Source organism: Rhizobium sp. NFR07 (assembly GCF_900111905.1).
In the GTDB taxonomy this organism is placed as follows: domain Bacteria; phylum Pseudomonadota; class Alphaproteobacteria; order Rhizobiales; family Rhizobiaceae; genus Neorhizobium.
In genome coordinates this window covers 57,672-113,919 of the sequence record NZ_FOKM01000002.1, presented here as the reverse complement: position 1 = coordinate 113,919, position 56,248 = coordinate 57,672, and the positions used below count along the sequence as shown (strand labels likewise).

Sequence of the window (56,248 nt, the reverse complement as noted above, 5' to 3'; positions counted from 1 at the left end):
AGACCCAGCGACAGGCTGAGCATCTGGCGGCGATTGAACGGCACCTCGCGGGGCTTTTCCATCACCATTCTCCTTGCTGGAAGTATCCTGCCATCCTCCCGCAGGAGAGGCGACAACTCAAGTCTTCAAAAAGGCACGGATGGGCGGGCTCATCCGCCCACCCATCCGGATCTGCTGTTTAGTTCGTCTGCTTGGCACCGAGCGCGAAGGCTTCGGCAAGCGCCTTGTAGACGTCGCTCTGTTCCATGTAGCCGCGGAAGCCTTCGGCACCCGGGCCTGCAGCCTGGAGAACGATATCGTCGACCGCGTGGACGCCGCTGTCGGCGCTCTTCGGGATGATGCCGGTGACGAGGACCGCGCCGGGAACATCCTTGTACTGTTCGTTGGCGACGTATTCCTTCTTCTCGTTCTGGATTGCCGGAACGAAGGGACCATCGAGCTTAGGACGGAAGGTCTCGTAATGATCAGGGCCGTTATTGGCATTGAGGAACAGGCGGCGGGATACGTCGACCTTGTCCGGATAGCCGTCGCCATTGGCATCTTCGTAGTTCGGGAAGCCGGCTTCCGCATAGGTGCCGACCTTCTCGCGCATGTCGGTGCCTTCCTTCTCGTCATCGACGGTGCCGATGATGGAGACGCCGTGCGTGTGATCGCCGGTGACGACGATCAGCGTGTCGGGGTTCTTGGCGGCGAATTCGCGAGCAGCGCCGATCGCCTTGTCGAACTCGATCGTGTCGACAACGGCGCGGTCCCAGTCGAGCGGGTGGGACATCTTGTCGACGTTTGCGGCTTCTACCATGAGGAAGAAGCCGTCCGGGTTCTTCGACAGGGTGTCGAGCGCAACCTTGGTCATTTCGACGAGGCCCGGCTGATCGGGGAACTTGCCCGTCGTGCCCTTCTTCAGGAACTCGCGGTCGAGCGTCGTGTCCATGTTGCCGGTGTGGAACAGGCCGAGGATCTTGCCGGTATTCGTGCCGGCAGCCGTCTGGAGTTCCGACTTGCTGGTCGCCAGCGTGTAGCCGGCGTCCTGGAACATCTTGACGTAGTCCTTGTCGTCCTTGCGCTTGGAGCCGGGTGTCGACTGCGGCAGGAAGTAGGCCGAGCCACCGCCGAGGACGACATCGGGCTTCACGTCGAACAGCATGCCGTTAATCTCGGCCTTGTCGCCGCGCTTGCGGGTGTGGGCCACGACGGCAGCAGGCGTCGCGTCCTGCAGTTCGGCGGTCGAGATGATGCCGATCGACTTCTTCGTCTGACGGCGGAGCGCTTCGGCAAGGGTTTCGACCTTCGGATCGTCGAACGAATCCGGCGTGCGGTCGGCATAAACGCCGATGGCGTTCACGGCGGTCTTGTGGCCGGTCATGTAGGCCGACATGGTGTTGGCGCTATCGGTCGCAACAGCGTCTGTCGCGGAGGTACCGACGAAGGCTGCCGGCGGGATATCGTCCATGTTGAGGCGGCCGTCAGCCTTGCCCTCGGTCATGCCCTTGGACATGATGCGGGCTGCGGTACGGTGAGCAACGGACAGGCCGTCGGCAATAAGGAAGATGACGTTCTTCGCCTTCGGCTGGGCGTCGGTGCCGTAGACATTCCAGGTCACGCTCTTGGTTTCAGAACCGGCAGTGACTTCGATCTTGTAGTCGCCGGCATTGGCGATCGTCAGGCCGCGCAGGATGACGGCGGAGCCGAGAACCTTGTCCTTGGACTTTTCTTCGGCGACGAACTCGACTTCCTTGCCGAGCGTTGCCTTGTAATCCTGGCCATTGACGGTGATCTTCACGTCTTCCGGCTTCACAACGGACTTGAACTCGACCTTGAAATCGAAGGGCGAGCCGGCAAGGATGGTGGCGCGGTCGAGAGGATAGACGGTGGCGGCCTGGGCGGCGCCTGCCAGAGCGGTCGAAACGACCAGGGCAGCAACAAACTTGCGCATGGAAAACCTCATGATCTAGGGCGGAACGAGGTTGTCTTATCCATCGCAGATGACACTTACGTGACTGCGTCGTGAATTGGCATGTTATGCTGGGAAAGACCTCCAGAAAAGCGAAAAGCCTGGCGCGGGAGGAGGATGCGCCAGGCTTTAAACTTGATCGACAACTGGGAGGAGGAGGATGTTGTCGATCCGCTATCGAACGACACTGGGAGGAGGAGTGCGTCGTTCGATGAGTGACTTATAAGATGACTCGTTATCGGCCGCCAAGCGGGTTCGCTGCAATGCAGCAATGCATTAGACGCAAGGCTGAGCATTTGCTCATCTAGATACTGCCCCTATACCGAGCAGCCGAAGTATCGCCTCGCCCCGGATGATATGATAGCCACCTTTAAACGATACAATGCAGGTACAATGACATGGCTGAGATACGCTATCATGAAGGCGACATTCCGGCGGAGAACGCGGCGCGCTATCTGGGTGCCATCGCCATCGACACGGAAACGCTCGGCCTGATCCCGCGCCGGGACCGGTTATGCGTCGTGCAGCTTTCGCCGGGAGACGGCACGGCGGACGTGATCCGTATTGCCGCGGGCCAGAACCAGGCGCCGAACCTCGTGCGGCTTCTGGCCGACCCGACCCGCCAGAAGATCTTCCATTACGGTCGCTTCGACATTGCCGTCCTGTTCCATACGTTCGGCGTGACGACGACCCCTGTCTTCTGCACGAAGATCGCTTCGCGCCTGGTGCGCACCTATACGGACCGGCACGGATTGAAGGACAATCTGCGCGAACTTCTCGAGGTCGACATTTCCAAGGCGCAGCAACAGACGGACTGGGCCGCCGAGACACTGTCGCAAGCCCAGCTCGAATATGCCGCATCCGACGTGCTTCATCTGCATGCGCTACGCGACAAGCTCACCTATCGCCTGATGCGGGATGGACGGGCGGAGCTGGCCACTGCCTGCTTTGAGTTCCTGCCGACACGAGCAAAGCTCGACCTGCTCGGTTGGGAGGAAACGGACATTTTTGCCCATAGCTGAGGGAGCTGTTTTCCGGTGAGATAAGTTCCAATGCCTCGTCAAGGTTTCATTAACCAGTGAAACCTTACGTTGCATGCGGAGAAAAACACCTAGAAGACCGGACCTCACCATGCTGCTTCCTACCCAGCAAAGCTATGGACTTACCGCGACCAACACGATGCAGTCGATGCTCGACGGCATGGAGGAGCAGCGCAGGCAGGACGAGGAACAGCGCACCGGCAAGGAACGCGACAAGCTGACCGAGGCACGCCTCAGCGCCAGCGAGGATGCCAAACGCGCCCGCGAGAAGATCGCCACCGCTCTTTTTGGAACGGGAAATGCCGATCCTGCCGCCTTGAAGATGGATCTCGTCGAAAGGCTGGCGGACGAACTCGGGCTTGATACCGATGAAGCCCGCTCTTCCTACAAGCTCGGCCGTGCGCTGGAAGAAGCACTGAAGGGCATGGCTCCGAACGATGTCCGCGCATTGTCCGAGAAGATCGGCTTCGCCGACCTCGGCATTTCGATGGACACCCTGCTCAACGCCATCAAGAACCCCTATGGCGACGACAACGAGCGGCTGAGCGAAGCCCTGATCAAGAAAGCCAATGGCGGCAAACTCGGTACCGAAGTCGAGCGGGTCGTCCAGCGAATGGAAGATACCGCCGATCCGAAGTCGCTCGATGAGCTGAAGCTCGGTCCGCAGGGATATGACCCGACGCGCGTGGAAGATGCCGGGACGCGCGCCGAGCGGCTGGAAAACATCCAGGCCGCGGAAGCCGGGCAGAAGCTCGAAGACGTCCAGGAAAACCAGGATGCCGTCGAAGAGAAGAACGACGAACTCGCCGCGAACCCCACCGATGATGGCGCCGAAAGCGTCGAAGCCTCCACATCGCTGGCCATTCTCGCGGCAGATGCCGAAAAGGCCGAGGATGCAGGCGAAGAGGGCAATGACGGCATTCTGCCTGTCGTTACCGACGAGATCGGGCTCTACGAACTGCGCAAGAAGGCCGCGTAACTCCTGCAACTCTGCCGTTTGCACCGCTTGCGCCACGACCACTCCGCGCCGGATTAGCGGTGCGTTAACCATTCGGCCGTAACCTCTGCTGTCAATCGGCAAGAATGCGCCATGAGGCGTTGCAGCCGCAGTGCCTTTGTCGCGCTGCACGAATGGCCGAACTGTCCCCACCGTCGCAGACAACTGATGGAGCATGCGATGCTGCCACCTGTTCGTGCCGCGTTGAGTTCGAATTCCGATTTCCAGAGCCTCGCGCCGGCTGCCGCCGCACGCCTGAGCCTTGCTGCCCCCACAACCGCCTGGACGGCCGACAGCGATGTGGCGGCACCGATCTCCAGCGGGCGCATGGATGCATTGTCGCTTTCCGCCCAGCTGAAGCTCGCCCAGAGCTTTTCGATCTTCGCCGAGACGATCGGCAAGGTCCTCAACATCCCGCGCGGCGAAAACGAAGCGCTGGTCGACTATGCGACCCGCCTTTCCGAAGCCGTGCGGGCGCTCAACCCTGCCGAACGCATGTCGATCGAGCGTCTACTCAACCAGATCGTCAAGGGCGTGACCCTGCGGCTCCTCGCCGAAATCCTCAACGATCCGGCCGGCCCCGATGCGGCACGGCTGGCTGCCTATATCGAGACGGCAAGCGCCAGCGAGCGTGACCTGGCGGCGAAGGCCGTCGTCAGCTCCTATCGGCAGAACGGCAGCGCCGACCAGGCTGCCAACGGCAACGCCTCGCGACCGGCGCCCGCAGCCCAAGGCGGCACGCCGGCAGGCGCGTCGGCCGGAGCCCAGGGTGCGGCAACGGCTGCGGGCGCCGCGCCAGCGGCTTCGACAGCTCCGTCGCAAGCAGCACCTCTCTCGCCGCCATCGCAGCAGGTTTTGCCGCAGGACACCCCGGAGAGCACACCGCCTCGCGCCGACGGCCAGCAGTCCACGCAGAACACCGGAGATGGAAGAGATCCGGCGGACAGGCAGGACAACCGTCTTGAGCGTCCGGCCCAACCAGGTTCTCCGACCGCGAACCCGGCAGCGAACGGCACCGCACGCGGCCAGGCTGTACAGATCATGCCCGGACAGGTTGCCGGTACGGGAGCAATGCCGAATTCTCCCTCAGGTCCCGATACAGCGGCAATCGACGGCGATACGGGTGCGGCACCCGCCACGCGCGCTCGCGACGAGGCTGCGACCACATCGAGAGGTGACGAAAACCGCGCGAAAGGCCCGCGCGTTGCCGAGACCGGGATGCGTGCGCCATCGATCGACGGGCGTGCCGGCCTCTCGAATGCAAGGCTGATGCTCGCCGAACTGGCGAGCTGGATGACCGGCCTTGTCGCTGCGGGTGAAGCAACGCCCCAGACCGGTGCGGCGGCCCGGCTTTCGGAACACCCCTCCGCTGTCCCGACCGCGCAGCCCGCGGGCCAGGACGAGCCCGTTGCCGCCGACGGCGCGGCCAGGCAGGCAGCGGGCACTGCGCGCGGCGCCGGGACGACCGATACCTCCACCGCCGACAAACCGACCGTGCCGCCACCTTCTGAGGGTACGGCAAAAGCACAGTCCGATGGCAGCGAGCCGCTGGACAGACAGATGGCAATGCTTGCCGGCAGCTTGCCACAGGCAACCCGCGAAGGCGTGCCGTGGCCTTACGTTGCCTATCCGCCGGCGGAGCAGGAGCCCGAACGCGAGGAGCGCAAGGCGCGTGCAATCGCGGAGATCGGCGACGAGGAGGATGAAGCTCCGGCGCAGGATCACGGCTTCCACAGGGGCGAGCAAGGCGACGAGAACGAGGAAGAAGCGGCACGGGACGGCGAGAGCCGGGAAGACAGGCCGGAAAGTGCCGGTGAAGCACGACCCGACGAGGACGAGGGCCGGCCCAACGATCTCTACTGGCGAATGGCGGGCTGGAGCTGACGCGCCGCATCGGGCCAGGTCGGCCGCGGCTGCACTTCCATCAAGACAGGCATGAAAAAAGCCGCCGGACCTTTCGATCCGGCGGCTTTTTCATTTCAGTGCAATAACGATTACTCGTTGTTGCCGCGGTTCTTCAGAGCTGCGCCGAGGATGTCGCCGAGCGATGCGCCAGAGTCGGACGAACCGAATTGAGCAACGGCTTCCTTCTCTTCTGCGATCTCGAGAGCCTTGATCGACAGCATGACCTTGCGGTCCTTCTTGGAGAAGTTGACGACGCGGGCATCGAGGGTCTGACCGACCGAGAAACGCTCCGGACGCTGATCGTCACGATCGCGAGCGAGGTCTGCGCGGCGGATGAACGAGGTGAGGTCTTCGTGGTTGACGAGCTTCACTTCGATGCCACCGTCGTTGACGGCGATGACTTCAGCCGAGACGACAGCGTTCTTGCGCAGGTCGCCGGAAGCGGCCGCATCACCAACGGCATCCTTGCCGAGCTGCTTGATGCCGAGCGAGATACGCTCCTTCTCGACGTCAACATCCAGAACGACTGCCTTGACGACGTCGCCCTTGTTGAACTCTTCGATGACCTGTTCGCCCGGACGGTTCCAATCCAGATCGGAAAGGTGAACCATGCCGTCAACGTCGCCTTCGAGGCCGATGAACAGACCGAACTCGGTCTTGTTCTTGACTTCGCCTTCGACTTCAGTGCCGGCCGGATGCGAGAAGGCGAATGCCTGCCACGGGTTCTCGAGGGTCTGCTTGAGACCGAGCGAGATGCGGCGCTTGGACGGATCGACTTCGAGAACGACAACGTCGACTTCCTGGCTCGTGGACAGGATCTTGCCGGGATGTACGTTCTTCTTGGTCCAGGACATTTCGGAGATGTGGATCAGGCCTTCGATGCCCGGCTCCAGCTCTACGAATGCACCGTAGTCGGTGATGTTCGTGACGGTACCGGAGATCTTCTTGCCGATCGGGTACTTGGCCGCGATGCCATCCCACGGATCCGACTCGAGCTGCTTCATGCCGAGCGAGATGCGGTGGGTTTCCTGGTTGATGCGGATGATCTGAACCTTGACCGACTGGCCAATGGACAGGATTTCCGACGGATGGTTGACGCGGCGCCATGCCATGTCGGTCACGTGCAGCAGGCCGTCGATGCCGCCGAGGTCAACGAACGCACCGTAATCGGTGATGTTCTTGACGACGCCGTCAACAACCTGGCCTTCTTCGAGGTTCTGAACGATTTCAGAACGCTGCTCGGCACGGGACTCTTCGAGAACCGTACGGCGCGAAACAACGATGTTGCCGCGACGCTTGTCCATCTTGAGGATTTCGAAGGGCTGCGGGTTGTGCATGAGCGGGGTGACGTCGCGGATCGGACGGATGTCGACCTGCGAACGCGGCAGGAAGGCAACGGCGCCGTCGAGATCGACGGTGAAGCCACCCTTGACCTGGTTGAAGATGATGCCTTCAACGCGCTCGCCAGCTTCGAACTTGGCTTCGAGCTTGACCCAGCTCTCTTCGCGGCGAGCCTTCTCGCGCGACAGAACTGCTTCGCCGAGAGCGTTTTCGATGCGCTCGACGTAAACTTCGACTTCGTCGCCGACCTTCAGCGAGCCGTCCTTGCCCTTGGCGCCGAATTCCTTCAGCGCGATGCGACCTTCGACCTTGAGGCCGACGTCGACAACTGCCATGTCCTTTTCGATCGCCGTTACCAGACCTTTGGTAACGTAGCCTTCGGCCAGATCGTTGGAAGCGAAGGATTCTTCGAGGAGGGCTGCGAAGTCCTCCCGCGTGGGGTTAGTTACTGCCATGGAATCTCCTGATCGTGTCCAACAAGGACACGGATGCGTCGGTGGTTCGTGTTAAACACGCCCGAAGTCCAAGTCCGCCTCTCTCTACGGCTGTTCCGTGGGAGGCATCCGACGCTGGGATCGAACTGCGGGTATAGACAACGAAACGCCGGATAACCGGCAGGCCGTCAATTTTTCTTCAGGGCGGCGTCGATGAACGACTTCGCTGCCTGAAACGCCGCCTCTATACTCATTTCCGACGTATCAAGCAAGTGCGCGTCTTCGGCGGGCTTCAAAGGGCTGTCGGCGCGGCCCATGTCGCGGGCATCGCGCTTCTTCACGTCGGCGAAAATCTCGTCATAGCTCGCCTCGCCGCCCTTGCCGATGATTTCGTCATGGCGACGCCTGGCGCGCACTTCAGGCGAGGCCGTGACATAGAGCTTTACCGGCGCATCCGGGCAGACGACGGTGCCGATATCGCGGCCGTCGAGAACCGTGCCCGGCTCCCTTTTCGAAAAGGCCTGCTGGGCCTCGACGAGCGCACGCCTGACCTTCGGCATCACGGCGATCTTCGACGCCGCCTCGCCGATCGCATGGGCAGAGAGAATATCGCGATCGAGACCTGCAAGCTCAACCTCACGCGCTATCTTGCCGGCGACAGCCTCGTCATCAAGGGCGAGGCCGGCATCGAGCAGCGCCTTGGCCGTCGCGCGATAGGTCAGGCCGGTGTCGAGGTGGTGGAAACCGTATTCCTCGGCAATCTGGCGAGACAGCGTTCCCTTGCCGGCCGCGGCCGGTCCATCGATGGCAATGATGAAGCCCATCAGGCCGCCTCTTCGACCAGGTCGATCCTGGCGCCGAGGCCGGTCATGAGATCCATGAATTCCGGGAAGCTCGTCGCGATGATCGACGCATCGTCGACCGTCACCGCATGTTCGGAGACAAGGCCCAGCACGAGGAAGCTCATGGCGATGCGGTGGTCGAGATGGGTGACGACCGCGGCCCCTGCCGCATTGCCGTAGCCCTTGCCGTCCGGACGGCCGCGCACGACCAGCGTCTCCTTGCCTTCGTCGCAATCGACGCCGTTGAGCTTCAGGCCTTCTGCAACGGCCGAAAGCCGGTCGGATTCCTTGACCCGCAGCTCCTCCAGGCCGAGCATCGTCGTGCTGCCGGTCGCATAGGCAGCCGCGACGGCGAGAACCGGATATTCGTCGATCATCGACGGTGCGCGATCGGCCGGAACCGTCACACCCTTTAGTTCGGACGCGCGGATGCGCAGGTCTGCGACATCCTCGCCGCCGGCCAGGCGCGGGTTGAGGATCTCGATATCGGCGCCCATTTCCTGCAGCGTCAGGATAAGGCCGGTGCGGGTCGGGTTCATCAGCACGTTGAGGATGGTGACGTCAGAGCCCGGAACCAGGAGGGCGGCCACCAGCGGGAATGCCGTCGACGACGGGTCACCAGGCACGTCGATGACCTGGCCCTTCAGCTGGCCGCGACCGACGAGCCGGATAGTGCGAACGCCCTCGGCATCGGTGTCGACGGAGAGGTCGGCGCCGAAGCCCTGCAGCATCTTTTCCGTATGGTCGCGGGTCATGACCGGCTCGATGACGGTGGTGATGCCGGGCGTGTTGAGACCAGCGAGAAGCACGGCGGACTTGACCTGGGCCGACGCCATCGGGACGCGGTAGGTGATCGGGTTCGGTGTTTTGGGTCCGCGCAGGGTGACCGGCAGGCGGTCGCCTTCGGTCGACGTCACCTGGACGCCCATTTCCCGCAGCGGGTTGAGGACGCGGCCCATAGGGCGCTTGGTGAGCGAGGCGTCGCCGATGAAGGTGCTGTCGAAGTCGTAGACGCCGACCAGACCCATGGTCAGGCGGCAACCGGTGCCGGCATTGCCGAAATCGAGCGGAGCCTGGGGCGCAAGCAGCGCACCGTTGCCGGTGCCCTGGATCACCCATTCCGCACCGACCTTTTCGATGGTCGCGCCCATGGCGCGCATCGCCCTGCCGGTATTGATGACGTCTTCGCCTTCCAGCAGGCCGGTGATGCGGGTCTCTCCCGAGGCGAGGCCGCCGAACATGAAGGATCGGTGCGAGATAGACTTGTCACCGGGGATCTTGATCGTCCCGTTCAATGCTTCCGATCGTGTCGATCTCGCCGGCTTCAACGCGATACCATGCGACATGGCCTATCCTTACTTTCTGAGCTGTCTCGAATGTGGCGCCGTGGTTAGCACAAAGCCATTGGGTGGTCATCCGCTTGTTGCCTTGAAGAGCAAGGAAAGTTTGGCTTTGACATCAAGGGCCGTTGGCCTTATGGGGACCGGCTTAGATTTTTCACCCTTTCATCCATCGCCGCAACCGCGGCGCGCCGATCTGATCGGCAGGCTCATGAGGCTTAACAGTGGCAAAAGCGGAACTCGGAACAAAGCGTACCGACCCGGATACCGGAAAGAAGTTCTACGACCTGAACCGTGACCCGGTCGTCTCTCCCTATAGCGGCAAGTCCTGGCCGATGTCGTTCTTCGAAGAGCACAGCGCCGCCGTAAAGATGGAGCAGGCCGCGGAAGAAGAAGTCGAAGAAGTCGACAGCGAGAACCAGGAAGCCGAAGTCACGTCGCAGAATGATGCCGACGCCGAGGGCAATGGCGACGACATCCCGGACATGGGCGACGACGATGACGTCGACATGGGCGACGATGACGACGATACCTTCCTCGAGGAAGAAGAAGACGATGACGACGACATGTCGGGCATCATCGGCGTCGGCGGCGACGACGACGAGCAGTAAGTAACTGATACTAACGCCCGGCAATTTCAGAAAAATTGCCGGGCGTTGAAATTTCGGCTTGCACTTCGAAAAAACCGGAAGTAATAAGCCGCCACCCCGACGCGAACATCGCTTCGGAGTTTCCCAGGACCGGAAATACCGGACCACCCGATGGGGCTATAGCTCAGCTGGGAGAGCGCCTGCCTTGCACGCAGGAGGTCAGCGGTTCGATCCCGCTTAGCTCCACCAAACCTTCTTCAATGAAAATCAGATTATCTCGCCCGCATCACTGATATGCATGATGTCCGCATGCCTGCGCGGCCTTGCGGCGGGCGATTGCCGCATTTCTGAGATGCGTGGACTGGCGCGGCGAAGCCTGCCTTGCCCGTGCTGCGGGACGGAGCGGGATTTCACCCAGCGCGTCCTCGTCACAGCGGTAGGCCTGATAGGCCAGCGCCTTCTGGTGGATGATTGCGCCGAAAGTGACCGCGACAAGTGCGACCGCCGAAATCAGTACGATTGTTATAACCATGATGCTTCCTCTGCACACACAACGCAGATGAAGCGATGAGGTTCTGTGACCGGGACGGACAGCTCGACACGAAGCGGTGAACGGCGCCGGAATGCAGCGGCGATCAGAGTCGGGATGCCGCGCCCGACTTTGAAGGCAAAGCTCTAGCGGATCGCCTGGTCGTTTGCGTCGAAGCGGTGGATGCGGGTCTTGTCCGGCGTGGCGAAGACAACGTCATCGGCATCGTAGCGATGTTCGCCGAAGAGGCGCACCGTGACGAGGCCGGCCGTTTCCGTCTCGAGATAGAGGATCGTGTCGGCACCGAGATGTTCGGCATGCACGACCTTGCCCTTCCAGTCACCGCTCTCGCGCGACAGAGATATATGCTCGGGCCGGATGCCGATCGTCTTGCAGCCCGTTTCGCCAAGCTGATCGGCCGGAATGAAATTCATCTGGGGCGAGCCGATGAAGCCGGCAACGAAGATGTTGGCCGGCCTGTTATAGAGCTCCATCGGAGAACCGACCTGCTCGATCGCACCGGCACTCAGGACGACGATCTTGTCGGCCAGCGTCATCGCCTCGACCTGGTCATGGGTGACGTAGATCATCGTTGCCTTCAGGCGCTTGTGCAGGCGGGCGATCTCGAGCCGCGTCTGCACACGTAGCGCCGCGTCGAGGTTCGACAGCGGCTCATCGAAGAGAAACAGGCTAGGTTCGCGAACGATGGCCCGGCCGATCGCCACGCGCTGACGCTGGCCGCCGGAAAGCTCCGCAGGCCGGCGGGCGAGATAGGGTTCGAGCGACAGCATGGCCGATGCCTTGGAGACGCGGTCTTCAATCTCGGACTTCGGCGTGCCGGCCTGCTTGAGGCCGAGACCCATATTGTCCTTCACGGTCAGGTGCGGATAGAGCGCGTAGGACTGGAAGACCATGGCGATGCCGCGCTTGGCGGGCGGAACGGTCGCCACTTCCTTACCGTCGATCCTGATCGAGCCGGAGGTCGCATCCTCGAGACCGGCGATGACCCGCAGAAGCGTGGACTTGCCGCAGCCGGAAGGGCCGACGAAGATGACGAATTCGCCTTCCTTGACGTCTAGATCGATGCCCTTCAGCACTTCATGATCGCCGAAGGCTTTTCGGATGGATGACAGTTGCAGCGAACCCAAGAGCGTCTTCCTTAGTAAATTTCGTGGCCGGCCCTAGAGATAGACCGGTTTGCCCGTGCGGGCGCTTTCGTCGGCGGCCAGGCAGATACGCAGAGATTGCACCGCATCGTCCATATGGCGCGCAAGATCGATGTCCTCGCGGATCGCCTTCAGCATATAGGCCTGTTCCAGGTCGCAGAGTTCCTGGTGACCCGGCTCGCCGGCCATCTTCATGTCTTCGTCGGGGCGGATGAATTTTCCGTCCGGCCCGGTCTCGGCGCTGTGCAGGCGGATCACCGAGGTTTTCGTATGGGTGTCGATGTCATCGGACTTGGCATTCGGATCCATGACGATCGAGACCGACCCCTTGGGCGACATGACGTCCTTCACGAAGAAGGCGGTTTCCGAAATCATCGGCCCCCAGCCGGCCTCGTACCAGCCGACCGACTTGTCGTCGAAGATCACCTGAAGGTGGCCGTAATTGTACATGTCCGGCGCGATCTCGTCGGAGAGGCGCAGGCCCATGCCGCGCACTTCGACCGGCTTGGCATCGGTGATCTGGCACATGACGTCGACATAATGCACGCCGCAATCGACGATCGGCGGCGTCGTGTTCATCAGCGCCTTGTGCACGTCCCAGGTCGGGCCGGAGGACTGCTGGTTGAGGTTCATGCGGAAGACGAAGGGCGGGCCAAGCTTGCGGGCTTCGGCGATCAGCCGGATCCAGGACGGATGGTGGCGCAGGATATAGCCGATCACCAGTTTTTTCCCCGCAGCCTTGGCGGCTGCCACGACCCGTTCGGCGTCCGAGACGGTTGTCGCCAGCGGCTTTTCGACGAAGACGTGGCAGCCGGCCTCAAAGGCGGCAACGGCGTAGTCTGCATGACTGTCGGAATAGGTGCAGATGGCACAGAGGTCCGGCTTCAGCTCGTCGAGCGCCTCGATAAAATCCGGATGGATCTCGTAGCCCGACAGCGCCGGATCAAGCTTCGGCACCGAGCGGTTGACCAGCCCGACGATCTCGTAGCCCGGATCATTGTGATAGGCGAGCGCATGGCTGCGGCCCATGTTGCCGAGGCCTGCGACGAGGACGCGGATCGGTTTTTCTCCACTCACTTGACTGCTCCAGACGTGATGCCGCGGATCAGCTGCCGCGAGAAGATGACGTAAAGGACGAGGATCGGCAGGATGGCGAGCGACAGGGCCGCCAGCACCGCGTTCCAGTTGGTGACGAACTGGCCGATGAAGATCTGGCTACCCAATGTCACCGTCTTGGTCGCTTCGGACGGCGCAAGGATGAGCGGGAACCAGAGATCGTTCCAGATCGGGATCATGGTGAAGACCGCAACCGTCGCCATGGCGGGCCGCACAAGCGGCAGGACGAGACGGAAGAAGATCGCGTATTCGGACAGACCGTCGATGCGGCCGGCATTCTTCAGATCATCGGAGACCGAGCGCATGAACTCCGACAGGATGAAGATCGCGAGCGGTATGCCCTGTGCGGTATAGACGAGGATCAGCGCCGTCAGCGTGTTGACCAGGCCGGATGCGACCATGCCCTGCAGGATCGCTACCGTGCCGAGCCGGATCGGGATCATGATGCCGATCGCCATGTAGAGGCCGACCAGCGCATTGCCGCGGAACCGATATTCCGAAAGCGCGAAGGCAGCCATCGCGCCGAAAAGCAGCACGAGCGCGATCGAGACGACCGTCACGATCAGGCTGTTCTGGAAATAGCCGGTGAAATCCGCCTGGCCGAGCACGGTTTGGTAGCCGATCAGGCTGAAGCTCGTCGGCGTCGGTATCTGCATCGGATTGCGGAAGATCGCGTTGCGGTCCTTGAACGAGTTGATGATCGTCAGGAATACCGGAAACAATGCGATCAGCGTGTAGGCGATCAGTGCCAGATGCACGAGGCTCGAGCGGATCGGGGAGGAGCGCGCCTTGTTGGACATATCAGGCTCTCCCTTAGAACTGGTAGCGACGCATGCGCCGCTGGATGGCGAAGAGATAGAAGGACACGCCGGCAAGGATGATGAGGAACATCACTGCCGCGATCGTGGCCCCCATGGACCGGTCGCCGAGCTGCAGCTGGAAACCGAAGAAGGTGCGGTAGAGCAGCGTGCCGAGGATGTCGGTCGACATGTCGGGACCGGCAAGTGCGCCCTGCACCGTGTAGACGAGGTCGAAGGCGTTGAAATTGCCGACGAAGGTGAGGATCGAGATGATGCCGATCGCCGGCAGGATGAGCGGCAGCTTGATCTTCCAGAACTGGCTCCAGCCGGTCACGCCGTCGCATTCGGCCGCCTCGATCACCTCGTCGGGGATGGAAAGGAGCGCTGCATAAATCAGCATCATCGGGATGCCGACATATTGCCAGACGGAGATCAGCGAAACCGCGATCAGGGCCGGGCCGGACTGGCCGAGCCAGGGAGCGAACATCCACTTGGCGCCGGCAAGGCTCAACAGCCAGGGCGCGACACCCCAGATCGGCGACAGGATCAGCTTCCAGATGAAGCCGACGATGACGAAGGAGAGCAACGTCGGCAGGAAGATCGCCGTACGGTAGAAGGCCGCAAAGCGCAGTTTCGGGATCGAAAGGAGCGCGGCGAGCGCAATGCCGATCGGGTTCTGCACGCACATATGGATGACGAAGAAGATCAGGTTGTTGGTCAGCGCATTCCAGAAGTCGCGCGCCCAGCGGGCATCACCGAACAGGACCTGGTAATTGGCCAGGCCGACAAAGGCCGGAGCGCCATCGACATTGTTGTAGAAAGAAAGCCGCAACGTCTCGATCAGCGGCAGGATCATGATCGCCGTATAAACGAGGAAGGCCGGCGCCAGGAAGACGACGATATGCCAGCGGAATGGTCGCCTGATCGGGGCCGCTTCGAGGGGGGTATCGGCTTCGTTCATTGGTTCCAGTCGTCTTGTTCTCGGCTGTCTCGGCAGCACTGATGGGTCTTGGCTGATGGTTGGCAAGAATTGCCGCTCATCCGCCCTGCCGGGTACCTTCTCCCCGCATGCGGGGCGAAGGAGACTCGCGGCAAATTCCCTGCCTGACTTGAACTCTCAAGCCTGTGATCAGCAAAGGTATGCTGTGAGCCTTGCCTCGGTCGCCGGCGTAACGTGAGCCACGTCCCCTCTCCCCGCAAGCGGAGAGAGGGCTAAGGTCGGGGACAGCCTTTAAAAGGAGGCTTACTTGCCCGGCTTGTACCAGCTGTCGAGGCCCTTCTGCAGCTTTTCGGCAGCAACGGCCGGGGTGTCCGTGCCGTTGATGACGTTGGCCGATTCGACCCAGGTCTCGTTTTCGAGATTCGGCGTGCCGCGCGACAGGATCTGGTAGGTCGAGCGGACGGTCGGCTTGAACGTCTCGCGCCAGGAGACGAATTCCTGGGCCAGCGGATCGGCCATCTTCACCGGCGACGAATTCAGGCTGAAGAAGCCCGGCAGCGCGTTGGCGTAGATTTCGGCAAATTCCGGCGAGGCGACCCAGGTCAGGAACTTCTTGGCTTCTTCCGGATGCTTGCTCTTGGCGTTGAGGCCGACGCCGATGTCCGGATGGTCGGAAATGTAGCCCGTGTCGCCTGCCTTCGGCACCGGCGGCGGGAAGGCGCCCATCTTGAACTGCGCCTGGGTGTTGAACAGGCCGATTTCCCAGGAGCCGGCCGGGAAGATCGCGGCGCGACCGAGCGTGAAGAGGTTCTGGCTGTCGGCATAGGTCTGGGCTTCGAAACCGTCGCCGAGATAGGGCTTCCACTTGGCCAGCTCTTCATAGGGCTTGACCCAGTCCGCGTCGGTCAGCTTCTGCTTGCCTTCGATCAGCGCCTTGCGGCCTTCCTCGCCCTTCCAGTAGTTCGGGCCGATATTCTGGTAGCCCATGGTGGCGGCTTCCCAGAGATCCTTGGTGCCCATGGCGAGCGGGATGTAGTTGCCGTCGGCCTTGATCTTGTCCAGCGCGGCGTAGAATTCCTCGGTCGTCTTCGGTACTTCGATCTTCAGCTGCTCGAAGGCATCCTTGTTGTAGATGAAGCCGTGGATGACGGATGCCATCGGCACGCAGAAGGTCGACTTGCCGTCGTCGGTCGACCATGCGGCCTTGGCGACGGGCGAGAAATTGTCCATGCCGGACAGGCCTGTCAGATCGACAAGCTGCTTCTTGTTGAACAGTTCGAGCGAGGCGTCGAACGGACGGCAGGTGATGATGTCACCGGCGGAACCCGCATCGAGCTTGGCGTTGAGCGAAGCATTGTATTCGGTCGGCGCCGTCGGCGAGAAGGTGAGCTTGATGCCCGGGTTCTTCGCCTCGAAGGCCGGGATCAGTTTTTCCTGCCAGATGGCGAGGTCGTCGTTGCGCCAGCTCTCGATATTGAGCGTGACGTCCGCCGCAGACGCTGCACCCGCGGACGCGAGCACGGTCGTGGCGAAAAGCATGCCATGCAGTAGACGGGTCATGATGTTCTCCCTCATTGGTTAGCGCTTTGCGGCGCGTTTCACGGTCGTTTCCGTCATCTTCAGTTCCGCCAGTGCTTTCCTCAACATCTGGTCGGAACGAATAAGAATTTCTCTTGCTGTATCGACGTCGGAGGCGCCTGCCGCCAGCAGGACGGCGATCTTCACCGATCCGTCGGCAATCTTCAGCCAATCGGCGGCATCATCCAAGGCGATGCCGGCGATCTCCGCCACCATCCCGGCGGCACGGGTGCGCAGCTTGTCATTGTCGGCGCGCAGATTGACCATGTGGCCGTCATGCACGTGGCCGAGCTTGATGGCTGCGAGCGTCGAAAGCATGTTGAAGGCAAGCTTCTGGGCCGTGCCGGCGCCCATGCGGGTCGAGCCGGCCACCACTTCCGGCGGCGTCTGCAGGAGCACCGAGACATCGGCGGCGTCGAACAGGCGCGCGCCGGGATTGTTGGCGATCGCCACGATTTTCGCGCCACGGCCTCGGGCGATTTCTGCGATCTTCAGGACGTAAGGGGTGGATCCGCTGGCGGAAACCGCGAGAACGCAGTCGGCTTCCGCAATGACTTCGGCATCTTTCGCCGCCAGAACCACGTCGTCTTCCGGCGTACCCTGCATGTCGGCGAGATTGGAGATGCCGCCGGCAAGCAGGAGCGCGATCTGTTCGCGGGCAATGCCATAGGTACCGGGAAGTTCGAGCGCATCGGCCATGGCCATCAGGCCGGAGCTGCCGGCAGCGGCATAAACGAGCTTGCCGCCCTTGCGCAAAGCCATAGCCACGAGTTCAGCAGCATCGGAGAGTGCCGGAATGGCCGCATCAACAGCCTTGGCCGCATCCTGCTGGCCCGATGCCAGGAGCGCAAGAATATCAGCCGGTGCTCGCGTATCGAGCCCTTCCGCTTTCCCATGCTTGGCTTCGGTGGCTTTTTGGCTCATCCGTTTCTCCCTCTATGCAAAATGATGCCAAAAAAATACCAATTGTCCAGCGACAAATTAAGAATTGTTACCCGCCGAGCTTATGGCTTCCGTCATTCGCTTACAAAAACCGTATAAAACAGGCATTTAGAGTGAATTTTCACGTCACAAAGAATTCCCGCTTGGTAAATGGTATTTTTTTGGTATCATTTTCGGCGGAGGTATCCATGACGGGTTATGTTATCGGTATTGATGGCGGCGGGACAAGCTGCCGTGCGGCGCTGGCCGACGAAAGCGGCAGGGTGCTCGGCCGCGGCAAGAGCGGCGCATCGAATATCCTCACCGACCCCGATATCGCCCTCAAGCATATCGCCGAAGCGGCCGAGTTGGCCTTTGACGAGGCTGGATTGAAGCCGGACCTTTCCGCCGCATCCGCCATCCTCGGCCTTGCCGGCAACAATGTCGGTGATGCGGTCGGCTATGTCAGGGCGCGCCTGCCATTCAAGACGGCCGAGATCGTCTCCGACGGCGTGATCGCCCTGCAGGGTGCGATCGGCGACGAGGACGGGGCGATCGGCATCGTCGGCACCGGCACGGTCTACATCATCCGCAGCCAGGGCCAGTTCAAGTCCATAGCCGGCTGGGGCTTCCAGGTGAGCGACCTCGGCAGCGGCGCGCGGGTCGGCCAGCTGGCGCTCCAGGAAACTTTGCTTGCCTTCGACAACATCCGGCCGATGACGCCGTTCTGCGAAGCGATCCTCGCCGAGTTCGACGGCAATCCCGAATTGATCGTCGATTTCGCCCGGCTGGCAAAGCCCGGCGAGTTCGGCCGCTATACGCCGAAAGTCTTCGAATTCGCCGGCCGGGACGACGAGACGGCCCTGCGCATCCTGCGTTTCGGTGCCGGCGGCGTTGATGAGGCGCTGGATGCCGTGCATGTTGTCACCGGTGGCAAGGGCAGATTGTGCCTGCTCGGCGGGCTGGCGCCGCTTTATCCGCCCTATCTCGCCGAACGTCACCGGACGCGGCTTTCCGAACCGCGCGCCGACGCCCTGACCGGCGCGGTCGAGCTTGCGGCCAAAGCCTATGGCGGGAAGGCGAAGGTGCGCGCATGAGCGAGACGCTGACCGCCATCCTGCCCCTTGACGGCCTGCAGACCGCGGGCTCCGGACCGCTTTACCTGAAACTGCGCCAAAGCCTGGAAGACGCCATCCGCACCGGCAAGCTTGTCCATGGCGATGCACTGCCCGCCGAGCGCGATCTCGCCGACTACGCCAATGTCAGCCGCGTCACCGTGCGCAAGGCCGTGGACGATCTGGTGAAGGATGGGCTTCTCACCCGCCGCCACGGCTCCGGCACCTTCGTCGTCAAGCCGCTGTCGCGCGTCGAGCAGCCGCTGACCAAGCTCACCTCGTTTACCGAGGACATGGCACGGCGTGGCCTCGTCTCCCGCTCCGAATGGCTGGAGCGCGGGCTGTTCCATCCCTCGCCGGAAGAAATGATGATGCTGGGCCTGGCACCCGGCACGATGGTGGCCAGGATCGGACGCCTGCGCTTCGGCAACGACATGCCGCTGGCCATCGAGCGGGCCAGCATTTCGGCCGAGTTCCTGCCCGACCCGGCGTCGCTGAAGGAATCGCTCTATGCGGAGCTGGAGAAGAAAGACGCCCGGCCGGTGCGCGCGATCCAGCGGATTTCCGCCACCAACATGAAGAAGATCGATGCCGGGCTTCTGGAAGTGCCGGTCGAGGCGGCTGGGCTTTCGATCGAGCGCGTCTCCTATCTTGCCTCCGGCCGCGTGGTGGAACTTACCCGCTCTCTCTATCGCGGCGATGCCTATGATTTCGTGGCCGAGCTCTCGCTCGGCGAAAACTGACAATTCGAGGACGGCACGATGCAGACCCATATGCGCCAGGAAATCAACGAGATACCGGAAGCCGCCGCGCGCCTGCTCGACCGGTCGGCTACGGATCTCGCGAAAGCCGGACAGGCGCTGCGCGACAGGGACCCGGCGTTTCTCGTGACCATCGCCCGCGGCTCATCCGACCACGCCGCGACCTTCATCAAATATGCCGTCGAACTGACGGCCGGGCGGCCTGTTGCATCGCTCGGCCCGTCGCTCGCCTCCATCTACGGCGCCAAGCTGCAGCTTGCCGGCGGCGCGGCCATCGCCATCTCGCAATCGGGCAAGAGCCCCGACATCGTCGCCATGGCGGATGCCGCGACCAGAGGCGGCGCGGTGACGATCGCGCTTACCAACACGCTGCCCTCACCGATCGCTGAAGCCTCGCTGCATGCAGTCGATATCAGCGCCGGGCCGGAGCTTGCGGTTGCGGCAACGAAATCCTTCGTCAATTCCATCGTTGCAGGCCTCGCTTTGCTCTCCGAATGGACCGGCGACGAAGCGTTGAAGAAAGCCGTCCGCTCCTTGCCCGGTCATCTGGGAAAAGCCGTAGAACTGGACTGGAGCGCCTTCGCCGGGGAACTGGGCGATGCAGAATCACTCTACATGCTCGGCCGCGGTCCGGCGCTGGCGATCGCCAGCGAGGCGGCGCTGAAATTCAAGGAAACCTCGAACATGCATGCGGAAGCCTATTCGGCGGCCGAGGTGCTGCATGGGCCTGTTGCGCTGGTGGAAAAACGTTTTCCGGTGCTGACCTTCGCCGCCCGAGACGCAGCAGAGGCTTCCGCAATAGAGATTGCCGACAGTCTTTCGGGCAAGGGCGCGCTCGCCTTCGCCACATCCGACAGGCTCAAGACCGCACGTTCGCTACCCTTCGTCGCAACCGGCCATCCGCTCACCGATGCACTGGCGCTGATCGTGCCGTTCTACGGTTTCGTCGAATCCTGGTCACGGTCGAAAGGGTTCAATCCGGACCAGCCGGCAGCCCTCAAGAAGGTGACCGAAACCCGATGACAGACCCAAAGGCCCTTCTCGGCACACGCATATTCGACGGCACGACATGGCACGACAATTCGGCCGTCGTGTTCGAAGGCGGCAAGGTCACGGCCATCCGCCCGATCGACGCCTTGCCTTCCGGGATCGAAAAGATCGAAGGCGGCGAGATCATCGCGCCAGGCTTCATCGACCTGCAGGTCAATGGCGGCGGTGGCGTGCTCCTGAACGAGGAGCCGACAGTGGAGGGTATCGCGACGATCTGCGCTGCCCATGCCAAGTTCGGTACGACGGCGCTGCTGCCGACGCTGATCACCGATACGTTCGAAATTACGTCGCGCACGGTCGCGGCAGGGATCGAGGCGAAGAGCCGGGGCGTTGCGGGCTTTCTCGGCCTGCATCTGGAAGGCCCGCATCTGTCGATCGCCCGCAAGGGAGCGCATGATCCGAAGCTGATCCGGCCGATGGAGGATGCCGACCTCGACCTGATTCTTTCCTGTGGCGCCGCACTCGACGCGCTGATGGTGACGATTGCGCCGGAAAGCGTCTCGCCGGAACAGGTGGCGACGCTTGCAAGGGCGGGCATCACGGTCAGCCTCGGCCACACGGAGGCGAGCTACGAGATCGCCTGCCTCTATGCCCAGGCCGGCGTCAGCACCGTGACCCATCTCTTCAATGCGATGAGCCCGCTCGGGCATCGCGAACCGGGCCTTGTCGGGGCCGCGCTCGATATCGGCGGGCTCCATGCCGGGCTGATCGCCGACGGCATCCATGTGCACCCGGCAGCAATGGCGGCGGCTTTGCGCGGCAAGAACGGCCCAGGCCGGATATTCCTGGTCACCGACGCGATGTCGCCTATAGGCACCGACATGACATCCTTCACGCTGAACGGTCGCGAGATCCTGCGCCGTGACGGCAAGCTGACGCTGGCGGACGGCACACTGGCCGGCGCCGATATCGACATGGCCTCGTCGGTACGGCTGGTTCACCAGACCCTCGGCCTACCGCTTGAGGAAGCGCTGCGGATGGCTTCGCTCTATCCGGCGGAAGCGGCGCAGGTTTCGGACCGCAAAGGCTCAATCCAGCCGGGCTTCGATGCCGATTTCGTCGTGCTGAACGGGAATGCCGAGGCGCAGAGCACCTGGATTGGTGGGCAATGCGTTTACCGCGGTTGATTAAACTGCAGCAAAACTGACTCGGACCTTCAGCCCCACGCCCTCGCGTCCCTCGGAGAGAACGAGGTTCGCGCCATGCAGCCTTGCGATCTCCTCGACGATCGGCAGGCCGAGCCCCGTGCCGGCGCGTTCGCCGGGCTCACCTCGCTCGAAGCGCTTGAGCACCGTCTCGCGACGCGCGGCGGGAATGCCGGGGCCATTGTCCTCGACCTCCACGACCGCGCTGCCGTCCTCCGCGTTTACACGCACCGTCACCTCGGCGCCGCTTCCGGCATAGAGAAGCGCGTTGGAGACGAGGTTCTTCACCAGTTCGCCGATCAGGATCGGCTCGACCACGGCGCGCACCTCGCCTTCCCCCTCGAAGCCGAGATCGATACCGGCCTCGGCCGCCGGGGGCACATGGTCGGCAGTGACGCCGCAGACGAGATCGACCAGATCAACCTCCCGCATGGTCGAGGATCGACTGGCGGAATCAATGCGGGCCATCAGCAGCAATTGCGCGAGAATGTGTTCGGCGCCGCCGACCGCCTCGTCGGCCCTTTCCGTCGCCTTTCGTATCTCGGCGAGATCCGTCGCCCGACTGGCGAGCGCCAGATGGGTACGGACGATGGCAAGCGGCGTACGCAGCTGGTGGCCGGCATTGCCGGTGAAATGGCGCAGAGCGTCGAGCGCGCCCTCAAGGCGCACCATGAAGGAGTTGACGGTATCGACCAGTCCCTGGACCTCGTTCGGTACGCGCTCGGTGATCGGCGCGAGATCATCCGGACTGCGCTCGGCAAGCGCCTCGCTGAACCGGTAAAGCGAGCGCAGAGACAGCGTCACCGCCACCCAGACGATGACGGCGGCGCCGAGGATCATGAAGAGAATGCGAAGCGCCGAGCGCAAGAGGATGGCTTGGGTCAGTTGCTGGCGGGCAATCGTCGTTTCAGCCACCGTGACGGTGAAGGGTACGGAATTGATGCCGGTCGAGGCGGATCTCGTCAGCGCCGCGACACGGATCGGTTCGCCGCGAAAACTGGAATCACCGAAGGCTGCCGCCTGCCCCTCGCGCCGGGCAATGGAGGGCAGCGACTGATAGCCGGTGATGAAGGTGCCGGGCGGCCCATCGACCCGGTAGAAGACCCTGTCCTGGGCCGCCGATGTCAGCATTTCCAGCGCGACATAGGGAATATCGACCTCGAGCGAACCGTCTTCCGAGACGATAACGCGCTCGGCAATCGCCAGCGCAGAGCCGGCAAGCACCCGATCGGAGACTTCGTTGGCGGTATCGATTGCCTCGTCCCAGGTATCGACCATGGCGATGGCGCCGATGACGGCGGTGGAGACGAGCAGCCATGCCAGCAGGCGGCGGCGCAGGGAATAGGCGCCTCGGAGCGCTGACGTCATGACGCCGTGCCCACGGCTTCGAGATAATAGCCTATGCCCCGCGCCGTCTTCACCGTCAGGCCATGGGGCACAAGCCGCTTTCTGAGCCGGCTCACATATTGCTCGATCGCATTGGCCGAGAGATCGTCGTCAAAGCCCGTCAGGGAGGCGACGATTGCGTCCTTGGACACGACCTTGCCCATGCGCAGGAACAGCAGTTCCAGCAGCGCCACCTCGCGCGCCGGAATATCGAGCGGCGTGCCGTTACAGGAAAAGCTGCGCGAGGTGAGATCGAAGGTGACGCCGCCATGGCTGACGACGGAGCTGCGCATGCCTGCCTGGCGGCGGAGAAGCACGCGGATGCGCGCCTCGAATTCAGGTACGTCGAAGGGTTTTGTCATGTAGTCGTCAGCGCCAAGATCGAGGCCGCGCACGCGCTCCTCGGGCAGGCCGCGCGCAGTCAGGATCATCACCGCCGAGCGGTTCTGCCTCGCCCGCATCGCCCTGAGTACATCAAGCCCATCCATTTCCGGCAGGTTGAGGTCGAGGATGACGAGGTCATAGCCTTGCGCGGCGGTCGCGGCCTCGGCGGAGGCGCCGTCGCCGACGAGATCGACGACATAGCCGCTTCCTTTCAGAATGGCGGACAGGCCCTCGGCCAGAGCCTGATTGTCCTCGACCAGAAGTATGCGCACGAATAATCCCCGCTTTGGCGGGGATTATTATCGTTGCGAGGCGCAGATGTCACGATCGCGCCTTCTCGATCGTCACGGCTTGCCGAGATAATCCATCTTGCCGATCGGTACACCCTTGTGGCGCAGGATCGCATAGGCCGTCGAGACGTGGAAATAGAAGTTGGGAATCGCGAAGCCCAGCACATAGCCGGTCGCGGTAAAGTGGGTTTCGCCCGAGCGGGTCTTCACCGTCACTTCGGCGTCCTCCCGGCCTTCCATGCTGACCGGATCGACGGATTTCAGAAAGGCGAAGGTCTTGTCGATGCGGGCATGGAGATCGGCGAACGTCACCTCTTCGTCGGCCATCGGCACGTTTTCCACCTGGGCGACGCGCACGGGGACGAATTTCGCAGCATCGCTCGCCCGCTGGATCTGCCCCGTCAGCGGCAGCATATCCTCGAACAGGCGGGCTTCGAGAAGCTCCTTGTGCGCGAGACCTTTTTCGTCGGCGAAAGCTTCGCCCTTTTTCAGGATATCGGTAAGATTGGCAAAGCCGCGCAGGAAAGCGGGTACGGAAACGTCGTAGAGCGAAAGCGACATGGGGATCTGACCTCATTGGCTGATGGCAGCGGGAAAGCCGCTCTCACGTAAGCAGGAAAAACCGGCAAACAAGACGGGCGAGATCAGCGCCCGGACCTGTGCCCGAACGGCAACGGAGTGCGGCAGCTTGCCGCAGGCCTTCGGCTCGGGCATTCTTGGCAACCATGATGCGCCTTCTTCATATCCTCTGTCTCTGTCTTATCGCCCTGCCTGGCCCGGCCGCGGCGGAAGTGCTGATGTTTCCGGCTCTCTCCGGCAACAAGGACGCCCCCGTTCTGACCGTCTATTCGTCGCTCGACGAGCCGCTGGCGAAACCCATGATCGTGGGCTTCCAGGCGGCCAATCCGGATGTCGCCGTATCCTACGAGGACATGCTGACCGGCGAGATCTACGACCGGATCGTGCGCGAGACGGATGCGGGACAGAAGACCGCCGACTTTGCCTTCTCCTCGGCCATGGACCTGCAGGTGAAGCTCGCCAATGATGGCTACGCCCAGCGCAGCGACCTGCCGATGAGCGAGCGCTGGCCGGAATGGGCGAACTGGCGCAACACCGTCTACGCGCTGACATTCGAGCCCGCGGTCTTCGTCTATCATAAGCCGAGCTTCAAGAACGCGCCGCCGCCTTCGACCCGGGCGGAATTCATCGAGTTCCTGCAGAGCCATGCCGAGGAAGTGCATGGCCGGATCGGTACCTATGATATCGAGCGCTCCGGCGTCGGCTTCCTGTTCATGTCGCGCGACCAGGAACAGTTCGGCGACATCTGGTCGGTGGTCAGGGCGATGGGGGCTGCCGGCGTCAAACTCTATTCGACGAGCGGCGCCATTCTCGAACGGGTCGCGGACGGCCGCTTCCTGCTGGGCTACAATATCGTCGGCTCCTATGCCGCCGATTGGGCCTCGCGCAGCCCGAATGTCGGCATCGTGCTGCCTAAGGATTATACGGTCGTCATGTCGCGCATCGGGCTGGTGCCGCAGGCGGCCGGCAATGCCGAACTCGGCAAGCGCTATCTCGAATTCTTCATGTCGAAGGAGGGCCAGACGATCATGGCGCGCGAATTGCAGATCCCGGCCGTAAGCCCGGAAGTCGCCGGCAACAATACGGCGACGACGATGCGCGAAATGCTCGGCGGGCAATTGAAGCCCGTGCCGGTCAGTCTCGGCCTGATGGTCTATCTGGACCAGGTCAAGCGGGCACGGCTGATCTCGAAGTGGAATGACGAACTGCGCCATCAGTAAGGAATTCGGGCGATTTCGTGGCAAACACCCTTGCCAAACAGCAAGAGCAGGGGAAATGTCAGGTAGATGTCAGCTTGATATGCTGGCTTAGAACCATTCGAGACCCGTTCGGAGGCGGGTTCGACTGAAACGGGAGGAGGTCTGCGGGCGTAGTGCGCCTGCCATAAATCCTTTCGTTGCGCACAACACTTTGTCCAAAGGACGTCAACGGAGGATATACCCTTGAAACATTTCCTGCTCGCTTCCTTCCTCGCGGGTGCAATCGCCCTTCCGGCGGCTGCGGCCGACTATTCGATCATCGCCCCGGCAGCACCGGGCGGCGGCTGGGACCAGACCGCACGCACGATGCAGACCGTCATGCAGAAGGAGAAGATCTCCAACCGCGTGCAGGTGATGAACGTACCGGGCGCCGGCGGCACGATCGGCATCGCCCAGTTCGCCAGCCAGCAGAAGGGCAATGCGAACGCGCTCCTCGTCGGCGGTTACGTCATGGTCGGCGCGATCCTCACCAACAAGTCGCCCGTTACCCTCAAGGACGTCACCCCGATCGCGCGCCTCACCGGCGAATACGAAGTCGTCGTCGTTCCCTCCTCGTCGGACATCCAGTCGATCGGCGATCTCGTCGCCAAGCTCAAGGCTGATCCGGGTTCGGTTTCCTGGGGCGGCGGCTCGGCCGGCGGCACCGACCATATCGGCGCTGGCCTCATCGCCAAGGCAGCCGGCGTCGACCCGACCAAGATCAACTACATCGCCTTCTCCGGCGGCGGCGAAGCACTGGCCGCCATCCTGGGCAGCCAGGTGACCGCAGGCATTTCGTCCTACGGTGAGTTCGAAAGCCAGATCAAGGCCGGCTCGCTGCGCATCCTGGCGATCTCGTCGGCGGAAAAGGTCGAAGGCATCGACGCCCCGACCCTGAAGGAATCCGGCCTCGACGTCGTTCTCCAGAACTGGCGCATGGTTGCAGCCGCCCCCGGCATCACCGACGAGCAGAAGCAGGCTATCGCCGCCGATATCGAAAAGCTCGCCAAGTCCGAAGGCTGGCAGGAAAACCTGAAGACCAAGGGCTGGATGGACACCTATCTCTCGGGTGCTGCCTTCGACGAACAGCTCGCCAAGGACATCGCCTCCACCGAGACGATCCTGAAAGAAATCGGACTGGTTAAATGAGCCTTGATACCAACAAAGCCAGCAATGAGCGCCGCCCCGATTGGGCGGCGCTTGTCATTGCTGTCGTTCTCGTCGCCGTTGCCGGCGTCATCTTCGTCGACGTTTCCCGCCTGACGAGCGTCACCGGCTACTCGCCGGTCGGACCGGCTTCGGTGCCCTACTGGATCGCCTTCGGCCTCATCGGCCTTGCCATCTGGACCGTGTTCGCCGCCTTCCGCCGGGATTTTCCCGCACGCGAGCGCCAGGAAGTCAGCCCGGTTCTCTGGGTCGTCGCCGGTCTTCTCGCCCAGATGATCCTGATCCGCTACGCCGGCTTCTCCATTGCAACCGGCCTTATGTTCGCTCTCGCGGCCCGGGGCTTCGGCGCCCGCAAGCTGTGGTTCAGCATCCCGGTTGGAATCGTCATCTGTTTTGCCATCTGGTGGCTCTTTGCGATCGTCTTGCAGCTCTCGCTTCCCGCCGGCCCGATTGAAAACCTGTTCCTTTGACGGGAACAGGGGAGTAACACCATGAGCACATTCGAATTTCTCCTCCAGGGCCTGGTTTCGGCCGCAGAGCCGATGAACCTGCTTTACGCGCTGATTGGCGTCACGCTCGGCACCATGGTCGGCGTCCTGCCCGGCATCGGTCCGGCGACTACCGTCGCGCTGCTGCTGCCGGTCACCTACCAGCTCGACGCCACCGGCTCGCTAATCATGTTCGCCGGCATCTATTACGGCGGCATGTATGGCGGCTCGACGACGTCGATCCTTCTCAACACGCCCGGCGAAAGCGCCTCGATCGTCACCGCGCTCGAGGGCAACAAGATGGCCCGCGCCGGCCGCGGCGGTCCCGCACTTGCGACGGCCGCGATCGGCTCGTTCGTCGCCGGCCTGATCGCGACGCTCGCGCTCGCCTTCATCGCGCCCTATATCGTCAAGCTGGCGCTGGTGTTCGGCCCGCGCGAATATTTCGCGCTGATGGTGCTCGCCTTCGTCACCGTCTCGTCCGCTTTCGGCAATTCGACGCTGCGCGGTCTCACCTCGCTGTTCATCGGCCTATCGCTGTCGCTCGTCGGCATCGACCAGCTGACCGGCCAGAACCGCCTCTCCTTCGGCGTTCCGGACCTGCTCGACGGCATCGAGGTGACGACCATGGCCGTTGCCATGTTCGCGATCGGCGAAACCCTGTTCATCGCCGCCCAGGGCGCCCAGGCGCCCGATCGGATCGAAGCCATAAAGGGCTCGGTCTGGATGACGGCGCAGGACTGGGGACGCTCGTGGAAGGCTTGGCTGCGCGGCACCGTGATCGGCTTCCCGATCGGCGCCATGCCGGCCGGCGGTGCGGAAATCGGCACCTTCCTGTCCTATGCGACGGAGAAGAAGCTGACGAAGCATCCGGAAGAGTTCGGCAATGGTGCGATCGAAGGCGTCGCCGGACCGGAAGCCGCCAACAACGCGTCCGCTGCCGGCACGCTTGTGCCGCTGCTGACGCTCGGCCTGCCGACCTCTGCCACCGCCGCGATCATGCTCGCCGGCTTCCAGCAATACGGCCTGCAGCCCGGTCCGCTTCTGTTTGCGACCAATCCGCAGCTCGTCTGGGGCCTCATCGCCTCGCTGCTGATCGCCAACCTGATGCTGCTGGTGCTCAACCTGCCGCTCGTCGGCCTCTGGGTGAAGCTGCTCGCCATCCCGAAGCCGTGGCTCTATGCCGGCATCCTGGTGTTTGCGACGCTCGGCACGATCGGCGCCAACCCGTCGGTCTTCGAACTCGGCATGCTGCTGCTGTTCGGCCTGATCGCCTATGTCATGCGCGTGTTCGACTATCCGATCGCGCCTGTGATCGTCGGCCTGATCCTTGGTCCACTGGCGGAACAGCAGCTGCGCCGCGCGCTGTCGATCAGCCAGGGCGACGTGACGGTGCTGTTCACCTCGCCGATCGCAGCAGGCCTGCTGCTCGTCGCAGCAATCGCGCTGATCCTGCCGCTCGTGCTTCGCCTGCGCGGCCGCGGTGACGTGCTGACGCAGATGGCGGCCAGCGAAGACTAAGAACCCGTCCTCCCAAGACGGAAAAGCCCGGCTCTCCATATGGAGGCCGGGCTTTTTTGCTTTAAGAGCTTTCATCATTGGGTAAGGCTGTCGTACCAGGAAATACCCCCTCTGGCCTGCCGGCCATCTCCCCCACAAGGGGGGAGAGGATTTGCCGCAGCTTCTCACCTCCAATTGCAACTCGGCGGGGCGGCTGGGTTAAGCCCTCCCCCTTGTGGGGAGGGTTGGGAGGGGTCTTCAGTTCTGTTTCCCCAAAGAGAGCAGCGCACGCCATCCATTCAATGCCCGAACACCGACCATCCCGTCATGTCGGCGAACATTTCCAGCGCCAGGGAGCCGATCAGCGAATTGCCGTTGTGATTGAGGCCGGGCGACCAGACGGCGATCGATGCCTTGCCCGGCGCCACGGCAAGGATGCCGCCGCCGACGCCGCTCTTGCCCGGCAGGCCGACGCGGTAGGCAAAGTCCCCCGAGCCGTCATAATGGCCGCAGGTCAGCATCAGCGCGTTAATGCGCCGTGCCCGCTGGCTGGAGACTACCGTATGACCGGTCATTGGATTGCGGCCGTTCGCCGCCAGGAAGAGACCCGACCGCGCAAGCTGGCTGCAGGTCATCGCAATGGCGCAATGGTGGAAATAGACGCCGAGTACATGTTCGACCGGATGAGAGAGCTTGCCGAAGGAGCGCATGAAATTGGCGAGCGCGAAGTTGCGGTATCCCGTCGCCTCTTCCGATTTTGCCACGGCGGGATCGATCGCGATCGTCTCGTCCTCGGCGAGATAGCGGACGAAGCGGACGATCTCACCGATCGCCTCGGCCGGCGTATGACCGGCGAGCACCAGATCGCTGACGGCAATCGCCCCGGCATTGATGAAGGGATTGCGCGGCTTGCCTTCCTCGTGTTCCAGCTGGACGATGGAGTTGAAGGCCGAGCCGGACGGTTCCTTCCCGACGCGATTCCAGGTCGTCTCGCCATGCTTGCCGAGCGCCAGCGTCAGGGTGAAGACCTTGGAAATGCTCTGGATGGAAAAGGGCTCGTCGCAGTCGCCGGCCTTGTGCACCTGCCCGTCGACAGTCACGACCGCCATGCCGAAGCGCTTCGGATCGACATGGGCGAGCTGAGGGATGTAATCCGCGACCTTGCCTTCACCCAATCGGCTCTGCAGCTTGCCGTGGATCTCGTCGACGATTGCCTGCAGGTCTGTCATCGTATCTCCGGGCGCATTCTTCGTGTGAGGCATTTAGCCATAACGCTCTATCGCGGCGATGCCGATCCGTGAAGCCCCGCCTAGAGCGATGCCGCGGCGCGCGCAGCCTGGTCGTAGTGGCCGGACAGTGCTCTGAGCCTTGCCGCCACCTGCGAGAGGCTGTCGGTCGACACTTCGGTAGAGAGCACCGACCTCACCAGAAGGCTTTCGCGCGTCGACTTGTAGCGGGCGCAGGCGTCGGCACCGGCTTCCGTCACCATGACCAGCTTTTCCTTGCCGCGGCGGCCGGACTTGATCAGCTTCAACCGCTCCAGCTTCTTCAGAGCATAGGTCACGACATGGGTATCCTCGATGTTGAGCACGAGGGCGATGTCGGCCAATGTCTTCGGCTTGTTACGGCTGTTGATGTTGTGCAGCACGAGGATGTCCACCGGTGATAGGTCCGGCACGCCGGCCGCGGCCATGCATCGGACCATCCAGCGGCTGAAGGCATGGTTGAGCATGACGAGGCCGAATTCAATCTCGGAGAGCGCCGGCAGTGCGCCGCTGGCCAGATGTTCAGACGACACGATCGGGCCGAGACTGTCTTTCGCCGGCGCTTCTTTCTCTTGTGACATGCTCCCTCCCGTAAAAGAGACGCGCCGCGGCATGGTCCCGCGGCGCCATTCGATCACTTCTTGTAGGCGTCGAGAATGGCCTGGCCTTCGGCACCAGCCTTCTTGGACCAGTCTTCGGTCAGCTTGGCGCCGACTTCTGACAGGCCGCTCTTCAGCTCGGCACTCGGCTCCAGAACCTGCATGCCGTTCTTCTTCAGCGTCTCCATGTAGGCGGCGGTCTTTTCGGCACCGAGTGCCCAGCCGCGGGTTTCGGCTGCGGCTGCGGCGTCGGTCACGGCCTTCTGCGTGGCTTCGTCAAGCGCCTCGAAGGCCGCCTTGTTGACGAAGATGACGTTCTTCGGGATCCAGGCCTGGGTGTCGTAATAGTGGGTGAGCGATTCCCAGATCTTGGAATCGACTCCGGTTGCCGACGACGTCATCAGGCCGTCGACGACGCCGGTTGCGAGCGCCTGCGGCAGCTCGGCCGCCTGGACGGTGACCGGCTGGGCGCCGACCAGTTCGGCGATGCGCGACGTGCCGACGTTATAGGCGCGCCACTTGAGGCCCTTCAGGTCGGCGACGCTGTTCACGTCCTTCTTGGTGAAAATGCCCTGCGGCGGCCACGGGGTCGTATAGAGGAGCTTCAGGCCCTGTTTGTCGAGAGCCTGCTCGATGGCGGGCTTGGAGGCTTCCCAGAGCTTTTTCGACTGGTCGAAGCTGGTGGCGAGGAAGGGAACGACATCGAGGCCGAAGATCGGGTTCTCGTTCTCGTGCAGCGACAAGAGCACTTCGCCGGCCTGCGCCTGGCCGGTCTGCACCGCGCGCTTGATGTCGGGCGCCTTGAACAGCGATGCGTTGGGGTGAACCGTGATCTTCAGCTCGCCCTTGGTCGCCGCATCGACGTCCTTGGCGAACTGGTTGAGGTTTTCGACGTGGTAATTCGCCGGCGGATAGGCGGACGGCAGGACCCAGTTGGCGGCAAAGGACGGAGCCGTCGTTGCCAGGAGCGTTGCCGCGGCGAGGCCGAGACGGGCAATTTTCGCGTTTAAGTTCATTGGTTTCAGTTCCCTCTTTGTTATCCCGGAAACGCCATTCTCGGCAGTACCATCACGATATCCGGGAAGACCGTGATGATGGCGACTGTCGCCACAAGCAGGAAGAAGAAAGGCAGAGACGCTTTCGCCACCGTCAGGCTGTCGCGTCCGCTCATCGTCTGCAGCACGAAGAGGTTGAAGCCGACCGGCGGCGAGACCTCGGCCATCTCGACGATCAGCACGAGGAAGATGCCGAACCAGACGAGGTCGAAACCCGCCTGCTGGATCATCGGCAGCACGACGACGGTCGTCAACACGATCATCGACAGGCCGTCGAGGGCGGCGCCGAGCAGGATATACATGACGGTGAGGACTGCGATCAGCGCGAAGGGGCTGAGGTTGAAGCTGTCGACCCAGGCGGCGAGCGCGTTCGGGATGCCGGTATAGCCCATGGCGATCGACATGAAGCCGGCGCCGGTCAGGATCAGCATGATCATGCAGGTGAGCCGCGTTGCGCCCATGACGCTGTCCCAGAAGGACTTCCAGGTGAGCGAGCGCGACCAGGCGGCAATGCCGAGCGAGCCGAGCACGCCCCAGGCGGCGCATTCCGTCGCCGTCGCCCAGCCGAGCAGCAGCGTCGCGAAGACGAGGATGATCAGTAGCGTCACCGGGATGAGGTTGGCCGATTCCTTCAGCTTTTCCTTGAAGCTCATCTTCGGCGGCGCCGGCGGGGTCTTGTCGGGGTTCAGGAGCGACCAGACGGCGATATAGCCGCAATAGAGAACCATCACGATCAGGCTCGGCAGGAAGCCGGCGAGGAAGATCTGGATGATCGAGACGTTGGCCGCCACCGCATAAACGACCATGGTGATCGACGGCGGGATGAGGATGCCGAGCGTGCCGGCACCGGCGAGCGAACCGAGGCTGACCATTTCGTCATAACCGCGCTTCTTCAGTTCCGGCAGGGCGATCTTGGCGATCATCGCCGTCGTGGCCGCCGACGAGCCGGAGATCGAACCGAACAGGCCGCAGCCCAGAACGTTGACATGCATCAGCCGGCCCGGAAGCCAGCCGAGCCAGGGCGCCAAGCCGCGGAACATCTCTTCCGACAGTTTGGTCCTGAACAGGATCTCGCCCATCCAGACGAAGAGCGGCAGGGCCGCGAGCGACCATGAGGCGCCGTTGCTCCAGGAATTGGTGGCGAGCACGGCGCCGATCGGGATGCCCGGCATGAACAGCATGGCGATGAAGCCGCAGATCAGCAGCGAAATGCCGATCCAGACGCCGGCGGCAAGCAATGCGAGAAGAGCAACGAGAATGATGCCCGAGATTTCGACGAGTTCGATCGTTCCCATGGATCAGGCCCCGCTCTGGATGGCGCGTTCGATCACCTCTTCCGCCGTTTCCGGCGCCGGCTTCTCGTAACGCGGCATGCCGCCGAAGATCACATGGACGAGCTCGTCGACCATGGCGACAGCCAGAATGATGAGGCCGCCGGAAAAGCCGATCTGCGGGATCCATAGCGGCATGGCGACGACGCCCTGGGCCAGATCGTTGAACTGCCAGGACGTGCGGTTCATGTCGAAGGCGTACCAGGCGAAATAGACCGCTGCGACCGTGCCAATGAACAGAGCGACGACCTCGAAGCTCTGACGGGTGCGCCCGGTGAAGCGCTCGATCAGCAGGCCGACACGGATCATCTCGCCGGAGCGGAAGGTGTGGGCCAAGCCCAGAAAGGCCGAAGCCGCCATGCACCAGGACGCGAAATCATCGCCGGCCGGAACGTCGATACCGAGCGGCCTGCCGGCCGACAGCGCCAGCATGATGACGAAGATCGCGATGAGGAAGCCCCCGGCCAGCCAGCCGGAGATGAGATACAACCCGTCGAGCCCCTTGCGGAGCCAGTCGGGAAAAATGCTGTGGCGTGGATCAGCGGCGGACATGGGTTGCCCTCCGCTCGAAAATGCGGAAATCGCTCATGTGGCTTCCCCTCGGTTGCCGTTGCGGACGAGGCTCTGTCGGCCACTTTGCCCGTTATGAAGGCATGATGCAGCAATAGGCATTTTCCTGTCAATCAATCATTGACGTTTTATCGACGAACTGTTTTCGTTGGGCGATATCGAGCTTTCCGAGGGGACTGACATGGCGGGAAATGCAACCGGGGCGATTGGCGGCAAGTGGGATTTCTGGATCGATCGCGGCGGCACGTTCACCGATATCGTCGGCCGAAAGCCGGATGGCACGCTGGTTGCCCACAAGGTCCTTTCCGAGAACCCGGAAGCCTATAGCGACGCCGCCGTGCAGGGCATCCGCGAGCTTTTGGGCGTTGCAGTGGGCGAATCCATCCCTTCCGGCCTGATCGGTGCGGTGAAGATGGGCACGACAGTCGCCACCAATGCGCTTCTGGAGCGCAAAGGTGAGAAGACGCTGCTCGTCACCACCCGCGGCTTCCGTGACGCGCTGGCGATCGGCTATCAGGCCCGCGCCGACATTTTTGCCAAGAAGATCATCAAGCCGGAACTGCTTTACAGCGCCGTGGTCGACGTGGACGAGCGCGTCCGCGCCGATGGCGAGGTCGAAGCGGTACCGAATGAAACGACGGTCCGCGCGGATCTACAGGCCGAGTTCGACGCCGGCATCCGCGCCATCGCCATCGTCTTCATGCATGCCTATCGTTACCCGGCTCACGAAAAGCTGGTTGCCGAAATCGCCCGCGAGATCGGCTTCACTCAAATTTCCGTCAGCCACGAGGTTTCACCGCTGATCAAGCTGGTCGGCCGCGGCGACACCACCGTCGTCGACGCCTATCTGTCGCCGATCCTGCGCCGCTATGTCGAGCAGGTGGCGGGCGAACTCGGTGCCGACGCGAACGATGCCGGCGATGACGGCCCGCAGCTGATGTTCATGCAGTCCTCGGGCGGGCTTACGGCGGCCCGGCTGTTCCAGGGCAAGGACGCGATCCTGTCCGGCCCGGCCGGCGGCGTGGTCGGTGCGGTGGAAACCTCGCGACTGGCCGGTTTCGACCGGATGGTCGGCTTCGACATGGGCGGCACCTCCACCGACGTTTCCCACTATGACGGCGAGCTGGAACGCTCCTTCGAGACGGAAGTGGCCGGCGTGCGCATGCGCGCGCCGATGATGTCGATCCACACGGTCGCCGCCGGCGGCGGCTCTATCCTGCATTTCGAAAACGGCCGTTTTCGCGTCGGCCCCGATTCCGCCGGCGCCAATCCCGGCCCCAAGGCCTATCGCCGCGGCGGGCCTCTGACGGTCACCGATGCCAATGTCATGCTCGGCAAGCTGTCACCCGATCTCTTCCCGAAGATCTTTGGTCCGAACCGCGACCAGCCGCTCGATGCGGATGCCGTGCGCGCGGCCTTCGAGGAGATGGCGAAAGTGGTCGGCGACGGCCGCACGCCGGAACAGGTGGCAGACGGTTTTCTCGCCATCGCGGTGGAGAACATGGCCAATGCGGTGAAGAAGATCAGCGTCCAGCGCGGCTATGACGTCACCCATTATGCGCTGACCTGCTTCGGTGGGGCCGGCGGCCAGCATGCCTGCCTCACCGCCGATGCGCTCGGTATCTCGACGGTGCTGATCCACCCCTTTTCCGGCATTCTCTCCGCCTATGGCATGGGGCTCGCCGACATCCGCGCCACCCGCCAGCGCACGGTGTCGGAAGGGCTGAAAACCGCCCTAGCCTCACTCGGCCCCGTGCGAGACGAGCTGACGGCAAGCGTGCTCGACGAGATGGCGAGCCAGGGCGTCGCCAAAGCGGATACCGAGGTGTTGCACCGGGCCCATCTACGCTATCAGGGCACGGATACGACTTTATCCGTAACCGTGACCGATGCCGCCGAGATGACCGGCGCCTTCGAGACGGCGCACAAAAAGCAGTTCGGCTTCATCTTCGAAAACCGCGAGATCATTTTCGAAGCCTATGAGGTCGAGGCGATCGGCGGTGGGGCGGATTCCTCGGAGCCCGAATTTGCGCTCGATGCCGCCGCGCCGAAATCCACCGAGAGTTCGAAATTCTTCTCCGGCGGTGCATGGCGCGAAGCGCCGATCTATCGCCGCGCGGAGATCGCGCCGGGCGCCCGCGCCAACGGCCCCTGCCTGATCGTCGAACCGCACCAGACGATCATCGTCGAAGACGGCTGGGCTTTCGAGATCACCAGGCTGAACCATGTCGTGCTGAAGCGCGTCTCCGAGCTTTCCCGCGCCAATGCCGTCGGCACGCAGGCCGATCCGGTTCTGCTCGAAGTATTCAACAACCTGTTCATGTCGATCGCCGAGCAGATGGGCGTGACGCTGCAGAACACCGCCTCCTCGGTCAACATCAAGGAACGGCTCGATTTCTCCTGCGCCGTGTTCGACGAGAACGGCGCGCTTGTGGCCAATGCCCCGCATATGCCGGTGCATCTCGGCTCGATGGACCGCTCGGTCGAAAGCGTGATCGCCCAGAACCAGGGAAAGATCCGCCCCGGCGACGTCTTTGCGCTCAACGCCCCCTATAATGGCGGCACCCACCTGCCGGATATCACGGTCGTCACCCCGGTCTTCGATGATGCAGGCAAGAGCATTCTCTTCTACGTCGCCTCGCGCGGCCACCATGCGGATGTCGGCGGCACAGCGCCGGGCTCGATGACGCCGCTCGCGACCACCGTCGACGAGGAAGGCGTGTTGTTCGACAACGTGCTGCTCGTCGATCGCGGAAGGTTCGACGAGGCCGGCATCACCCACCTTCTCTCCGACCATCCCTACCCTGCCCGCAACGTCGCCCAGAACGTCGCCGATCTTCGCGCCCAGATCGCCGCCAACGAAAAGGGCGTGCACGAGATGCGCAAGATGATCGCGCAGTTCGGGCTCGATGTCGTGCAGGCCTATATGGGCCATGTGCAGGACAATGCGGAGGAAAGCGTTCGCCGCGTCCTGGAAAAGCTGGGCGACGCAGAGTTTGCCTATACGACCGACCAGGGCAGCACGATCAAGGTCAAGATCACCGTCGACAAGTCCAAGCGCGAGGCAACCGTCGATTTCACCGGCACCAGCGAGCAGAAAAAGAATAATTTCAACGCTCCCGAGCCGGTCACCCGCGCCGCCGTGCTTTATGTCTTCCGCGTCATGGTCGAAAGCTCGATTCCGATGAATGCCGGCTGCCTGAAGCCGATCAGGATCATCGTGCCGGAAGGCTCGATGCTGAAGCCGCAATATCCGGCGGCGGTCGTTGCCGGCAATGTCGAGACCTCGCAGCACGTTACCAACGCCCTGTTCGGCGCACTCGGCGCGATTGCCGCAAGCCAGGGCACGATGAACAATCTCACCTTCGGCAACGCGACCTACCAGTATTACGAGACGCTATGCTCCGGCTCGCCGGCCGGCCAATTCAACGACGGTACCGGTTTTGCCGGCACGGATGCGGTGCATGTCCACATGACGAACTCGCGCCTCACCGATCCGGAAATCCTGGAAACCCGCTATCCGGTGCTGCTGGAGGATTTCCACATCCGCGAAGATTCCGGCGGCAAGGGCGCGTTTTCGGCCGGCGACGGTACGAAGCGAACGATCCGCTTCCTCGAAAAGATGGATTGTGCCATCCTCTCCTCGCACCGGACGATCCGCCCGCACGGGCTCGACGGCGGCGGAAAAGGCGAACTCGGCCGCACCACCGTGCGCCGTCTCAACGGCAGCACGGAAGAACTCGCCGGCTGTGCGCAGACGCTGATCGAGGCGGGCGAAGCGGTGACCGTCGTCACCCCGACGGCCGGCGGTTACGGCAAGGCCTGACACCACCTTTTCAACGACGCCGCTTTTGCGGCATCGGAATCCGCAAGCGCCACTTGTGACGACTCAAAGCCGGGATTAACGTCCCGGCTTCTCTCGTTCGAGGCCGCAACCATGTCCACCGAAGACAGCCAGTATCGCCTGGGTGTGATCTATGTTGCGCTGTCGGCGCTGGCCTGGTCCCTGTCGGGCCTTTTCATGCGGGCAATCTCGGCCGATCTTCCGACGATCCTCTTCCTGCGCGGGCTGATCTCCGGCACGGCGATCTTCCTGTTCTTCTTCTATCTCGAAGGTATTCCGCGCGGCTGGAAAATCCTCAAATCCATACGCGGGCCGACGCTGATGGCGACGTTCTTCTCGTCGGCGGCGATGATCTCCGGCCTCGGTTCGATCTATTACACGTCGGTCGCCGACGCGATGGTGATCTATGCGACGGTGCCCTTCGTCACAGCGGGCATCGCTCTCGTCTTCATCGGCGAAAGACCCAACCGCTCGACCCTGATCGCCAGCACGGTCGCCTTCGGCGGGGTCGCGGTGATGCTGATGGACAGCCAGGGCGGCGGCTCGCTGCTCGGCAAGGGGTTGGCGGCGATCATGACCTTGAGCGCCGCCGCGATGGCCGTCGTCATGCGCCGACACCGCGGCGTGCCGATGCTGCCGGCCATGGCGCTGTCGGCCTATCTGTGCTCGCTGTCGACCTTCTGGTTTGCCAGCCCCGGCATGGCGACCACCCATGATCTCGGGATGATCCTGCTGTTCGGCATCACCCAGAACGCGCTCGGCCTGATCCTCTATACATTCGGCGCCAAGAGCATTCCGGCAGCGGATGCCAGCCTGATCATCTTGCTGGAAGTGCCGCTCACGCCGCTCTGGGTCTGGATCTTCCTTGGCGAAATCCCCTCGCAGGCGACGCTGGTCGGCGGACCTATCGTGCTCGCGGCATTGTTCGGGCATATCTTCGTGGAAATGCGGCGCACGCGCGGGCCGCTTCCCACCGGCACCCAGCCCAGCCTATAAGCAGCAGACAATGACGAAAACAATTGCAATCATCGGCGGCGGGCCGGCGGGCCTGATGGCGGCGGAGGTGCTTCCCGCGGCGGGTCATGCCGTCACCGTCTACGACGCCATGCCGACATTGGCGCGAAAATTCCTGCTCGCCGGGAAATCCGGGCTGAACATCACCCATTCGGAAGATTTTTCGCGCTTCTCCGCACGCTTCGGCAGGTCTTCTCCGCGGCTGCATGCGGCGCTCGAGGCTTTCACGCCGGACGATGTCCGCGCCTGGGCGGCAGGGCTCGGCACGGAAACCTTCATCGGCACGTCCGGCCGCGTCTTCCCGACCGCCATGAAGGCCTCGCCGCTGCTGCGCGCCTGGCTGAGACGGCTGGAAGCGCAAGGGGTGCAACTGAAGACAAGGCATCGCTGGACCGGCTGGAATGGCGACGGTTATCGCTTCGAAACGCCGGAAGGCCCACTCACCGTCCGGCCGGATGCGACGCTTCTCGCACTCGGTGGCGCAAGCTGGCCGCGGCTCGGTTCGGATGCCGCCTGGGTGCCGTGGCTGCAGGAGCACGATATCGCGGTTCACGACCTGCAGCCGGCCAATTGCGGCTTCGACGTTGCCTGGAGCGATGTCTTCGTCGAGCGTTTTGCCGGCGCGCCGCTGAAGTCGGTCGCGACGACATCCGATGCCGGCACGTTTCAGGGCGAGTTCGTCGTCTCGAAACACGGGATCGAGGGCAGCCTCGTCTATGCCCATTCGGCGGCGTTACGGGACCGGCTTACCCGCGATGGCAATGCGGCGCTGATCGTCGACCTGATGCCGGGCCGCAGCATCGAGCGGCTTGTCCGGGATCTCGCGCGGCAGGACGCCAAGGCGAGCTTTTCCAACCGGCTGCGCAAGGGTGCGGGGCTAGACGGCGTCAAGGCAGCACTCGTTCGCGAGCTTCAACCCGATGCAAACCGCATGGCGCCAGATGCTCTGGCACGACTGATCAAAGCCCTGCCCATCCCACTTGTCCGCCCCCGCCCGATCGCCGAGGCGATCTCGTCGGCGGGCGGCATTGCCTGGGATGCGATCGACGAGCGCTACATGCTGGCGGCAAGGCCCGGCCTTTTCGCCGCCGGAGAAATGCTCGACTGGGAGGCACCGACCGGTGGTTACCTGCTCACCGCCTGTTTCGCGACCGGCCGGGCGGCGGCCCGCGGCATGATCAGCCACCTGGAAAACCGTTAGTTTCTGCCAGACGGCTTTTCGACGGCATGCATTGTCATGGATCAATGCCGGCGGCAAAATCCTCGGCAGCATGGCTAGTGCGAGGGCTTCATGACACGGCAGAGACGTCGGCATATCATTCACAGACGACGGACCGCGACCGGGCTGGCCCTGGTGGCTGGCATTTCCTTCGTCGCCGGCATGACCGATGCGGTCGGCCTGCTGCTCTCCGGCGACTTCGTCTCCTTCATGACCGGCAACACGACCCGTGCCGCCCTCTCATTCGCGGATGGCGACTATGGCCATGCGCTCATCCTGTTCTTCGCGCTCTGGGTCTTCATACTCGGAAACGCGCTCGGCATCGTGCTTGCCCATACGCTGTCGGCACGGCGAGCCTTCGTCGTGCTGTCTGCCGTCGCGATCCTGCTTGCCGGCGCGTCGGCCGTCCCCCCGGAATGGAACAGGCTGCAATTCTACCTCGTCGTGCTGTCCATGGGCATGATCAACGCCACGGTCGAACATATCGAGGGCCTGCCGATCGGGCTTACCTACGTGACCGGCGCCCTGTCGCGCTTCGGCCGCGGCATCGGCCGCTGGCTTGTCGGCGACCGCAATCCCCGCGGCTGGCTGATCCAATGCATACCCTGGACGGGCATGGCGGGCGGCGCCGTCACCGGCGCCTTTCTCACTCATTATGCCGGCAGCCACGCGCTTTGGGTCGTGTCGGTCGCCACGCTTATGCTGGCCTTCGCCACGGCGCTTCTGCCGCGTTCCCTCCAACTGCATTTTCAACAGCCGATCGTTCCCGCCCGACGCCGGGCCCTGTAAGCTTGCCGGCAAGAATCAATCGCGCGGCAGTTCATGTTCCTCATTTCCAAGCTGATCTGGCTGGTCGCCCAGCCGCTTTCCATCGCGTTCCTGTTCGTCGCGCTTGCGGCGCTTCTCGGCCTTGCAGGCTTAAGGAGGCTCGGCGGCCTGTCCGCGCTCATCTCCACGCTGGTGCTGTTCGCGACGCTCTACACGACCGCGGGCTCGCTTGCCCTGCAGAACCTGGAGGACCGCACCGCAAGGCCGGCCGATCCGGGTTCGCTTTCCTGCATGATCGTGCTCGGCGGCGTCTTCGAGAGCGAGGTAACGAGCGCCCGCGGCGGCATCGAGTTCAACCAGGCCGCCGACCGGTTTGTCGAAGCATTGAGGCTGGCACTCAAATACCCGCAATCCCGCATTCTGATTTCCGGCGGCGACGGCTCGTTCAGTGGCGTCTACGAGGGCGAGGCGCAAGCCTCGGAGCGCTTCTTCACCGCCTTCGGCGTGCCTGCCGATCGCATGGTCAAGGACAATACATCGCGCACGACCTACGAGAATACGGTCAACACCGCCCAATTGCTGGAGGCGGGCGGCCTCAAGGACTGCGTGCTGATCACTTCGGCCTTCCACATGCCGCGCTCGCTCGCGCTGTTCAAAAAGGCGGGAATAGCCGTCACGCCCTGGCCGGTAGATTTCCGCACCAGCGGCAAGATTACCTTGGGCCTCGACTTCACCCAGCCGGCGCTCAATGCCCAGCTGACGGCGACCGCCGTCAGGGAATGGATGGCGCTGATCGGCTACCGGATCGCAGGGCGGATAGACAGTTTCTAGGCGATTGTCATTTCTTCGAGATGGTGACGAAGCGCACGCCACGGGCGCGCACGCGCATCTCGCAGGGCTCGGCATCGGTACGCTCGCAGAAACGCGGATGCATTTTGAACATGAAGACCATGTTGCCGAAATACTGGACGAAATCGTAGCCGTAGACCTGGGCGGTGGCGATCATGATGTAGCCGCCCTCCTTCACCTGAACGTAGAAATTGTTCGGGCAGCCGTCGGCGCTGCATTTCGGCCCGCGCACGCCGTCGCAGGTCAGTTCGCCGTGATTGATGACCGCGTCGATCAGCCCATCGTTGTTGATGTCGAAGCGGCGGATGAAATCCGGCCCGTACGCAACAGTCTTGCAGGTTTCGTTGAAGTGGTTCTTCTCGAAGATCTCCGGGTCGCTGACCAGTTCCTGCTGGGCGGCGGCCACGGTCGGCATGACAAGGAGCGTGACCGACAGGGCGATCGCTTGAACTATCGTGACCAGTCGCTTCTTCAACTTTCCCACCATCGGCAATTCGTCTTGGTTCAAATTCATCTGTTCATCGTGCCCGGCCACGGATGACGGGCGCGGGCGACAGCGGCTATCCTTAAGGACGAGCACTTGCGCGACGCTGGAGAATGAAATGTACCTGCTGATGATCCTCGACTATGCAGGCGTTGCCGTGTTTGCCGCCACGGGGGCGCTTGCCGCCTCCCGCAAGGAGCTTGATCTCATCGGCTTCATGTTCTTTGCCGCGGTGACGGGCATGGGCGGCGGAACAGTGCGCGACATCATTCTCGGCCGGCCGGTCTTCTGGGTGATCGACCCCGGCTATATCCTCATCTGCGTCATCACCGGCGCCCTCGTCTATTTCACCGCGCACCGGGTCGAATGGCGGTACCGGCTGCTGATCTGGCTGGATGCGATCGGGCTTGCCGCCTATTGCGTGATCGGTGCCGCCAAGGGCATGGCTGCCACAGGCTCGCCGATCATAGCCATCGTCACCGGGATCATGACGGCCACGCTCGGCGGGATTTTGCGGGATATCCTCGCCAACGAGCCCTCCGTTCTGCTGAGACCGGAAATCTACATTTCGGCAGCATTGGCCGGATCGGGCGCCTTCATGGCCGTGCATGCGACGGGACAGCCGCTGATCGTCAGCGCAACCTTCGGCGTTGTGATCGCTTTTGCGCTGCGCGGGGGCGCCATCCATTACGGCTGGACCCTGCCGCGCTACCGGCCACGTCCCGGCCGTCCTCCGGAAGAGGCGATGAAGACCATCGGGAAAAAGAGGAGGAAGTCCTAGGAACGCTTCTCGCGCAGGCGGATGATCACGTCCACGTGGGCGATTTCCATGCCTTCCGGCGGCTCGGGGATATTGCCGATCTCGAGATTGTTGACCGGAACGTCGAGCACTTCATTGCGCCCTTCGACAAAGAAGTGATGATGATCCGACGTGTTGGTGTCGAAATAGGTCTTGGCGCCTTCGACGGCGAGAACACGGATCAGGCCGGCCTCGGTGAACTGGTGCAGGGTGTTATACACGGTTGCCAGCGACACCGGCACGCCGGCGACAACAGCCTCGTCATGCAGTTCCTCGACCGTCAGGTGGCGGTCGCCCTTGGCGAACAGAAGATCCCCCAAGGCAACCCGCTGCCGCGTGGGCCGCAGGCCGTAATGGCGCAGTTTCACTTCAATGTCCGTCATGGCTTCTGCCATATTTTTCCCGACGCTCCGACAAGTCGCGATAGTATCTTGAGTTTTCGATATAACTTTTGGCGCGCAGAGATTCAACAGTTTCTAACGTCAGGCGATGTGGGGCCTGCGTCAAATCGACGGAATTTGTGCTCATACCTCTGGTTTGCGTGCTCCGCTTCCTATATGCGGACGTGACAAATGATGTTCCAGGGCCCTTGAAATCATGCGCGGGCCTCGGGCCTGACGGCGGAAGCTGGAGGCGTCAAGAGCATCGCAGACTTCAAATTCATCCGGTCTTGCTCTAAAGCTGCGGCCGGAAACGACGACCACGATTGCGACCACAGGGGAAAACGGAAACTCGATGGCAACCAGACAGTCCAGCTTCAGCTACGAAGAACTCATCGCCTGCGCCCATGGCGAACTCTTCGGGCCCGGTAACGCGCAGCTGCCGCTGCCGCCCATGCTGATGGTCCACCGTATCACCGAAATTTCGGAAACCGGCGGAGCCTTCGACAAGGGCTATCTGCGCGCCGAATACGACGTCAAACCCGACGACTGGTACTTCCCCTGCCATTTCGAAGGCAACCCGATCATGCCGGGCTGCCTCGGCCTCGACGGCATGTGGCAGCTGACAGGCTTCTTCCTCGGCTGGCTGGGCGAAGAAGGCCGCGGCATGGCGCTTTCGACCGGCGAAGTGAAGTTCAAGGGCATGATCCGCCCGACCACCAAGCTTCTCGAATACGGCATCGACTTCAAGCGCGTCATGAAGGGCCGTCTCGTGCTCGGCACCGCAGACGGCTGGCTGAAGGCCGATGGCGAAACCATTTATCAGGCATCCGACCTGCGCGTCGGTCTGTCCAAGGAAAAGGCCGCCTGAGATCCGGTAACGGATCGACATAGGCGACTGATGAAACAAAAAAGGTAGATGAGATGAGACGGGTAGTTGTCACGGGCCTCGGTATCGTGTCCTCGATCGGTAACGACGCTGGCGAAGTCACCGAATCCCTGCGGCAGGCAAAGTCCGGCATTTCCTTTTCTCCCGACTTCGCGGAGCATGGCTTCAAGTGCCAGGTCTGGGGAAAGCCGAATATCGACGTGACGGATCTGGTAGACCGTCGCGCCATGCGCTTCCTCTCCCAGGGCGGTTCCTGGAACCACGTCGCGATGAAGCAGGCGCTGGCCGATTCCGGTCTTGAGGAAAAGGACTACGCCGAAAACGAGCGCGCCGGCATCATCATGGGTTCGGGCGGTCCGTCCACCCGCACCCTGATCGACGCTGCAGAGATCACGCTGAAGAACAACAGCCCGAAGCGCATCGGCCCGTTTGCCGTGCCGAAGGCCATGTCGTCGACGGCATCCGCCACGCTTGCCACCTGGTTCAAGATTCATGGCGTCAACTACTCGATCTCGTCGGCCTGCTCGACGTCTGCGCACTGCATCGGCAATGCCGCGGAAATGATCCAGTGGGGCAAGCAGGACATCATGTTCGCAGGCGGCCACGAAGATCTCGACTGGACGATGTCGAACCTGTTCGACGCCATGGGCGCCATGTCGTCCAAGCGCAACAACCAGCCGGAAGTCGCCTCGCGCGCCTATGACGTCGACCGCGACGGTTTCGTCATCGCCGGCGGCGCGGGCGTTCTCGTGCTCGAAGAACTGGAACATGCCAAGGCCCGCGGCGCCAAGATCTATGCCGAAATCACCGGCTATGGAGCAACCTCCGACGGCTACGACATGGTTGCTCCGTCGGGCGAAGGCGCAATCCGCTGCATGCGCCAGGCGCTTGCCACCGTGAAGGGCGAAGTCGATTACATCAACACCCACGGCACCTCGACGCCGGTGGGTGACTCGAAGGAAATCGGCGCGATCCGCGAAGTCTTCAAGGACAAGATCCCGCACATCCAGTCCACCAAGTCGCTGACCGGCCATTCGCTGGGTGCAGCCGGCGTGCAGGAATCGATCTACGGCCTCCTGATGATGCAGAACGGCTTCATCGGCGAAAGCGCCCATATCGAGAACCTCGACCCGGAATTCGACGGCGTTCCGATCGTCCGCAGCCGCATCGACAATGCCAAGATCGACACCGTCCTTTCCAACTCGTTCGGTTTCGGCGGCACCAACGCAACGCTGGTCTTCCAGCGCTATAACGGATAATTCCATGACCGGAATCATGCAGGGTAAACGCGGCCTGATCATGGGGGTCGCCAACAACCATTCCATCGCCTGGGGCATTGCCAAGGCCGTGGCCGCACAGGGCGCGGAACTCGCCTTCACCTATCAGGGCGAAGCTCTCGGCAAGCGCGTCAAGCCGCTCGCCGCCGAAGTGAATTCAGATTTCGTCATTCCCTGCGACGTGGAAGACATCGCTTCCGTGGACGCGACGTTTGATGCGATCAAGGAACGCTGGGGTTCGTTCGACTTCCTCGTCCACGCCATCGGCTTTTCCGACAAGAACGAGCTGAAGGGCCAATATGCCAATACGACGCGCGAAAACTTCTCGCGCACCATGGTCATCTCCTGTTTCTCCTTCACGGAGATCGCCAGGCGCGCAGCGCCACTGATGACCAATGGCGGCTCGATGCTGACGCTGACCTATAACGGCTCGCAGCGCGTTATCCCGAACTACAACGTCATGGGCGTTGCGAAGGCTGCTCTGGAAGCCTCCGTGCGCTATCTGGCGGCAGATTTCGGCCCGAGCGATATCCGCGTCAACACGATCTCCGCCGGCCCCGTGCGCACGCTTGCCGGTGCCGGCATTTCGGACGCCCGTGCGATCTATTCCTGGAACAAGGAAAACGCTCCGCTGCGCCGTACCGCGACGATCGAGGATATCGGCGGCTCTGCCCTCTACCTCCTGTCGGACCTTTCCCGCGGCGTGACCGGCGAAGTGCATTATGTCGACGCCGGCTACAGCATCACCTCGCTGCCGACGCTCGACAAGCTGCGCAAGGCCGACGTCGAGTAACATTATCCAAAAGACTTTCAAGAAGGGCGTGCGCATCATGATGCGCACGCCCTTCTTGCTTTCTGGCGCCCTAGATACTAATCTCCGTTCAGGTTGGAGCTGCGTGATGGAGCGGAATAGCCAGAAGATCATTGCGCGGTTGAAGCGTGAAGGCTTCGAGCTGATCTCTGTGAAGGGATCGCATCATAAATTCCGCAAAGGCTCCCAAACGATCATCGTTCCGCATCCGAAGAAGGATCTCCCTATCGGTACGGCCTTGGCTATTGCCAAGCAGGCTGGTTGGGCTTGAGGGCCAAGCAAATGAAACATTTCATCGCGCTCGTACACAAGGACAAAGGCAGCGCCTTCGGCGTCAGTTTTCCGGACTTGCCGTCCGTATTCTCAGCAGCGGATGGCGAAGAGGATTTGGTCGCCAATGCTATCGAGGCTCTGCGCCTCTGGGGCGAAGACGAGGCTCTGCCTCTCCCCTCCAGCTATGAACAGGTCACAGCGCGTGATGACATCCGTGCCGAGCTTGCAAATGGCGCGTTCCTGATGCGCATTCCCGTCATCGAGGATGATGCACGTGTGGTAAGGGCCAATGTGACGTTCGAGAAGGGCATGTTGGAGGCAATCGATGCTGCAGCGCGTGAAAGAGGTTTGACGCGCTCCGCCTTCCTCGCCAGTGCCGCCCGCAAAGAGATCGAGGCCGCCTGATCACGGCGCCCTTTTTAAGTCCTCGACCGCCTGGACATTCCCGGCGGCCGCAGCCTCTTTCAGGAGAGCCTTTGCCCTCTTCGGGTTCTCCTGCGCGATCAAATGGGCAAGCTTCCACTTTGCCCAGTGGTCCTTCGTCTTCGGCAGACTGAGCTCGAAATAGCGCCGTGCCTGGGCCACATCCTTCGTCATGCCCTCGCCATCGGCCAGCATGAAGGCGAGCATGTGGTAGCCCCAGATATTGTCGTTGTCGGCCGCCAGCCGGTACCAGATCGCCGCGATCTTCGGGTCCGGCTGCACGCCGATGCCCTTCTGGTAACACCAGCCGATCTTGAGTTGGCCGTGCTTGTTGTTGCGCGCCGCTGACTTCATGTACCAATAGAAGGCTTGGACCGGGTCCCTGGCGAGCCCCTCGCCCGCCTCATAGAGCTCGCCCAGCTTGAAGGCGGCCGTGGCATTGCCCTTGTCTGCGGCAAGCCGGAAGTAATGCGCAGAGAGCCGCAGGTCGTCCGGGCGCCTGTTCCTGGAGCCCTGGTAGGCCTCCGCGGCGCTATACCATTCCCATGTAATAGGCGGTGGCTCGCCAAGAGCTGCCGCCGACGTCAGCAGAAGAGAGAGAAAACCGCCTGCTATCCGCTTCATGCCGTCCCCCAACGCCACCCGCCGCAACCCTAGTTTGCAGATGGTGGCATTGGCAAGAGCGCATGAATGCCGGCCTGGGGAGACGGATTATTTGCGTGCCCAGAGAACCTTGAACTTGGCATTGCGGCAGGTTTCGCCGTATTCGCGAAAACCCTCTTCCAGAACCGGCTCGTAGGGGAGGCCGCGATTGGCGACCATTACAAGCCTGCCGCCCTGTTTCAGCGCGCCGGCCGCGGTGCGGATCATCGTGCGGCCCAATTCCGGATCGGCGGCCTGCGCCTCGTGGAAGGGCGGGTTCATGATGACCATGTCGTATTTTTCCTTCGGCGGCTCGGAGCCGAGATCCTGCCAGAAGAAACGTGCCTCGAGGTCCGGGCAGTTATGCGCCAGGTTCTGCTTGGCAAATTCCAGCGCCCGATAATCGGCTTCGAAGAGGTCGATACGGTGAACCCGCGGCGACTTTTCCGCCAGCATGATCGAGAGATAACCCCAGCCGGCACCGAAGTCGGCGACATTGCCGTCGAAATCGGTCGGGAAGCGGCCTGCCAGAAGCTCGGAACCCGCATCGACGCGATCGTGGCTGAACATGCCGGGAGCCGCCTGGAAGCGTCCCTCGACGGTCACGGCGGGCTTCCTCAGCGCCTTGATGGCATCGCCGGCGTCTTCCGGTCGGCCGAACCAGATCGCCACGCCATGATATTTCGGCGTGTAGTCGAGCATGATGCCGAGCTTCAAAAGCATGGTGCGCAGCGCCTGGATACCATCTTCCTTGCTGCCCGCGACGACGATCAGGCCGCCCACCTTGACCCGAGCCAAGGCCTCGGCAATGCGGTTTTCGTTGTCGCCGCGGTGCTTGCCGCACAGAACCAGCGCACCGTCGTAATCCTCGCCCTCCGGCTCCGGATAGGCGTTCTCGCGTAAGGACCGGAAGAGCGGCCGGAACGGCTGCACATAGGTGATCTCCGCATCGAAGCCTTCCGGGCGGGCATTGCCTGCCTCGGCGCCGAGAAAGATCACCCGCTCGCCTTTGCCGGGCATGGGCACGGCATCGGTGACGAAGGGGTGGAACAGGGTTTTCAGCGCGTCGCGGCTCATGGGTGCGGACCTTAGCGGATCGTGTTTCGTATCTATCAATAAAGAAAAGGCGCGGAAGAACAAACTTCCGCGCCCTTCATTTCAATCAGTCGAAAGCTTATTCGGCGGCTGCGTCGCCTTCGGCCTTCTTGAGTTCCTGGCCGGTGGCCTGGTCGACGACCTTCATCGACAGGCGAACCTTGCCGCGCTCGTCGAAGCCCATCAGCTTGACCCAGACCTTGTCGCCTTCCTTGACGACGTCCGAGGTCTTGGCAACGCGCTCGGAAGCGAGCTGCGAGATGTGGACCAGACCGTCACGGGCGCCGAAGAAGTTGACGAAGGCGCCGAAATCGGCAGTCTTCACAACGGTGCCTTCGTAGATGGCGCCGACTTCCGGTTCAGCAACGATCGAGTGGATCCACTTGCGGGCCGCTTCGATTTCCTTGCCGGAAGAAGAAGCGATCTTCACGGTGCCGTCGTCTTCGATGTTGATCTTGGCGCCGGTCTTTTCAACGATTTCGCGGATGACCTTGCCGCCCGAACCGATGACTTCACGGATCTTGTCGACCGGGATGTTCATCACTTCGATGCGCGGAGCAAATTCGCCGAGCTGCGCACGGCCTTCGGAGATGGCATTCGACATCTCGCCGAGGATGTGCTTGCGGCCACCCTGTGCCTGCTCGAGAGCGACCTTCATGATCTCTTCGGTGATACCGGCGATCTTGATGTCCATCTGCAGCGAGGTGATGCCGTCGGCGGTACCTGCAACCTTGAAGTCCATGTCGCCGAGGTGGTCTTCGTCGCCGAGGATGTCGGAGAGAACGGCGAAACGTTCACCTTCGAGGATCAGACCCATGGCGATACCGGCAACCGGCTTTGCGAGCGGTACGCCTGCGTCCATCAGGGCGAGTGAGGTGCCGCAGACGGTTGCCATCGAGGACGAGCCGTTGGACTCGGTGATCTCGGAGACGACGCGCAGCGTGTAGGGGAACTGTTCGGCAGACGGCAGCATCGGGCGGATAGCGCGCCAAGCGAGCTTGCCATGGCCGATTTCGCGGCGGCCCGGGGAGCCCATGCGGCCGGTTTCACCAACCGAGTAGGGAGGGAAGTTGTAATGGAGCAGGAAGCGCTCCTTGTACATGCCGGTCAGGCTGTCAACGTACTGTTCGTCTTCGCCGGTGCCGAGCGTGGCAACAACGATCGCCTGGGTTTCACCGCGGGTGAACAGCGACGAGCCGTGGGTGCGCGGCAGGATGCCGACTTCCGATACGATGGCGCGAACGGTCGACAGGTCGCGGCCGTCGATGCGGCTCTTGGTGTCGAGGATGTTCCAGCGAACGATCTTGGCCTGCAGGTGCTTGAAGACGGAGCCGATCACTTCAGCCGTGTATTTCGGCTCGACGCCTTCCGGGAAGAAGTGAGCCTTGACCTTTGCCTTGACGGCGTCGATGGCTGCGTAGCGATCGGCCTTCTGGGTGATCTTGTAGCCTTCGCGCAGTTCAGCTTCGAACAGCTTCAGCATTTCGGCTTCGAGTTCGGAATAGTCTTCCGGCTGGAAGTCGCGCGGTTCCTTGGCAGCCACTTCGGCGAGCTTGATGATCGCGTCGATAACCGGCTGGAAACCACGGTGACCGAACATGACGGCGCCGAGCATGACGTCTTCGTTCAGTTCCTTGGCTTCCGATTCAACCATCAGGACGGCGTCCTGGGTGCCGGCGACGACGAGGTCGAGAACCGACTCGTCCATTTCGTCGAGATGCGGGTTGAGAACGTATTCGCCGTTGATGTAGCCAACGCGTGCGCCGCCGATCGGGCCCATGAACGGTACGCCGGAGAGCGTCAGCGCTGCAGAGGTGGCAACCATGGACAGGATGTCCGGGTTGTTCTCGAGGTCATGCTGGATGACGGTGACGACGACCTGGGTGTCGTTCTTGTAGCCTTCCGGGAAGAGCGGACGGATCGGACGGTCGATCAGGCGGGAAACGAGCGTTTCGTTTTCCGACGGACGGCCTTCGCGCTTGAAATAGCCGCCCGGGATCTTGCCGGCGGCATAGGTCTTTTCCTGGTAGTTGACGGTGAGCGGGAAGAAGTCCTGGCCCGGCTTCGGCGCCTTGGCCGAAACGACGGTGGCGAGAACGACGGTTTCACCGTAGGTGGCCAGAACGGCGCCGTCTGCCTGGCGGGCGATCTTGCCCGTTTCCAGCTTCAGCGGGCGGCCTGCCCATTCGATTTCGACAGAATGCGTATTGAACATGTCTTGTCCTTCAACGCGGGAGACGGCGCCTCGCCCGTGGATTCCCTCTGGGATCTCCGTTGGGGCGGCAGCGCATCAGCCGCGAACAATGCGACACATCACGGGCAAGACAACGAGAAGCTTCCAAACTGACCGAAGCCGCCAAGCGGCTCCGATCAAAAGCATCCGGCAATCCTGCCCCATGACAGGTCTGGTTTTGGTGGCGAAACCGGCCCATCCGGGTCCGCCTTGGTTGGTCATGCGCAAAGAGTGCAGGACCGGTAGAGAGTACCGAAGTACCCGGAAAAAGATGCGGCGGGCGCTTGTCGTCAAGCGCCCGCCGGCAATTCATTAGCGGCGGATACCGAGGCTGCCGATCAGCTTGGTGTAACGGCCTTCGTCCTTCTTCTTGAGATAGTCAAGAAGCGAACGGCGGCTGGAAACCATGGTCAGAAGGCCACGACGGGAGTGGTTGTCCTTCTTGTGACCCTTGAAGTGTTCGGTCAGGTTGTTGATCCGCTCGGTCAGGATTGCAACCTGGACTTCCGGAGAACCGGTGTCGCCTTCGAAGGTTGCGTATTCCTTGATGAGGGCGGTCTTGCGCTCTGCAGTGATCGACATCGTGTGATCCTTTCTGAACTGAGGATTGAGGTCGCCAAAGGCCGGGATGTCGTCCAGCCTTGGCCGTGAATTGCAAAACGAGCCCAAAAGCCTGCTTTTGCTGGCGGTGCCTATAAACCATTCACCGGGGGAATGGAAGAGGCGGACTTCGTTACCGTTCATACGCCGGTCCATCCCCTTTATCATGGTCCGGTCTGGCGGTCGTCCTTGCGAAAGCTACGCTCGATCCAGTCCGCCAGCAACGCAGCGGGTGCCGGCAACCGGTCAAAACGGCGCGCCACGATCCAATAGGCGCCAAATGGGATCGAGGTGTCGAACGGGCGGATCAGTCGCCCTGCCCTCACATCCTCGTCGACGAACCTCTCTTCGATCAGAGCGACCCCCTGCCCGCGGAGCGCCGCCTGCAGGATCAGGCCCTCGTCCGTATAGACGAGCCCCTGTCCGGTCTCGACGCCCGGCAGTCCGGCCGCCTCGAACCACTGCCGCCACGTATTCCGCCGGTCCTCGTGAAGAAGAGGGTAGCGAAGCAGGTCGGAGGGTGCCGACGGCCGCCCGTCGCGTTCGATGAGGGCGGAGGACATCGCCGGTGAGATGCGCGAATGGGTCAGATACCGGCTTTCCACGCGCGGCCAGGCGCTTGCCGTCAGGCTGTGCCGGATCGCAAGCGATGTCCCATGGACGCGAAACTCCGCCAGGCGCGGATCCGCATCGACATTCACGTCGATCGTCGGGTTCTCTTTCTGGAATTCCGAAAGCCGCGGCATCAGCCAGCAGGCCGCGAAGGAGGGCTCGGCGCTGATCGTAACGACGGACCTGTCATCCGCCGCCTGCGCCTGGAGATCATCCAGGCAATCTCCCATTGCATCGAAAGACGGCGTCAAAACAGCAAGCAGCGCCTCGCCGGCCGGCGTCAGGCGGACGCTGCGATGCCTACGCTCGAACAGCGCGCGCCCCAGCGCCGTCTCCAGTTCGCGGATCTGGCGGCTGATTGCGGCCTGGGAAATGAACAGTTCCTGCGCAGCCAGCGTGAAGCTCCGCAGGCGGCCGGCCACCTCGAAACTGCGCAGGGCTGTCAACGGCAGTCGGCCACGCCTCATCGCATAACCTCAGGTCATCCGATGGCGACGATAAACTCGTTTGAGCGGCGCTGGCAATCGGGCGCACATGGCGAAGCAGGAGGTGCCGCCATGTGGAAGGAAATCCTGACGATCATGCTGGACGCCCTGCGTCTTGCGACCTTGCAGTCAACGCAGCCGGAAAAGGGCGCGCTACGTGGCAAGGAGCAGCAGGACAGGCGATGACGATGGCCCTTGGGGGCCATCGGGACGGCCTCAGGCGAAGACGCGCTTGGGGCGGAATTCGCCCTGGCCGATCTCGCCGATGGCGATCAGCCGGCCGCGTGCCGTCGCGTAGGCTTCCGGCTCTTCGACCGGGACATCGCGGCCGCGCAGGATGATCGCATTGCCCATCTTGATGCGATGCGCCTGGTCGTCCGTCACCGGCAGATGCGGCAGGCTGGACAGCGCTTCCGCCGTGTCGATCAGATAGGCGTCGAGTGCTGCGAGACGCTCGTCGCGATCCTCGATCTTTTCCAGCGCCACCAGATCGGCGAGCGGCACCATCTTGTCCTCGCCGAACGGGGCGACGAAGGTGCGGCGGAGATTTGAAATATGGCCGTAGCAGCCGAGATCGCGGCCGAAGTCGCGGGCGAGCGAGCGCACATAGGTGCCCTTGCCGCATTCGACCTCGAAATGCGCCTTGTCTGTCTCGACGCCAAGCAGCGTCAGGCGAAACACCTCGACCTCGCGGGACGGGATCTCGACCGTCTCGCCGTCGCGGGCAAGATCATAGGCGCGCTCGCCGGCGATCTTGATCGCGGAGAACTGCGGCGGGATCTGCTGGATGGTGCCGGTGTAATTGGGCAGGAGATCGCGGATCGCCTGCTCGGCCGGACGGGTGTCGGAGCTCTGCGTAACCTCGCCTTCGAGGTCGTCGGTCGAGCGCTCCTCGCCCCAGGTCACGGTGAATTCGTAGATCTTGCGGCCGTCCATGACGTAGGGGACGGTCTTGGTCGCGTCACCCAGCGCGATCGGCAGCATGCCGGAGGCGAGCGGATCGAGCGTGCCGGCGTGGCCGGCCTTCTGGGCATTCAAGAGCCACTTGATCTTGGACACGGCTTCGGTGGAGCCGAAATCCACCGGCTTGTCGAGGATCAGCCAGCCGGAAACAGCCCGGCCCTTGGGTTTGCGTGGTTTGGACATGCGTTCTCTTCAGATTTAAGCGTTGTCGTCGCCGTCGTCGCCAAGGTCCCGCTGGACTTCAGGCGAACGGAGCAGCTCGTCGATCTTCTTGTAATTGTCGAAGCTCGTGTCGTCGCGGAAGCGCACTTCCGGCATGTATTTCATCTGGCGCAGCTGGCCTCCGAGGCGGCCGCGGATGAACTTCGAATGACGGTTGAGCGTATCGATGACCGTCTGGTGGTCGGCAACGCCGAGCGGCGTCACATAGGCGGTCGCGATCTTCAGGTCGGGCGACATGCGCACTTCCGACACGGAGATCACGGTCTTTTCGATCAGGTCGTCGCGCACTTCGCCGCGCTGCAGGACCTGGGTGATGGCGGCGCGAACCTGTTCGCCAACGCGAAGCATGCGCTGGGAGGGCGCCGAAGATGTAGCCTTTGCCATGTTTAATCTCTTTGCCAGCGCCACCGGGGTTCGTCCCGCAACAGGCGCTTCTTCAATCAAGGGGCGTCAAATGACCCAGCGGACCGCAAAGGTCAAGGCGCAAGCCCCGAATAATTCGGGCGCGAGCACGTCACCACGCGACAGGCGGGCCGACAAATCAGGCGACCCGGTCTGATCAGAACAGGGCGTCGTCGATGTCGTCGTCGCTCATCACCGCTGTCACCGCAGGTGACGCAACGGGCGGCGCCTCTCCCAGGATAGCGGCATGGACCTCCCGCTCGGAAACCATGGTGTAAAGGCGGGCGATACGTGCGGAAAGATCGGAAAGTGCCGGAACCAGCGTCATGGAAGGCGCATCGCTTTCCACGGCAGCGATCTCGTTGGCGCAGCTGCGCAGGACTTCGCCGAGTTCCGCCTTGAAGTCGAGCCGCGACAGGGATCTGTCCATTTCGCCGATGGCAACGGCGCTCTGCTCGCCCAGCGCATCGGCCCCGGTATCCATTCGGTCGCCGACGGCGCGGATATTCTCCATCGCCTTCTCGAGGCGGCCATCCAGCGTCTCGCCATCACCGTCCTGCGCGATATTCAACTTCTCAGCGGCCGATTCCAGCGCCGTCAGTTCGAGCAGGACCTTTTCGGCGGTCTCATCCAGCGCGCCGGCAAAATTGCGCAGTTCGGCGGTAACAACGTTGAGCGCCTTGCCCTGCTCGCCGATCTTGCCGCAGCGAAGATTGGTGTTCAGCGCCATGTAGTGAATGTCGGTGCGCACGAGCTGCAGCAGACCGACGCCATCGATCAGCTCGCGGACCGTGGTGCCTGTTGAACGGCTGAGTTCGCCTGCTTCCGTTGCCACAGCCTCGATATCGCGCACTGCCTCCCGGGCGGTGCCGACATTGGCTTCCAGGCGGCGCATGGCGTTGTCGCCGTCGCTTTCGCTCTCTTCTGTCATCATCGAGCGCAGGTCGTCGATCTGTGCGAGATCGGAGCGGAAGCTTGCGACCGTCGCGACGATCTTGGCCGTATCGCGATCGAAGTCGTCGATCGACTGGCCGAGCTGGGCTGCAACGAGATTGGTGACGATGGACGACAGGTTGTCGCGATCGGCCTCATTGAGATCGGCCGCCTCGGCCGCGAGATAGCCGTCGAGCAACGTCAGCGATGCCTGGCAGTGCTCGATGCGCTGGCGGGTGATATCGCCGATCTGCATGGCCGAAAGGGTCGAGGCCAACTTGCCCTGGATGCCCGAGGCGATCTTGCGGACGCGCTCGGCGCGCTCGACCAGGACCTTGCGCTGGCCGCCGATATCGGCGCCACCCCTGGACAGGTCCGAGACGATGGCCGGGATCGCCGTCTCATAGCTTGCGATGATCTTCTCGCCCCGCGCCATGACCGATCCGAGGCCCGCACCGAGATGCTGCAGTTTGTCGCCGAATTCGTTGACCTGCCGCGTGCCGGTGTGAATGCGCTCCAGGATTTCCTCGGCAAAGCCCGCAAAATCCTCGATGCCGGCGCCGGTGATCTTGGCGGTGACGGCGAATGTGCGCAGGTAGCGCATGGTTTCCTGCATGTTCTCGACATGCGGACGCAGGTTGCGCTGGGAAGTGGAAATTTCGCCGAAACCGGCCTGGCGCGCGGTCTCCAGCTTGCTCAGCTCGGCCAGCTTGCCGACCGTCTGCTGGAGTTCCGCCATCGTGGCGTTTGCGGTCTCCTCGTCAAGCGATCCGGTCAGCTGATTGAGCGAGACGATCAGCTTGTTAAGCGCATCGAGAATGGAAAGCAGGGCAGCGCCCCCTTCAAGGAAACGCTCCTCGATCCGCGAACGGGCGGTCTCCATCCTGGCGACGAGGCCGGCGCCATGGTCTGCGCCGCGAAACACCTGATGCACGGGGGCCGGAGAAACTTCGGTCGTGTTCAACAATACTGCCGCGACTGCCACGCGCATCACCCTTCATGACTGCCGTCGACCTTGAGGCCTGATCGGCAGAGACTTCACCCTGTTCATCATGGGACAGTTCTCCGCCTCGTCGCTGCCGGCTTCAAAGAGCTCGGCAATCGGCGAGACACGGGCTGTCTTCGCATGGCGGCAATCTGCGGGAACGAGGGTTAACCGGCATGAAACACTGAAGCGGATTCGGCGCGCGTGGTTAATTTTCGGCAGATATGAACAGGTTACGAACGCCGCTTATTACTAATGCCGCACGAAAACTCACTGGAGCGAATTAACGCCCGGTTAAGCATGATGGCTCAACTTTGGCGGGCTATTTCAGCATATTCGAAGACTTTTGGAGTACGAATGAATACCTCCAGTCATAGCGAGCCGCAGCTCGCCTTGTCCGACAACCTGACAGTTCGGACGATCTCTGCGGTGCGCGAGAATATGCTGACCTTCATAGACGCACACGAGGCCGCCACGATCGCGCTGGCGGATGATGTGCAGGTCGACATCAGCTTCATCCAGATGATCGAGGCAGCAAGGATCCATGCCGAGACTGCCGGCAAGCGCATCGCGCTGTCGCAGCCGGCCACCGGTGCGCTGCTCGAAACGCTGCGCCGCAGCGGCTTCCTCGAA

At 62.5% G+C, this 56,248-nt stretch carries 54 protein-coding genes and 1 tRNA gene (1 of these 55 running past the window's edge); 26 read left to right on the top strand and 29 right to left on the bottom strand.

Annotated features, from left to right (window positions below; all coding sequences use genetic code 11):
- Positions 1-178: 178 nt before the first annotated feature.
- Complete coding sequence (locus tag BM216_RS04110) at positions 179-1,933, bottom strand: alkaline phosphatase (RefSeq protein WP_092995450.1); 1,755 nt, start codon at positions 1,931-1,933, stop codon at positions 179-181.
- A 416-nt stretch (positions 1,934-2,349) separates the two neighbouring features.
- Here BM216_RS04110 and BM216_RS04105 point away from each other — a divergent pair, with 416 nt between their 5' ends.
- From BM216_RS04105 to BM216_RS04095, 3 genes are all read left to right on the top strand, one after another.
- Positions 2,350-2,973, top strand: a complete 624-nt coding sequence (locus tag BM216_RS04105) for a ribonuclease D (protein ID WP_092995447.1) — start codon at positions 2,350-2,352, stop codon at positions 2,971-2,973.
- Positions 2,974-3,082: 109 nt separating this feature from the next.
- Positions 3,083-3,970, top strand: coding sequence for a hypothetical protein (locus tag BM216_RS04100; RefSeq protein WP_092995444.1), 888 nt, complete (start codon positions 3,083-3,085; stop codon positions 3,968-3,970).
- Between the two features lie 198 nt (positions 3,971-4,168).
- Complete coding sequence (locus BM216_RS04095) at positions 4,169-5,872, top strand: hypothetical protein (protein ID WP_092995441.1); 1,704 nt, start codon at positions 4,169-4,171, stop codon at positions 5,870-5,872.
- Between the two features lie 110 nt (positions 5,873-5,982).
- Here the strand turns inward: BM216_RS04095 and rpsA are convergent, their stop codons facing one another.
- The 3 genes from rpsA to aroA all read right to left on the bottom strand — a co-directional run bounded on the left by rpsA (position 5,983) and on the right by aroA (position 9,856).
- Entirely contained in the window at positions 5,983-7,689 is a 1,707-nt protein-coding gene (gene rpsA, locus BM216_RS04090) for a 30S ribosomal protein S1 (protein WP_092995438.1), read from the bottom strand.
- 167 nt (positions 7,690-7,856) lie between these two features.
- The gene (cmk, locus tag BM216_RS04085; protein ID WP_092995435.1) at positions 7,857-8,492 is read right to left on the bottom strand and encodes a (d)CMP kinase; all 636 of its coding nucleotides are present in this window, start codon (positions 8,490-8,492) and stop codon (positions 7,857-7,859) included.
- On the bottom strand, positions 8,492-9,856 hold the full coding sequence (gene aroA / locus BM216_RS04080; protein ID WP_092995433.1) for a 3-phosphoshikimate 1-carboxyvinyltransferase: 1,365 nt from the start codon (positions 9,854-9,856) through the stop codon (positions 8,492-8,494). The genes cmk and aroA overlap by 1 nt, the downstream gene beginning before the upstream one ends.
- Before the next feature lie 218 nt (positions 9,857-10,074).
- On the opposite strand from aroA, the gene BM216_RS04075 reads away from it, so the two are divergent.
- Entirely contained in the window at positions 10,075-10,461 is a 387-nt protein-coding gene (locus tag BM216_RS04075) for a TIGR02300 family protein (protein ID WP_092995430.1), read from the top strand.
- A gap of 152 nt (positions 10,462-10,613) precedes the next feature.
- A tRNA-Ala gene (locus tag BM216_RS04070) sits at positions 10,614-10,689 on the top strand.
- A gap of 37 nt (positions 10,690-10,726) precedes the next feature.
- Here BM216_RS04070 and BM216_RS04065 read toward each other — a convergent pair.
- From BM216_RS04065 to BM216_RS04035, 7 genes are all read right to left on the bottom strand, one after another.
- A complete protein-coding gene (locus tag BM216_RS04065) occupies positions 10,727-10,972 on the bottom strand; it encodes a hypothetical protein (protein ID WP_092995427.1) in 246 nt (81 codons plus the stop codon).
- Positions 10,973-11,115: 143 nt separating this feature from the next.
- Positions 11,116-12,117 (bottom strand): ABC transporter ATP-binding protein, encoded by a 1,002-nt coding sequence (locus tag BM216_RS04060; protein WP_092995424.1) that lies wholly within the window; start codon positions 12,115-12,117, stop codon positions 11,116-11,118.
- Between the two features lie 33 nt (positions 12,118-12,150).
- Entirely contained in the window at positions 12,151-13,212 is a 1,062-nt protein-coding gene (locus BM216_RS04055) for a Gfo/Idh/MocA family protein (RefSeq protein WP_092995421.1), read from the bottom strand.
- Complete coding sequence (locus BM216_RS04050; RefSeq protein WP_092995418.1) at positions 13,209-14,051, bottom strand: carbohydrate ABC transporter permease; 843 nt, start codon at positions 14,049-14,051, stop codon at positions 13,209-13,211. The genes BM216_RS04055 and BM216_RS04050 overlap by 4 nt, the downstream gene beginning before the upstream one ends.
- 13 nt (positions 14,052-14,064) lie before the next feature.
- The gene (locus BM216_RS04045; protein WP_092995415.1) at positions 14,065-15,012 is read right to left on the bottom strand and encodes a carbohydrate ABC transporter permease; all 948 of its coding nucleotides are present in this window, start codon (positions 15,010-15,012) and stop codon (positions 14,065-14,067) included.
- Between the two features lie 282 nt (positions 15,013-15,294).
- The gene (locus BM216_RS04040; RefSeq protein ID WP_092995412.1) at positions 15,295-16,551 is read right to left on the bottom strand and encodes an ABC transporter substrate-binding protein; all 1,257 of its coding nucleotides are present in this window, start codon (positions 16,549-16,551) and stop codon (positions 15,295-15,297) included.
- A gap of 18 nt (positions 16,552-16,569) precedes the next feature.
- A complete protein-coding gene (locus tag BM216_RS04035; protein ID WP_092995409.1) occupies positions 16,570-17,493 on the bottom strand; it encodes an N-acetylmuramic acid 6-phosphate etherase in 924 nt (307 codons plus the stop codon).
- A 206-nt stretch (positions 17,494-17,699) separates the two neighbouring features.
- Between BM216_RS04035 and BM216_RS04030 the strand changes: the two genes are divergently transcribed.
- From BM216_RS04030 to nagA, 4 genes are read left to right on the top strand one after another with little or no spacing between them, the layout of a single operon-like run.
- Positions 17,700-18,587, top strand: a complete 888-nt coding sequence (locus BM216_RS04030) for a glucosamine kinase nucleotide-binding domain-containing protein (protein WP_092995406.1) — start codon at positions 17,700-17,702, stop codon at positions 18,585-18,587.
- On the top strand, positions 18,584-19,348 hold the full coding sequence (locus BM216_RS04025) for a GntR family transcriptional regulator (protein ID WP_092995403.1): 765 nt from the start codon (positions 18,584-18,586) through the stop codon (positions 19,346-19,348). Before BM216_RS04030 ends, BM216_RS04025 begins: the two co-directional genes overlap by 4 nt.
- A gap of 18 nt (positions 19,349-19,366) precedes the next feature.
- Positions 19,367-20,389, top strand: a complete 1,023-nt coding sequence (locus BM216_RS04020; RefSeq protein ID WP_092995400.1) for an SIS domain-containing protein — start codon at positions 19,367-19,369, stop codon at positions 20,387-20,389.
- A complete protein-coding gene (nagA, locus tag BM216_RS04015) occupies positions 20,386-21,543 on the top strand; it encodes an N-acetylglucosamine-6-phosphate deacetylase (RefSeq protein ID WP_092995397.1) in 1,158 nt (385 codons plus the stop codon). Before BM216_RS04020 ends, nagA begins: the two co-directional genes overlap by 4 nt.
- On the opposite strand, the gene BM216_RS04010 is transcribed toward nagA, so the two are convergent.
- The 3 genes from BM216_RS04010 to BM216_RS04000 all read right to left on the bottom strand — a co-directional run bounded on the left by BM216_RS04010 (position 21,544) and on the right by BM216_RS04000 (position 24,182).
- Positions 21,544-22,929 carry a sensor histidine kinase gene (locus BM216_RS04010; RefSeq protein ID WP_092995394.1) on the bottom strand — a complete coding sequence of 462 codons (1,386 nt, stop codon included), beginning with the start codon at positions 22,927-22,929 and terminating at the stop codon, positions 21,544-21,546.
- Positions 22,926-23,603, bottom strand: coding sequence for a response regulator transcription factor (locus BM216_RS04005; RefSeq protein WP_092995391.1), 678 nt, complete (start codon positions 23,601-23,603; stop codon positions 22,926-22,928). Before BM216_RS04005 ends, BM216_RS04010 begins: the two co-directional genes overlap by 4 nt.
- 72 nt (positions 23,604-23,675) lie before the next feature.
- Complete coding sequence (locus tag BM216_RS04000; RefSeq protein WP_092995388.1) at positions 23,676-24,182, bottom strand: DUF1993 domain-containing protein; 507 nt, start codon at positions 24,180-24,182, stop codon at positions 23,676-23,678.
- A gap of 167 nt (positions 24,183-24,349) precedes the next feature.
- Here BM216_RS04000 and BM216_RS03995 point away from each other — a divergent pair, with 167 nt between their 5' ends.
- From BM216_RS03995 to BM216_RS03980, 4 genes are all read left to right on the top strand, one after another.
- Entirely contained in the window at positions 24,350-25,420 is a 1,071-nt protein-coding gene (locus BM216_RS03995; protein WP_092995385.1) for an ABC transporter substrate-binding protein, read from the top strand.
- Between the two features lie 222 nt (positions 25,421-25,642).
- Positions 25,643-26,587: a Bug family tripartite tricarboxylate transporter substrate binding protein gene (locus BM216_RS03990; protein WP_092995382.1), complete on the top strand. Its 945-nt coding sequence runs from the start codon at positions 25,643-25,645 to the stop codon at positions 26,585-26,587.
- Positions 26,584-27,075, top strand: coding sequence for a tripartite tricarboxylate transporter TctB family protein (locus tag BM216_RS03985; protein ID WP_092995379.1), 492 nt, complete (start codon positions 26,584-26,586; stop codon positions 27,073-27,075). Before BM216_RS03990 ends, BM216_RS03985 begins: the two co-directional genes overlap by 4 nt.
- 21 nt (positions 27,076-27,096) lie before the next feature.
- A complete protein-coding gene (locus tag BM216_RS03980; protein WP_092995375.1) occupies positions 27,097-28,614 on the top strand; it encodes a tripartite tricarboxylate transporter permease in 1,518 nt (505 codons plus the stop codon).
- A 278-nt stretch (positions 28,615-28,892) separates the two neighbouring features.
- On the opposite strand, the gene BM216_RS03975 is transcribed toward BM216_RS03980, so the two are convergent.
- The 5 genes from BM216_RS03975 to BM216_RS03955 all read right to left on the bottom strand — a co-directional run bounded on the left by BM216_RS03975 (position 28,893) and on the right by BM216_RS03955 (position 33,395).
- Positions 28,893-29,822, bottom strand: a complete 930-nt coding sequence (locus tag BM216_RS03975; protein WP_092995372.1) for a glutaminase — start codon at positions 29,820-29,822, stop codon at positions 28,893-28,895.
- 80 nt (positions 29,823-29,902) lie between these two features.
- Positions 29,903-30,439: a winged helix DNA-binding protein gene (locus tag BM216_RS03970; protein WP_092995368.1), complete on the bottom strand. Its 537-nt coding sequence runs from the start codon at positions 30,437-30,439 to the stop codon at positions 29,903-29,905.
- A gap of 53 nt (positions 30,440-30,492) precedes the next feature.
- Positions 30,493-31,473, bottom strand: coding sequence for a TRAP transporter substrate-binding protein (locus BM216_RS03965; protein ID WP_092995364.1), 981 nt, complete (start codon positions 31,471-31,473; stop codon positions 30,493-30,495).
- Positions 31,474-31,493: 20 nt separating this feature from the next.
- On the bottom strand, positions 31,494-32,807 hold the full coding sequence (locus tag BM216_RS03960; protein WP_092995360.1) for a TRAP transporter large permease: 1,314 nt from the start codon (positions 32,805-32,807) through the stop codon (positions 31,494-31,496).
- Between the two features lie 3 nt (positions 32,808-32,810).
- Positions 32,811-33,395, bottom strand: coding sequence for a TRAP transporter small permease (locus BM216_RS03955; RefSeq protein ID WP_092995357.1), 585 nt, complete (start codon positions 33,393-33,395; stop codon positions 32,811-32,813).
- 199 nt (positions 33,396-33,594) lie between these two features.
- On the opposite strand from BM216_RS03955, the gene BM216_RS03950 reads away from it, so the two are divergent.
- The 5 genes from BM216_RS03950 (at position 33,595) to BM216_RS03930 (ending at position 41,089) form a co-directional block, all read left to right on the top strand.
- Entirely contained in the window at positions 33,595-37,239 is a 3,645-nt protein-coding gene (locus BM216_RS03950; protein WP_210217021.1) for a hydantoinase B/oxoprolinase family protein, read from the top strand.
- Positions 37,240-37,350: 111 nt separating this feature from the next.
- Positions 37,351-38,253 (top strand): DMT family transporter, encoded by a 903-nt coding sequence (locus BM216_RS03945; protein WP_092995354.1) that lies wholly within the window; start codon positions 37,351-37,353, stop codon positions 38,251-38,253.
- Positions 38,254-38,263: 10 nt separating this feature from the next.
- Positions 38,264-39,472 (top strand): TIGR03862 family flavoprotein, encoded by a 1,209-nt coding sequence (locus BM216_RS03940; protein ID WP_092995351.1) that lies wholly within the window; start codon positions 38,264-38,266, stop codon positions 39,470-39,472.
- 90 nt (positions 39,473-39,562) lie between these two features.
- Entirely contained in the window at positions 39,563-40,279 is a 717-nt protein-coding gene (locus BM216_RS03935) for a YoaK family protein (protein ID WP_092995348.1), read from the top strand.
- A 33-nt stretch (positions 40,280-40,312) separates the two neighbouring features.
- Complete coding sequence (locus BM216_RS03930) at positions 40,313-41,089, top strand: YdcF family protein (protein WP_092995344.1); 777 nt, start codon at positions 40,313-40,315, stop codon at positions 41,087-41,089.
- A 7-nt stretch (positions 41,090-41,096) separates the two neighbouring features.
- Here BM216_RS03930 and BM216_RS03925 read toward each other — a convergent pair whose 3' ends face one another.
- Complete coding sequence (locus BM216_RS03925) at positions 41,097-41,570, bottom strand: hypothetical protein (protein WP_092996889.1); 474 nt, start codon at positions 41,568-41,570, stop codon at positions 41,097-41,099.
- A 139-nt stretch (positions 41,571-41,709) separates the two neighbouring features.
- Here BM216_RS03925 and BM216_RS03920 point away from each other — a divergent pair, with 139 nt between their 5' ends.
- Positions 41,710-42,372 (top strand): trimeric intracellular cation channel family protein, encoded by a 663-nt coding sequence (locus BM216_RS03920; RefSeq protein ID WP_092995341.1) that lies wholly within the window; start codon positions 41,710-41,712, stop codon positions 42,370-42,372.
- Here the strand turns inward: BM216_RS03920 and irrA are convergent.
- Positions 42,369-42,785, bottom strand: a complete 417-nt coding sequence (irrA, locus tag BM216_RS03915) for an iron response transcriptional regulator IrrA (protein WP_092995338.1) — start codon at positions 42,783-42,785, stop codon at positions 42,369-42,371. The genes BM216_RS03920 and irrA overlap by 4 nt on opposite strands.
- Before the next feature lie 340 nt (positions 42,786-43,125).
- On the opposite strand from irrA, the gene fabA reads away from it, so the two are divergent.
- The 5 genes from fabA to BM216_RS03890 all read left to right on the top strand — a co-directional run bounded on the left by fabA (position 43,126) and on the right by BM216_RS03890 (position 46,425).
- Positions 43,126-43,641, top strand: coding sequence for a 3-hydroxyacyl-[acyl-carrier-protein] dehydratase FabA (gene fabA / locus BM216_RS03910; protein ID WP_092995335.1), 516 nt, complete (start codon positions 43,126-43,128; stop codon positions 43,639-43,641).
- A gap of 53 nt (positions 43,642-43,694) precedes the next feature.
- Positions 43,695-44,918, top strand: coding sequence for a beta-ketoacyl-ACP synthase I (gene fabB / locus BM216_RS03905; RefSeq protein ID WP_092995333.1), 1,224 nt, complete (start codon positions 43,695-43,697; stop codon positions 44,916-44,918).
- Positions 44,919-44,922: 4 nt separating this feature from the next.
- A complete protein-coding gene (gene fabI, locus BM216_RS03900) occupies positions 44,923-45,729 on the top strand; it encodes an enoyl-ACP reductase FabI (protein ID WP_092995330.1) in 807 nt (268 codons plus the stop codon).
- A gap of 106 nt (positions 45,730-45,835) precedes the next feature.
- Positions 45,836-46,018 (top strand): type II toxin-antitoxin system HicA family toxin, encoded by a 183-nt coding sequence (locus BM216_RS03895; protein ID WP_092995327.1) that lies wholly within the window; start codon positions 45,836-45,838, stop codon positions 46,016-46,018.
- 11 nt (positions 46,019-46,029) lie between these two features.
- Entirely contained in the window at positions 46,030-46,425 is a 396-nt protein-coding gene (locus BM216_RS03890; RefSeq protein WP_092995324.1) for a type II toxin-antitoxin system HicB family antitoxin, read from the top strand.
- On the opposite strand, the gene BM216_RS03885 is transcribed toward BM216_RS03890, so the two are convergent.
- The 5 genes from BM216_RS03885 to BM216_RS03865 form a co-directional block, all read right to left on the bottom strand.
- Positions 46,426-47,067 carry a tetratricopeptide repeat protein gene (locus tag BM216_RS03885; protein ID WP_092995321.1) on the bottom strand — a complete coding sequence of 214 codons (642 nt, stop codon included), beginning with the start codon at positions 47,065-47,067 and terminating at the stop codon, positions 46,426-46,428. It abuts the gene before it with no gap.
- Between the two features lie 87 nt (positions 47,068-47,154).
- Positions 47,155-48,162, bottom strand: coding sequence for a class I SAM-dependent methyltransferase (locus tag BM216_RS03880; RefSeq protein WP_092995318.1), 1,008 nt, complete (start codon positions 48,160-48,162; stop codon positions 47,155-47,157).
- A 97-nt stretch (positions 48,163-48,259) separates the two neighbouring features.
- Positions 48,260-50,395, bottom strand: a complete 2,136-nt coding sequence (gene pnp, locus BM216_RS03875; RefSeq protein ID WP_092995315.1) for a polyribonucleotide nucleotidyltransferase — start codon at positions 50,393-50,395, stop codon at positions 48,260-48,262.
- 330 nt (positions 50,396-50,725) lie between these two features.
- Positions 50,726-50,995, bottom strand: a complete 270-nt coding sequence (gene rpsO / locus BM216_RS03870) for a 30S ribosomal protein S15 (protein WP_007528962.1) — start codon at positions 50,993-50,995, stop codon at positions 50,726-50,728.
- Positions 50,996-51,177: 182 nt separating this feature from the next.
- Positions 51,178-52,092 (bottom strand): LysR substrate-binding domain-containing protein, encoded by a 915-nt coding sequence (locus tag BM216_RS03865; protein ID WP_092995312.1) that lies wholly within the window; start codon positions 52,090-52,092, stop codon positions 51,178-51,180.
- Positions 52,093-52,113: 21 nt separating this feature from the next.
- On the opposite strand from BM216_RS03865, the gene BM216_RS33250 reads away from it, so the two are divergent.
- Positions 52,114-52,296: a hypothetical protein gene (locus BM216_RS33250; RefSeq protein ID WP_143102721.1), complete on the top strand. Its 183-nt coding sequence runs from the start codon at positions 52,114-52,116 to the stop codon at positions 52,294-52,296.
- A gap of 30 nt (positions 52,297-52,326) precedes the next feature.
- On the opposite strand, the gene truB is transcribed toward BM216_RS33250, so the two are convergent.
- The 3 genes from truB to BM216_RS03850 form a co-directional block, all read right to left on the bottom strand.
- Positions 52,327-53,256 (bottom strand): tRNA pseudouridine(55) synthase TruB, encoded by a 930-nt coding sequence (gene truB / locus BM216_RS03860; RefSeq protein WP_092995309.1) that lies wholly within the window; start codon positions 53,254-53,256, stop codon positions 52,327-52,329.
- 15 nt (positions 53,257-53,271) lie between these two features.
- The gene (rbfA, locus tag BM216_RS03855) at positions 53,272-53,679 is read right to left on the bottom strand and encodes a 30S ribosome-binding factor RbfA (protein WP_092995306.1); all 408 of its coding nucleotides are present in this window, start codon (positions 53,677-53,679) and stop codon (positions 53,272-53,274) included.
- Positions 53,680-53,854: 175 nt separating this feature from the next.
- Positions 53,855-55,615 (bottom strand): methyl-accepting chemotaxis protein, encoded by a 1,761-nt coding sequence (locus BM216_RS03850; RefSeq protein WP_143102720.1) that lies wholly within the window; start codon positions 55,613-55,615, stop codon positions 53,855-53,857.
- A 357-nt stretch (positions 55,616-55,972) separates the two neighbouring features.
- Here BM216_RS03850 and BM216_RS03845 point away from each other — a divergent pair, with 357 nt between their 5' ends.
- On the top strand, positions 55,973-56,248 hold the 5' portion of the coding sequence (locus BM216_RS03845; protein ID WP_092995300.1) for an STAS domain-containing protein. The gene runs 54 nt beyond the window's last position; 276 of the gene's 330 nt are visible here — the first part of the coding sequence; the start codon lies at positions 55,973-55,975; its stop codon lies off the right edge, out of view.

Excerpts from the sequence above, each read along its gene's own strand:
- BM216_RS04030 (WP_092995406.1), top strand. The coding sequence starts at position 17,700 with ATGACGGGTTATGTTATCGGTATTGATGGCGGCGGGACAAGCTGCCGT.
- BM216_RS03895 (WP_092995327.1), top strand. The coding sequence starts at position 45,836 with ATGGAGCGGAATAGCCAGAAGATCATTGCGCGGTTGAAGCGTGAAGGC.
- BM216_RS03985 (WP_092995379.1), top strand. The coding sequence starts at position 26,584 with ATGAGCCTTGATACCAACAAAGCCAGCAATGAGCGCCGCCCCGATTGG.
- BM216_RS03940 (WP_092995351.1), top strand. The coding sequence starts at position 38,264 with ATGACGAAAACAATTGCAATCATCGGCGGCGGGCCGGCGGGCCTGATG.
- fabI (WP_092995330.1), top strand. The coding sequence starts at position 44,923 with ATGACCGGAATCATGCAGGGTAAACGCGGCCTGATCATGGGGGTCGCC.
- BM216_RS03995 (WP_092995385.1), top strand. The coding sequence starts at position 24,350 with ATGCGCCTTCTTCATATCCTCTGTCTCTGTCTTATCGCCCTGCCTGGC.
- BM216_RS04065 (WP_092995427.1), bottom strand. The coding sequence starts at position 10,972 with ATGGTTATAACAATCGTACTGATTTCGGCGGTCGCACTTGTCGCGGTC.
- BM216_RS03885 (WP_092995321.1), bottom strand. The coding sequence starts at position 47,067 with ATGAAGCGGATAGCAGGCGGTTTTCTCTCTCTTCTGCTGACGTCGGCG.
- BM216_RS03950 (WP_210217021.1), top strand. The coding sequence starts at position 33,595 with ATGGCGGGAAATGCAACCGGGGCGATTGGCGGCAAGTGGGATTTCTGG.
- BM216_RS04100 (WP_092995444.1), top strand. The coding sequence starts at position 3,083 with ATGCTGCTTCCTACCCAGCAAAGCTATGGACTTACCGCGACCAACACG.
- BM216_RS03980 (WP_092995375.1), top strand. The coding sequence starts at position 27,097 with ATGAGCACATTCGAATTTCTCCTCCAGGGCCTGGTTTCGGCCGCAGAG.
- BM216_RS04000 (WP_092995388.1), bottom strand. The coding sequence starts at position 24,182 with ATGTCGCTTTCGCTCTACGACGTTTCCGTACCCGCTTTCCTGCGCGGC.
- BM216_RS03965 (WP_092995364.1), bottom strand. The coding sequence starts at position 31,473 with ATGAACTTAAACGCGAAAATTGCCCGTCTCGGCCTCGCCGCGGCAACG.
- fabA (WP_092995335.1), top strand. The coding sequence starts at position 43,126 with ATGGCAACCAGACAGTCCAGCTTCAGCTACGAAGAACTCATCGCCTGC.
- BM216_RS04045 (WP_092995415.1), bottom strand. The coding sequence starts at position 15,012 with ATGAACGAAGCCGATACCCCCCTCGAAGCGGCCCCGATCAGGCGACCA.
- BM216_RS03960 (WP_092995360.1), bottom strand. The coding sequence starts at position 32,807 with ATGGGAACGATCGAACTCGTCGAAATCTCGGGCATCATTCTCGTTGCT.
- BM216_RS04050 (WP_092995418.1), bottom strand. The coding sequence starts at position 14,051 with ATGTCCAACAAGGCGCGCTCCTCCCCGATCCGCTCGAGCCTCGTGCAT.
- BM216_RS04105 (WP_092995447.1), top strand. The coding sequence starts at position 2,350 with ATGGCTGAGATACGCTATCATGAAGGCGACATTCCGGCGGAGAACGCG.
- rpsO (WP_007528962.1), bottom strand. The coding sequence starts at position 50,995 with ATGTCGATCACTGCAGAGCGCAAGACCGCCCTCATCAAGGAATACGCA.
- irrA (WP_092995338.1), bottom strand. The coding sequence starts at position 42,785 with ATGGCAGAAGCCATGACGGACATTGAAGTGAAACTGCGCCATTACGGC.
- BM216_RS04010 (WP_092995394.1), bottom strand. The coding sequence starts at position 22,929 with ATGACGTCAGCGCTCCGAGGCGCCTATTCCCTGCGCCGCCGCCTGCTG.
- BM216_RS03920 (WP_092995341.1), top strand. The coding sequence starts at position 41,710 with ATGTACCTGCTGATGATCCTCGACTATGCAGGCGTTGCCGTGTTTGCC.
- BM216_RS03890 (WP_092995324.1), top strand. The coding sequence starts at position 46,030 with ATGAAACATTTCATCGCGCTCGTACACAAGGACAAAGGCAGCGCCTTC.
- BM216_RS03955 (WP_092995357.1), bottom strand. The coding sequence starts at position 33,395 with ATGTCCGCCGCTGATCCACGCCACAGCATTTTTCCCGACTGGCTCCGC.
- BM216_RS04020 (WP_092995400.1), top strand. The coding sequence starts at position 19,367 with ATGCAGACCCATATGCGCCAGGAAATCAACGAGATACCGGAAGCCGCC.
- cmk (WP_092995435.1), bottom strand. The coding sequence starts at position 8,492 with ATGGGCTTCATCATTGCCATCGATGGACCGGCCGCGGCCGGCAAGGGA.
- rbfA (WP_092995306.1), bottom strand. The coding sequence starts at position 53,679 with ATGGCAAAGGCTACATCTTCGGCGCCCTCCCAGCGCATGCTTCGCGTT.
- aroA (WP_092995433.1), bottom strand. The coding sequence starts at position 9,856 with ATGTCGCATGGTATCGCGTTGAAGCCGGCGAGATCGACACGATCGGAA.
- BM216_RS04110 (WP_092995450.1), bottom strand. The coding sequence starts at position 1,933 with ATGCGCAAGTTTGTTGCTGCCCTGGTCGTTTCGACCGCTCTGGCAGGC.
- rpsA (WP_092995438.1), bottom strand. The coding sequence starts at position 7,689 with ATGGCAGTAACTAACCCCACGCGGGAGGACTTCGCAGCCCTCCTCGAA.
- BM216_RS03975 (WP_092995372.1), bottom strand. The coding sequence starts at position 29,822 with ATGACAGACCTGCAGGCAATCGTCGACGAGATCCACGGCAAGCTGCAG.
- pnp (WP_092995315.1), bottom strand. The coding sequence starts at position 50,395 with ATGTTCAATACGCATTCTGTCGAAATCGAATGGGCAGGCCGCCCGCTG.
- nagA (WP_092995397.1), top strand. The coding sequence starts at position 20,386 with ATGACAGACCCAAAGGCCCTTCTCGGCACACGCATATTCGACGGCACG.
- BM216_RS04095 (WP_092995441.1), top strand. The coding sequence starts at position 4,169 with ATGCTGCCACCTGTTCGTGCCGCGTTGAGTTCGAATTCCGATTTCCAG.
- BM216_RS04040 (WP_092995412.1), bottom strand. The coding sequence starts at position 16,551 with ATGACCCGTCTACTGCATGGCATGCTTTTCGCCACGACCGTGCTCGCG.
- BM216_RS04025 (WP_092995403.1), top strand. The coding sequence starts at position 18,584 with ATGAGCGAGACGCTGACCGCCATCCTGCCCCTTGACGGCCTGCAGACC.
- fabB (WP_092995333.1), top strand. The coding sequence starts at position 43,695 with ATGAGACGGGTAGTTGTCACGGGCCTCGGTATCGTGTCCTCGATCGGT.
- BM216_RS33250 (WP_143102721.1), top strand. The coding sequence starts at position 52,114 with ATGGCGACGATAAACTCGTTTGAGCGGCGCTGGCAATCGGGCGCACAT.
- BM216_RS03970 (WP_092995368.1), bottom strand. The coding sequence starts at position 30,439 with ATGTCACAAGAGAAAGAAGCGCCGGCGAAAGACAGTCTCGGCCCGATC.
- BM216_RS03935 (WP_092995348.1), top strand. The coding sequence starts at position 39,563 with ATGACACGGCAGAGACGTCGGCATATCATTCACAGACGACGGACCGCG.
- BM216_RS04035 (WP_092995409.1), bottom strand. The coding sequence starts at position 17,493 with ATGAGCCAAAAAGCCACCGAAGCCAAGCATGGGAAAGCGGAAGGGCTC.
- BM216_RS03945 (WP_092995354.1), top strand. The coding sequence starts at position 37,351 with ATGTCCACCGAAGACAGCCAGTATCGCCTGGGTGTGATCTATGTTGCG.
- truB (WP_092995309.1), bottom strand. The coding sequence starts at position 53,256 with ATGTCCAAACCACGCAAACCCAAGGGCCGGGCTGTTTCCGGCTGGCTG.
- BM216_RS03880 (WP_092995318.1), bottom strand. The coding sequence starts at position 48,162 with ATGAGCCGCGACGCGCTGAAAACCCTGTTCCACCCCTTCGTCACCGAT.
- BM216_RS03930 (WP_092995344.1), top strand. The coding sequence starts at position 40,313 with ATGTTCCTCATTTCCAAGCTGATCTGGCTGGTCGCCCAGCCGCTTTCC.
- BM216_RS03865 (WP_092995312.1), bottom strand. The coding sequence starts at position 52,092 with ATGAGGCGTGGCCGACTGCCGTTGACAGCCCTGCGCAGTTTCGAGGTG.